Genomic DNA, 56377 nt, shown 5'->3' with positions numbered 1-56377 from the left:
CGACCGCTCGCCGGAAGGGCGGCTTGAGATCGCCGGTCCGCCGCTGCGCTACATGCACAAGTGCAATTGGAAGATGCTGGTCGAAAACCAAACCGATACCTGCCACCCGATGGTCGCCCACGAAAGCTCCGCCGGAACGGCAGTGAACATCTGGAAGGAGATGGGCAACCCGGAACCGCGTCCGCCCGCGATGGAGATCATCGCGCCCTTCATGTCGCCCTACGAGTTCTTCGAGAACATGGGTATCCGCACCTGGCCGAATGGGCACGGGCATACGGGTGTGCATCACTCGATCCATTCCGACTATTCCGCGATACCTGGCTATTTCGAGGCCTTGAGCGAAACCCACGGCGAGGAGCGCGCGAAGGAAATTCTCGGCGAGAATCGGCATAACACCGTCTATTTCCCGAATATCATGATCAAGGGCCCGATCCAGCAGCTGCGCAATTTCATTCCGCTGGGGCCCGACAAGACACTGGTCGAAAGCTACATCTACCGTCTGGTCGGGGCGCCGGACGAACTTCTGGCGCGCACCGCCATGTACAACCGGATGATCAACGCTCCGACATCGATGGTCGGCCACGACGATCTGGAAATGTACGAGCGCGCGCAGGAAGGCCTCATGTCCAACGGCATGGAATGGGTCAACGTTCAGCGCCTCAGAAAGGAAGAGGAAGACTTTAGCGAGGAGGCCGTGGAAAACGGCACCACGGAACGGCAGATGCGCAACCAGTTCGATGCCTGGGTGAAATTCATGACAGCTACGATGGAGAATGCGTGATGGCGGTTTCCAGGGAAGAGGTCATCGACTTCATCTATGACGAAGCAAGAATGCTGGACGAGGGCCGCTACAGTGAATGGCTGTCGTTGTGGCTGGAAGACGGCCACTACTGGATGCCGCTCGACTACAAGCAGACCGATCCACATCTGGTGACGTCCCTGCTCTACGAGGACATGTTCATGCTGCGCTTGCGCGTGGAGCGGCTGAACGGGGCCAGAACCTTCAGCCAGAAGCCCAAGAGCCGTTGTCACCATGTCATCCAGCGGCCCTTCATCGACAAGATGGACGGGGATAGGATCGTCACCAACACATCCATGCATTATGTCGAAACGCGCCTGGACGAGCAGTTCCTGCTGGCGCTGACGGCAACGCACGAACTGAAAGTGGTCGATGGCGAGATCAGGATCGCCAACAAGCGGGTCGACATCCTCAATTGCGACGCCGCCTTCGGCAATATTCAGTTGCTGCCATGACAGCCATGACAGTTGAAACAGTTTATGAGGCCTTCGCTGCAACGGCGGAGAAATATCCGGACCGGCCGTTTCTGAACGTTCTGCCCGGCACTGCAGACATCTACGGCATACCGCCCGGCGAGCTGACATATGGCGCCGCACGCCAGGAAGTCGACACGCTTGCGCAGGACCTGATGGAGGCTGGCTATGGTGCAGGCATGCGTGTTGCCCTGCTTCTGGAAAACCGGCCCACGTTCTTCCTGCATTGGCTCGCGGTAAACCGGATCGGCGGCTCCGTTGTGCCGGTCAATCCGGACCTGAGGGCCGCGGAGCTTGAATATCTCATCGGCCACTCCGAACCGGCGCTGATCATATCGATCGAAGACCGCCACAAGGAACTTGAGGCCGCCGTTGCCGCTGCCGGCATCAAGGCGGCCGTGATTGCCCCCGGCGACCCGGTCCCCGGGCCGCGCGACCAGGCAGTCACCGCCCGGCCGCTGGAAGGAGAGGCCCGCGAGGCGGCTATCCTCTACACCTCGGGCACGACCGGCAAACCGAAGGGCTGCGTCCTTCCCAATACCTATTTCCTGCTTGCGGGCCGCTGGTATGCCGGTGTCGGCGGACTGGCGACGCTGACGGAAGACGGTGAGCGCATGATCACGCCCCTGCCCGTCTTCCATATGAATGCAATGGCCTATTCCTTTATGGCGATGGTCATGGTTGGCGGGTGTCTTACCGTTCTGGATCGCTTTCACCCGCGTGCGTGGTGGCAGGACGTTGCCGCGTCCCGGGCAACCTGTCTGCATTACCTGGGCGTGATGCCGTCCATGCTGATGGGGTTCGACCCTTCCCCTGAAGAACGTGCGCATCAGGTTCGTTTCGGCTTTGGCGCAGGCGTCGACCCGAAGCTGCAGATTGCCTTCGAGGACCGTTTCGGCTTTCCGCTGGTCGAAGCCTGGGCGATGACGGAAACCGGTGCCGGGGCAGTAATCGCCGCCTCGGGTGAAGACCGGCTGGTGGCCCAGGCAAGCATCGGCAAGCCAGGCACGGGTGTCGAATGCCGGCTTGTCGACGACAGCGGCAGGGAGGCGGCTCAGGGTGAATTGCTGGTGCGCCACGCGGGGCCGGATCCGCGCTACGGCTTCTTCTCGGAATACTACAAGGACGCTGCCGCGACGGATGAGGCCTGGAAAGACGGCTGGTTCCATACCGGCGACATCGTCCGCCAGGGCAAAGACGGCAACCTGTTTTTTGTCGACCGCAAGAAAAACGTCATCCGGCGGTCGGGCGAGAACATCGCCGCCGTGGAGGTGGAATCGATCCTGATGCGCCATCCCGACATCGAGGCGGCCGGTATTGCCCCTGTGCCCGACCCGGTGCGCGGCGACGAGGTGTTTGCCTGCCTGAAAGTGAAGAACCCGAGCCGAGACAAGGCCGAGGCGATCACACGCTGGTGCCTGGAGCAGATGGCCTATTACAAGGCGCCGGGCTACATCGCCTTTGTCGACAAGCTGCCGTTGACGCCGACCCAGAAGATCCAGCGGGCCACCTTGAAGGAATTGGCACTGCAGCTTCTGGACGATCCCGATACAATCGCCACCGGTCATATGAAAAAGCGGCAGGCCAGTTGATGGGGAAACGACAGAGCTATGAGGGCGTTGCGGTCACTGCACCGGTTTCAATTCCCTACCAGCGTTACTCCATCGAAACGGCCCATTGGTGGATCGCAAGCGCTTTGCGCGGATCCCTTCGGGCCGCTGGTTTGAGGCCTGCGGATATTGACGGGTTTTCGGTTGCAAGCTTCACCCTGTTTCCGGATACGGCTGTCGGGCTGACGCAGCATCTGGGCCTGTGCCCCAGGTGGCTGGACAATATTCCGATGGGTGGTGCCAGTGGTGTGGTTGCCCTGCGGAGGGCCGCACGTGCAGTCCAGGCGGGCGACGCGGACATCGTGGCCTGCGTTGCCGGAGACACCAACCACATCGACAGCTTCAGAAACCTGCTGTCGAGCTTTTCCCGCTTTGCCCAGGACGCCTCCTACCCTTACGGATTTGGGGGGCCGAATGCCAATTTCGCGCTTCTGACCGACCGGTACATGCAGGAATATGGCGCGACACGCGCGGATTTCGGCAGGATCTGCGTTGCGCAGCGTGCCAATGCCCTGCGCAATCCGAACGCGCTGATGAAGAAGCCGCTGACGCTTGAGCAATATCTCGACGCCCGCCCGATCGCAGATCCGATTGCCCTGTTCGACTGTGTCATGCCTTGCGCCGGGTCCGAGTGTTTTCTCGTCATGTCCATTGAAGAGGCAGAGCGGCGGAACCTGCCCTATGCCGTGATCGGGGGAACAATCGAGCGCCACAACGCCCATGCCGAGGATCCCGTGCAACTGCGTGGCGGCTGGACGCTCGATGTTGAAGAACTCTACGCCATGGCGGAGTGCTCGCCGGACGACATCGATCTCCTGCAGACCTATGACGATTATCCCGTCATTTCGATGATGCAGATCGAGGATCTCGGTTTCTGCGACAAGGGCGGCGGCCCGGATTTCGTCAGAAGCCGGGACCTGACAATTTCCGGAGACTTTCCGCACAACACCTCCGGCGGACAACTGTCTGCCGGTCAGGCCGGGGCAGCGGGTGGTTTCATCGGCCTCGTGGAAGCACTGCGCCAGGTACTGGGTACCGCCGGAGGCACGCAGGTGGCAGATGCGACGACCGCGATGGTTTCAGGCTTCGGCATGATCAATTACGACCGCGGCGTCTGCACGAGTGCGGCCATTGTGAAAACAGGGAGCCCGGCATGAGCACACCGCTTTCCCCTCCCCTCAAGAAAGATCCGCAAAAGCGCACGCAGTCTCCGCTACGTCCCCCGGAGGCCCGATCCCGCGCGGCTCTCGGCCTGACCGCGGCTGCGGCGGAGGGCCGTTTCGCTCTTCAGGTCTGTGACGACTGCGGCACGGTGCAATATCCGCCCCGGGATGTTTGCGGAAGCTGCCTGTCGGCCGCGCTGGAATGGCAGGACATCTCGCCGGCGGGCACACTGCTGGCAGAGACCCGGATCCGCACGTCGATCAATCTCTACTTCCGGGAGAGAACGCCCTGGCGCATGGGCTCGGTGCAACTGGATGCCGGTCCTGTGGTCCTGTGCCATGTGCATGGCGACTGCGAGCGCGGCAGAGAAGTTACACTGTTGAACCGTCTTGACGCGTCCGGCCAGGGCGTTTTGCTGGCAGTGCCCAAGGACAGGACAAGCAATATGGAAGACGATCCGCAAATGCGTGCCCTTTCAGCCGACCCGAAACACAGGCGCATCCTGATCACGGACCTGCGAAACCCGAACACGCCGGCTCTGGTGACGTCGCTGCTGGAGGCAGGGGCTTCAACCGTCTTTGTCGGCGAGGCCGAAAGCTGGCGTCCGCACGCCAACCGCGATCTCTTGTCCGGGCTTGAAAAGGTCAGCGTGCTGCCGCTTGACGTCACAGACACCGCTTCGGTAGAGCGGCTTGCCGGGGAAATTGGCGGCAAGACGGATATTCTGGTCAACAATGCCCGGTTTCTGCGGCCGGGCGGTGTTCTGGCAAGAGGCGATACTGCCTTCGCGCGTGAGGAAATGGAGACCAATTATCTTGGTCTGATGCGTCTTGCGCAGGCCTTCGGACCGGGCATGTGCGCTCGCACCAATGATGGCGTCAACTCGGCGGTTGCCTGGGTGAATATCCTGTCAGTCTTCGCCCTGTCCAACACACCGGACTTCGGCTGCTTTTCTGCCTCCAACGCTGCTGCCTATTCGCTGTCGCAGTCCCTGCGCGGAGAATTCCGTGCGTCCGGGTTGCGTGTGATGACCGTCTTCACCGGACCGGACGAAGACGACTGGACCCAGCCGGTGCCGCCGCCCAAGGTCAATGCAAAGGCTCTGGCAAGGTCTGTGGTCACGGGGCTGCAGCAGGGGCTTGAAGACGTGTGGTGCGGTGACGTTGCCATGGAGATACGCGAACGCTGGCGGCAGGACCCGAAAGTCCTGGAACGTGAACTCACGCAAGGGGGAGAAGGCGCATGAGCGGTCTGAACCAGCTGGTCTCCGGCCTTGCCACCGGAGCCGTCAGGATTGTGGATCTGACCCACACGCTCGATCCGGACTTTCCGGTCATCGTGCTGCCGCCCGAGTTCGGTCAGTGCGCGCGTTTCCGGATGGAGGAAATCAGCGCCTACGATCACCGTGGTCCGGCATGGAAATGGCACAACATTTCCATGAGCGAACACACCGGCACCCATTTCGATGCGCCTTCGCACTGGATTTCAGGAAAGGACGTGCCGAATGGCTCGGTCGACGAGATCCCGGTCGAGGCTTTTGTCGGGCCTGTGGTGGTAATCGATTGCTCAAAAGGCGCTTCGGAGAACGACGACTTCGAACTGACGCCCGAGGTCACCGCAAATTGGGAAAGCGAGTATGGCCGCATCCCGGAAGATGCCTGGGTGCTGATGCGCACCGACTGGTCGAAGCGCAAGGGCGCCGACTATCTGAACATGCGCGCCGACGGACCGCATTCGCCCGGGCCGACGCCGGAGGCGATCCGGTTTCTGATCGAGAAGCGGAACATCCGCGGCTTCGGTACTGAGACCGTCGGAACGGATGCAGGCCAGGGGGCGCACTACGTGCCGCCCTACCCCGCTCACTACTTTCTGCATGGCGCGGGAAAATACGGCCTGCAATGCCTGGCCAATCTCGATCAGCTGCCCGCGACAGGTGCCGTGCTGATTGCGGCTCCCCTGAAAATCAAGAATGGAACCGGCAGCCCGCTTCGGGTTCTGGCGATGGTGACGGAATGAGTGAATTTACGGCAGTCGTTACCGGCGGCAACAAGGGGATTGGTGCCGATCTGGTCGAAAGGCTTCTCGGTCAGGGCTACACGGTGGTGTCGGTGGCACGAACCGCACCTGAAAAGTCTCACCCGAACCTGCACTCGGTGGAAGCCGACCTTCTCGATGCACAAGCCGTGGCCGCTGCCGCCGGCACGATCGCGGCGGAGTTCGACGTCACCCACCTGATCCATAATGCAGGGCTCATCTGGCCCAATCTTGTCGAGGATGCCAAGCCCGAAGACATCACCGGTCTTGCGCAGTTGCACCTGGGATCGGCATTAACACTCCTGCAGGCGACCTTGCCAAACATGAAGGCGCGCCAGTTCGGCCGTGTCATGTTCAACGCCTCACGGGCGGCGCTCGGCGCACCGACCCGAACCGCCTACAGTGCCAGCAAGGCCGGCATGATCGGTATGGCGCGCACCTGGGCCCTGGAGCTTGCCCCACATGGCATCACCGTCAACGTGGTCGCCCCCGGCCCGATCCTGACCGACAACTTCTGGGGTATCGTCGAAAAGGACAGCCCGCAACAGGAAGCCCTCGCAAAACGCATCCCGGTCGGGCGCATTGGCAACGTCCGGGACGTTACCAATGCCTTCCTGTTCTTCTGCGATCCGGAAAACAGCTTCGTGACCGGACAGACGCTTTATGTCTGCGGCGGTGCGAGCGTCGGAACGCTGACGATCTAGTGTGGTGAATTTGAAATACGCCTCATTGGTGCTGCAACCGCTAGAGCGTATTTCAAATTCGAAAGCCACACTAGAAACATATATTTGCTAGTCACCCTTTTGAATCTGAAGTTCGTTCGGAGCATGCCGGAAATTGAGACGAACTTCAGATTCGGGTGACTAGCGGGAGCCGCGTTTGACGGGAAACCAACGCGATTTGTTCTGAAGCGTCTGAGCCGTCAGCTGTCTTCTTGATCTTGCGGCATGCAGGCCAGCAGGGCTGCCTTCACGTCATCCGGCCAGGGGATGGAGCAATGCTTGTCGAGATCGCTGGCGGCCAGCACCTGGGTGCTCGACCAGCGTTTTTCGCCCTTGCAGCTGATCTCGTGATGCATGGTGACCGACGACCGGCCGACCCGCTTCACGGTTACTTCGAACTCCAGCTCTTCCCCGAAAAAGGAAGGGCTTGAGAAGTCGCTGGAAAGATGGACAGTCGGAGTGCCCCAACGTTCCTCCCAGATAATCTTGTGCCATGGATAGCCGAGCTTCAGCCAGAATTCCTCGTTCACACCGTTGAGGATGTTCAGATAGGATGGAAAATAGGCTGTGCCGGAGATGTCGCAATCACCGAAGTTGAGCATGCGGGTGGTTTTGAATGGAACGTCCAAGATGCGTTTCTCCCTGCCACTGGCTGGCTCACCATGTAACGGCGGCCCAATTTTATTTATTTGATTTTGCACACATCGCAGAGGGGCTTCAACACGTGGATTGTTCGCCAGGATGTAAACTCCTTGCCTGCGCAACGCGGGCTGTGCGCTGAGAAATCTGGATAAAGATCTGAAATCAAGAAGAATATTCGGAGTTTCGTGAAGCGTTGATCCACCGTGAAAATGATTGCGGAGCGGCGGTGTTTTCTATTGTCGATTGCAAAAAATACATGCAGTTTCATATTTATTGACAAGGCATGCTCATCAATGGAAGTATTCAAAAACGGTCTCGGGCCTGCGGAGGAGCCCAGCCAGACAGACGCATCATTCAAGGGAGAGGAAGATGAAGTCGCTATTCAAGATTGTTGGCGCTGCCGCAGTTTCACTGAGCCTCAGCGTTTCGGCGCTTTCGGCGGAAACCGTTCTCAAGATTTCCAGCTGGCTGCCGCCAACCCATAGCGTGAATACCGGCATTTTTGCCAATCTGATCACCATGATGGAAGAAGCTACAGGCGGCGAAGTCTCGGGTGAGCTGGTCTTTGGCCTCGCCCCGCCACCAGCCCAGATGGATCTGGTTCTCGATGGTGCCGCAGACATGGCTATCATCTTCCACGGGTATCAACCGGGCCGTTTCGTCGGGACGAAGCTGATTGAACTGCCGGGTTATGAAGGCAACGCAGAAGACGCATCCGTCGCCTATTGGCGCGTTTATGAAAAATACCTCGCTGCCCTCAATGAGCATCGCGGCGTCAAGGTCATTTCGCTCAACACCCATGGCCCCGGTCAGATCCATTCCAGCAAGGAAGTCAGCAGTCTTGCCGACATGAACGGCCTGAAGACGCGTATCGGCGGCGGTGTTGCCGGCGATGTGGGGTCCGCGCTCGGTCTGATCGGCATCAACGTTCCGGCTCCGAAGGTTTATGAAACGCTGGAATCCGGTGCGGCCGACGCGGTTGCGATGAATGTCGGCGAGCGTGTCGGCTTCAAGCTGAACGAAGTGGCCAAGTATCTTTATGACATGCCGGGCGGTCTCTATCGCGGCTCCTTTGCCGTGATCATGAGCCAGGAAAAATTCGACAGCCTGCCGGAAGATGTCCAGAAGGCCCTGGACGAGCAAGTGTTTGGTGAGCCCGCGAGCCGGATGGCAGGTGCATCCTGGGACGAGTCCGACACGATTGCCTATGAAGCGACGAAGAACGCAGAAGGCACGAAGATCACGCCTGCGAGCGATGATGACATCGCCAAGTTCGAGGAAATCAGCAAGGAAGTCACGGACAAGGTTCTGGCGGAACTGCAGGAAGCCGGGGTGGACGCGAAAGCCGCCTACGAAATGGTCAAGCAGGAAATGGCCGGAAACTAAACGAGTCCGGGTGGTCCGGTTTGTCCGGACCGCCCGCAGCTGAAGGATCTGGACGTGTCCCGTCTACTCAAGTTTGCGGCCAGTCTGCCGGCGCTGCTTGCCTCGTTTGCCTTGTTCGTCCTCATGGTCATGACGTTCTGCGACGTGGTGCTCCGGTCGGTGTTCAACGCGCCGATCGAAGTTGCCGCCGACATGACGCGCCTGCTCATGGCAATCATGGTTTTCTCGGTTCTGCCGGTCGTTTCCGCAAAGGATGGCCACATCTGCGTCGACCTGACGGACGGCATGTTCAAGCGCGCCGGACTGACCCGCTGGCGCAACGCTTTCACGGATCTCTTTTGTGGCCTGATGCTGGTCCTCCCGGCCATGCGCGTATTTGATCTGGCCGAACGAAGCCGCTCCTATGGCGACGTCATGGAATATCTGCGCCTGCCCCTGCACTATGTCGGATGGTTCATTTCCATCGTCACGGCAATTACCGCCGCAGTCCTCATTGTTCGCGGGCTCGGCCATATTTTCGCACCGAAATTGATGAGCCCCCGGCATGCTTGAAGGACTTCTCGGATTTGCAGCGGTTCTCGTACTGGTCCTGCTGCGAGTGCCCATCGCCTTCGCCATGGGCTTTGTCGGAATGATCGGCTTCATGATTGAATCGGGCTACCGCGCCTCGATTTCCATGACGGCTCGTCTGATCATCGATACCAGTCAGGATTACGGCCTTTCGGTTGTTCCGCTGTTCATCCTCATGGGGTTGTTCGTCAACAAGGCGGGGATCAGCCGGGAGCTCTATGCCGCTTCCAACGCGTTCCTCGGCCATTTCCGCGGTGGCCTCGCGATGGCAACCATCGTTGCCTGTGGCGGGTTTGCCGCCATATCCGGATCGTCCCTTGCAACCGCCGCCACCATGTCGAAGGTGGCCATGCCGGAAATGCGTCGGTTCGGCTATGCCGACAAACTGTCGACGGCTTCGATTGCCGCCGGCGGGACGCTCGGCATCCTCATACCGCCTTCGGTGATCCTCGTCATTTACGGTCTGCTGACCGAAACCTCGATCGGCAAGCTTTTTGTCGCCGGCATCATTCCCGGCCTTCTGGGTGTCGTACTCTATCTGGTTGCTGTCCAGTTCACGGTCTGGCGCGATCCGGAAGCCGGTCCGGCAGGGGAACGCATCAACCTCAGCGGAAGACTATCCGCCCTGAAGGATGTCTGGGCTGTCCTGTTGCTGTTCTTTCTTGTGATCGGCGGGCTCTATGGTGTTTTCGATGTGCCGCCGATCAACCTGAGCTTCTCGCCGACGGAAGCCGCCGGCATGGGTGCCATGGGGGCTTTTCTGATCGCACTTGCCCGCAGACGCCTGTCGCTCGCAGATGCCCTGGAAGCCCTGCGTGAAACGGCCATGACCGCAGCCAGCCTGTTTGCAGTTCTGATCGGCGCCTGGATCTTCTCCAACTTCGTCAATATCGCAGGCCTGCCGACCGCACTTAGCGACATGGTGACCGCCTACAATCTGCCGCCCTGGATGGTCATGGGGCTGATCCTGCTCATCTATATTGCGCTCGGCTGCGTGTTCGAAAGCCTGTCGATGCTGCTGTTGACCGTGCCGATTTTCTTTCCGGTCGTCACAGGGCTTGGCTATGATCCGATCTGGTTTGGCATCATCGTCGTGGTGATAACCGAAATCAGCCTGATCACACCTCCCGTCGGCCTGAACGTCTTCGTGTTGCGAGCGGTCGTCGGCGACGTGCCGACGGCCACGATCTTCAAAGGTGTCACGCCGTTCTGGATGGTCGATATCATTCGTCTGATCATCTTGCTGACACTGCCGGGACTAGTGCTCTTGCTGCCAAACCAGATGTAGGATCAGATTTGGTCTGGCATCTGCCGGCAAGCCTTTGGCATCGGAGCCGACACAGACCGCAGACGCACCTTTTCAAAGGGGGGATGCGGTCCGACTACTTTTCTGGGAGGAGGAGAAAATGGAACGCACTGCGAGCCCTGCAGACGCGATGGCAGGCGGTAAGTCTTCAAAGGTCAGACCGGACAACCCGGCCGCTGCCGAAGCCCAGTGTCCGTTTTCCAGAAAGGCTGCCGAATTCGATGCGTTCGCCGGACCCTATCAGGCGGACCCCGCAGAAGCACTGCGCTGGTCACGGGAGCAGTTGCCCGTCTTCTATAGTCCCAAGCTCGGCTATTGGGTGGTCAGTCGCTACGATGACATCAAGGCGGTCTTTCGTGACAACATCCTCTTCTCGCCCCGGAACGCCCTGGAAAAAATCACACCGGCAACGCCGGAAGCAGTGGAGGTTCTGAAGGGCTACGGCTATGCGATGAACCGGACCATGGTGAACGAGGACGAGCCCGTACACATGGAACGGCGGCGCGCCCTGATGGGCCACTTCCTTCCGGATAATCTGGAAGCCAGGCAGGAGATGGTGCGCCGGCTGACGCGCGAAAAGATCGACGCCTTCATCGACAGCGGCCGGGTCGATCTGATCGATGCCATGCTTTACGAAGTGCCGCTGAATGTCGCCCTGCATTTTCTGGGTGTTCCGGAAGACGACATCGCGGTCCTCAAGAACTTCTCGGTCGCCCACTCGGTCAATACCTGGGGCAAGCCCACCGACGAGCAACAGGTCGCCATTGCACATGACGTCGGGCAGTTCTGGAACTACGCGGGCAAGATCATCGAAAAGATGCGCAAGGAGCCGGACGGAACCGGCTGGATGCATGAGACGATCCGCAAGAACGCGGAAATGCCGGATGTCGTGCCGGACAGCTACGTACATTCGATGATGATGGCGATCATCGTTGCCGCCCACGAAACGACGTCGCTTGCCTCGGCAGGAATGTTCAAGACACTGCTCACCCACAGGCAGGCCTGGCAGGATATCTGCGAGGATCCGAGCCTGATTCCCAACGCGGTGGAAGAATGCCTGCGCTATTCCGGTTCCATCGTTGCGTGGCGGCGGCAGGCCATGGCGGCGACCAGCATCGGTGGCGTCGAGATCCCGGAAGGTGCGAAGCTGCTTATCGTGCAGGCGTCCGGTAACCAGGATGAGCGGCATTTCGAAGATGGCGACAAGTTCGATATCTACCGCGACAACGCCGTCGATCACCTCACGTTCGGCTACGGCAGCCACCAGTGCATGGGCAAGAACATTGCCCGTATGGAAATGCGGATCTTCCTGGAAGAAATGACCCGCCGGTTGCCGCATCTACAGTTGGCCGAACAGGAATTCACCTACCTCGCCAATACCTCCTTCAGAGGTCCGGATCATGTCTGGGTCGAGTGGGATCCGGTGAAGAACCCCGAGCGAGCCACGCCGTCGATTGCAAACGGGAGCCATCATTTCCCGGTTGGAGCGCCTGCGCGCCGTGACATCGCCCGCAAGATCCGCGTCAAGAATGTCCGCAGGGAAGCAGACGGCATTCTTGGGCTGACGATCGAGGATGCCAAGGGCCGGTCCCTGCCGGGCTGGAGTGCCGGGGCACATATCGAAGTGTGTCTTGAGGGCTTTGATCGCAAATATTCTCTGTGCGGCCGAGCCGATGGCAGCGACTACGATATCGCCGTGCTTCTTGAAGAAGATGGACGGGGCGGTTCCCGCCGAATTCACGAGGTCGCCGCAGAGGGGCTGGAACTGCGCCTTCGCGGACCCAGCAACCTCTTCCGGCTCGACGAACAGGCCAGCTCATACGTCCTGATTGCCGGAGGGGTCGGCATCACCCCAATCCTCGCGATGGCAGACCGTCTCAAGGCATTGGGGCAAGACTACACGATCCACTATTGCGGTCGATCCCGCGAAAGCATGGCCTTTCTGGACCGGTTGCATGCAGACCACTCCGGAAGGCTTGCGATCTATGCGGGGGACGAAGGCGCACGTGCGGACCTGACTGCCATTGTCGCCGGCTTGCACGACGGCGGACAGATCTATGCTAGCGGTCCGCAACGGATGATTTCCCAGCTGGAAGACCTTACTGCAAGTCACCCGGCCGGAACTTTGCATTTCGAGCATTTTTCCGCGCAGGAGACCGCTCTCGATCCATCGAAGGAAAACGCCTTTCAGGTCGAACTGAAAGATTCCGGCCTGACGCTTGAAGTCGCAGCAGATGTAACGTTGCTCGACGCACTGCTTGCGTCAGGTATCGACATTGCCTGCGATTGCCGGGAAGGTTTGTGCGGCAGTTGCGAGGTTGAAGTTCTTGAGGGAGAAATCGATCATCGCGACGTGGTACTGACGCGCACCGAACGCGCGGAAAACCGGCGCATGATGTCCTGCTGCTCGCGGTCTGTGAAGGGCGGCAAGGTCAAGCTGGCGCTGTAGGGTGCCTGGCGACGGTTCGCAATGAGCGAACCGTCCGCAGACCGGTAATCGTTTCAACGCTGGAAAACCCGCGTTCTGGTGCCGCCGGCAGGTCCTGTCCGGCTGACGGTGCAGGACTGACTGTTGGTGCTGCAGTTGCGACTGCGCGACGCGGTGCCGCCGTAAGGGCCGACCACGTTTCGGGTGGCATTGCATTCACCATTGGCACAGGTGCGGGACTGGCTGGCCGAACCGCCATAGATACCCGTCGTCGTCCGCGTGGCCGTGCAGCTGTCTCCTGTGCAGGTAACTGCCCTGTCATGCGAAGTAACGCGTGCCGCCGGCGCGACCGGATAAGCCGGGCGGTAATAATGACCCCAGCGGCCATACCAGGGATAGGCGGCGTAGTAGGTGTCCCAATAAGCGCGATTATAGGCGACGACGGTGAGGCCGACTGCGGGTGCGACCACTGGCGTGACGATGACCGGGTTGCCGCGGTAAACGACCTGAATGTAGCTGGCCGACACCCAGCCGCGATACGCGCCGAAGCTCACGTCGCACCAGGAATAGCCGGAAACGCAGCCGTAAGTCGTGATCCGTGTTCCGGCCAGAACAACAGTGACGACGGGATAGCCGGTCGATGGGCCAGCCCTCAGGTTCACGTTTCCGGTAGAGACGGCAACCGTTGCCGCCGCCGCAAGCGATGGTGCGCCGATCAGGATCGCCAGCGCGAGGTACAGTCGTTTCATCATGGTATTCTCCATATGCGTCGCCGCCTTGGCAGCGGCCTCTGGAGACCCTCGACCCGTCGCTTGCACCGGGTCTTTCCGGCGCGTTGCGTTATGTTTCAATTTGTAAAACATGACCGTTCGGCCGGCGTTAGTCCTGCTGGCGCGTACAGGAAGACAATTGCCGTGGCCGCGGTGGTTCTGCACCGTGCGGCGCTCTAGCAGCCAAGGCATTTCGTTAGATTTCCGGTTTGTATGATTTTGTAATCGCTCCCTGTTTTCGTTTGATTTCGCAGGGTCGTCATGTGCAATTGAACTCATGGAACCGGATGCAAAGACAATATTGATCGTCGACGACGATCATGAAATCCGCCGCCTTGTGGGCGAGTTTCTGAGCCGGGAAGGCTTCGAAGTCGTCTCTGCGCAGGACGGCCGGGACATGGATTCGGCGCTTGAACGCGTCCAGCCGGACCTTTTCATTCTCGACCTCATGTTGCCGGGCGAAGATGGACTGTCCATCTGCCGCAGGCTGCGTGCGCAGGGCAATACGCCCATTCTCATGCTGACGGCAAAAGGGGATGAAACCGACCGTGTGGTCGGGCTGGAACTCGGCGCCGATGACTATGTCGTCAAGCCCTTTGGCCCGCGAGAGCTGCTGGCACGGGTCAGGGCGATGTTGCGCAGAGCTGCCTCCAACCCCTCGCAGCCCATGTCGAGACGGTTTGCCTTTGACCGGTTCATTGTCGATCTGGACGCGCGCCAGGTCGAGACCGACGATGGAGATCTGGTGTCCGTCACCAGTGCCGAATTCGATCTTCTGTCGTGTTTTGTTCTCCGCCCGCGCAGGGTTCTCTCCCGCGATCAGATCCTGGACTGGACCCGTGGTCGCAGTGCCGGCCCTTTCGACCGTACAGTCGATATCCTGGTTTCGCGCATCCGCAAGAAACTGGAAAGCTACAGCCCCGGCAGCAGCTTGATAAACACCGTTCGCAATGGCGGCTATCTTCTGACGGCCTCGGTCCGGCAGGTGGCGTGAGATGCGCTTCGGCCTGGTCGCAAGACTTGTTGCCATCGGCGCGAGCCTGCTGCTGGTCTTGTGGCTGCTGGTGCTGGGCGTCGCCTATCGCGAAGGCAGTCTTTCGCGCGCAACATCCAACCCCGAACCTGCACAGCTTGCCGCGATTGCAGAGCTTTTTGCTGATACTCCTACCGCGCAGCAGGACACGGTTCTGAAAGCTGTCCGCTCGCCGGGGATTGATGTTCAACTGGTGGCCGTTTCCGAGGTTCCCGACACCGACAGCGAACTGCGTGACAGTGGTGTGCTTGAACCCTACCGGGCAATTCTGGGAGAGCGCCTGCTTGCCGCACAGTCTCGCAAGCTGAACGGACTGGACGGCAGCCGCTGGCGTTTCGGCCCCATGCGCCCGCTCAAGTTCTGGATCACAGCGGGAGACGGCAAGGCTCTGGCAATCGGGGTTCATCTGCCGTTCCCGGTCACGCCTCTGGGCTTGCCTGTCGGCCTGGGGGCGGGTCTGCTTGGTACGGTGTTCGCGTTTATCGCGCTGCTTCTGTTCCACCGTGAGATCCGGCCGCTTGCAAGACTGGCGGCGGCGGTGGACCGCATCGATCCGTCTACCGAACCTGTTCCCTTGCCGGACACCCGCGCCGGTACGCCGGAAATTACAGCCCTCGTCCGGGCGTTCGACAGGCTGCAAAAGCGGCTGCACACTATGACCCGCTCGCGAATGGCACTGATCGGCGGGCTCCAGCACGACGTGCGCAGCTTCGCCACCCGCCTCAGATTGCGTCTGGAAAATCTGCCGGACGCCTCGGAGCGGGAGCGGGCAACATCCGATATCACGGACATGATTTCCCTGCTCGACAATGCTCTCCTGATTTCCCGGGCCGGCGTCGGCGTACTCGACGAAGAGTTGCTTGATCTCTGCGAACTTGTCAGCGCGGAGTTTGCCGAGTTCAGGGAAGCAGGACTGCCTGCCGAAGCGAGTGAGGATTTCGCGCGGAAGCAGGCATGGATCGTCGGCGATCGTGTCGCGCTCAGGCGCATCATTTTGAACGTGGTCGACAACGCCATCAAATATGGCACCCGCGCGCAGGCAACCTTCGACCTGGACGAAGAGCGGATAACGATCCTGATTGATGATGATGGCCCCGGCTTTTCGGAAGAAGCCAGATCGCTGTTGCTCGAGCCCTTTGTGCGCGCGGAACCATCAAGGTCCCGGGGAACTGGCGGTGCAGGCCTCGGTCTTTCGGTAGCCAGGTCACTGACCGAAGCCCATGACGGGGTCATCAGTCTGGAAAACACCCCACGGGGTGGCCGGGTGAAGGTGACACTGCCCCTCTTCAAGTCAAGCTGACCATCGGGCGGGAAACAAAAAGCTACAATTTCCCATCAGCCGGAAAACCGGCGGAGATGCAGAATTTGCAGGATCTCTCCATCGACAACGAGTTGGAGAGTACCGTGAAGAAGCTGATCCCCTTGTCACTTGTGGCCGGCGTCACGCTTGCCGCCGTCATGCCTTTTGCCGCGGTGTCGCAGGACAATCCCTTCGCCATCAAAGGCCCTGCCTATCCACCCGAATTGCCTGTCGTCTTCGGGGGCGTTCACGACATCTACGACGTTGCGGAGCGCCTCGATCATCTTCGGCATTTCTATACCGGGAAAGCCGCCAGGTTCAGGCTGGCCGGCGCGTTGAGTTCGCAGGAAACGGCAATCGGCATCCGGGCCGGCCAACAGGACGAATGGCGAGCCTATACCGCTGCAATGCTCGCTCTGGTCCCGGATGCTGGCACGGTGCGCGCCCTTGCAGGAGCGCCTGATGAAGATCCGGCAGGTCCGGAAGCCTTCGGCCGGATTGAAGCTCTGGCGGAAGTCCTCTCCGTCTATGGCGAAAAGGGTGCAGCGTTGAAAACCGCAATCGAGAACCTGCGCGCAGTGCTAACGGAAGAACAGCTTGAGGCCTCCCGGTTTCCTCGCCTTACTCTCAGATAACCCGCATCTCAATACGACAGAATTGCCGGTGCTCCCGCCGCACCGGCAAAGACGGGCGCGTGGCCGCCAATGTTCTACGCGCCCGTCGTCCCCCTCGAGACATAGGATGATTTTCATGAGATTTTTGATTTCGGCTCTTTTGCTTCTGGGCGTCTCCGGGGCTCATGCCCAGGAGCTGACCCGTCAGCAGATGCGGGAAATCAGGACCGCCTGCGAAGCCGATGTGCGCAGCTTGTGCTCCGGCATACAGCCGGGCGGCGGCAGGCTTCTGCAGTGCCTTCAGGCCAATGCGGCAAACATGTCGCCGAGTTGCGCGAACAAGCTTCTTGAACTTCAGGCGTCACGTCCGCCGCAATAACAAAAGCCGCGGCGGCAGGCCCTTCCCGGCCATGCCGCCGCTGCCAATTCAACTTTGCCTATTGCGGGGCTCTTGCCATGTCGTTTCATTCGGACGGACTGGTCCAGCCTTTCCATTCCAGCTTGCCGGAAAAAGTTTCGACGAGCGCGTCGATCAGGACTCTGACCTTCCGGGGTGTATTCGCGCCAGGGGGGCGGAGTACGAAAAGGCCGACTTCAGGTGTTGGATAGTCAAGCAGCAAGGGAACAAGGTCACCACGCTCAACCGCATCGTTGACGAGAAACAGGGGCGCGTGAGCAATTCCAAGCCCCGCAACCGCCCAGGCTACGGTTATGTCTCCGTTGTCAGTGCGCAGACGTCCCGAAGGGCGTACCGAGATGTTCCCGTTGCCACTGTGGAAGATCCAGTCCGGTGAAAGCGCAGCTGTGTAAATGAGGCATTCGTGGGCGGTCAGGTCTTCAGGCGTTTGCGGAGTACCGTTTTGCTTCAGATAGGTCGGGCTGGCGACGACGATCGAGTTGATCGGTGCGATCTTGCGAGCGACGTAGCTGGAATCGCGCAACTTCCCAATTCGGATCGCAGCATCGAACCGCTCGCCGATCAGATCGACAACACGGTCAGAAAACGAGGCATCCACTTTCAACCGCGGGTGACGACAGGCCAGAGATCCGAGGATCGGGCCAAGATGTCTTGTCCCGAAGGCAAGAGGGACCGACAGTCGCAATTCTCCGACGATTTCGTTCGAGTGCTCGGAGATTGCTTCGAGCGTGTCTTCATAGTTGGCAAGAAGATCCTCGCTTCTGGATTTGAATTCCTGACCAGCCTCCGTGGGGGCAATGCCGCGGGTCGTCCGATCCAGTAGACGGGTGCCGAGCAGGTCTTCAATCCGCGCAATTCTGCGGCTGACGATGGATTTCGAGATGCCGAGCCGCGTCGCAGCCGCGCTCAGGCTGCCGCATTCCACGACTTCGATGAAGCATCGCATATCGTCCAGATCAATCATGCGTTCCTCTCAGAGCAACAATCTGGTGCGGAAAATGACGGTTCCGGAAAAGGCATCCGGGAACCAAGTTGACGACTGAATTTCTTACATGAAAAGCAGGACGTACAATCAATGTCTAAAGTTCTCGTACTGACAAGCAGTGTTCTGGGCGATGCCTCCGTATCCAACCAGCTTACCACCCACATCGTAAACCAGTTGCGTCTCAAGAACGGCAAAAGCAAGGTCATTGCCCGCGATCTGGGAAGCAATCCCGTGCCGCATCTGACACAGGATTCCACGATTGCCTTGCGTGTTCCCGAAGCTGAAAACGAAGTGCAGGCAAACGCGCAGGCCCTCTCCGACGAACTCATTGCCGAGTTGAAAGCGGCCGACATGCTGGTCATCGGTGCGCCCATGTACAACTTCGGCATTCCGTCCACGCTGAAAGCCTGGTTCGACTACGTGCTGCGCGCCGGAGTAACCTTTTCCTATAGCGAAGCAGGTCCGGAAGGCCTCCTGAAAGGCAAGCGTGCGATCGTCGTCTTGACACGAGGCGGCCTCTACAGCGAAGGACCGGCGCAGCTGATGGATGCCCAGGAACCTCACCTGCGCACCTTGCTCGGCTTCATCGGCATCACGGACGTCACCTTCATTCGCGCCGAGAAACTTGCCTTCGGTGCCTCTTTCCAGGAAGAGGCCATCGCCGCAGCCAAGAAGGCAGCCAATGAGGTGGTTGACGACTTGCAGCTGGTGGCTGCCTGACATCCTTGCAGCGGATTTCGTCGGTTGCGATAGCGAAACTGGCATATTTCAACACCGTCGTCCCCTACCCCCGCCCCTGTCTATGTCAGCGGGCGGGGTTTCCGTTGTGAGCGAACGTCTGAAAGCCTGTTTGGTCTCTCCTGTTCGGATTTCTGCATCCACATTCGGAAACACCTGTCCCTTCATGCCCTGCCCGAGATGAAGATCGGCTCGGTTTGGCCAGGTGATCAATTAAGGTGGACGCGGCGGAGGCAGCCGCCGCGTCCAGACCATGTTTCAATCAGAGATTAAACGTCCCTTGGACGTGTCAATGGTCGGTGTTTGGCGCATCAGACAACCCGTGCTGGAGCCGGATCATATCCGCCGCCCGCTCTCCGATGACGACACATGGAGCCATCGTATTGCCGGTCGTGATGCGCGGCATGATCGAGGCGTCGGCCAGCCGAAGTCCCTCGATGCCATACACCTTGAGCTGATTATCAACCACCGACACGCTGTCCCGCCCCATCTTGGCCGTACAGGATTGATGCCAGTAGGTGACAGCGGATTTCCGGATGAAGTCGATCATGCCTGACTTGTTCCGGGACCGCGGTGCCGTCTCGGTTTTGACCAGCGGCGTGAAGGCTTCACTGTTTCCCGCCTCACGGCATAGTTCCACTGCCGCCAATGCAGCCGTCAGATCTTCCGGCTCACTCAAGGAGTTGGGTTCTATGAGCATAGGGTCGAGGGCATCCGGCCCGGATAGACGCAGCCGTCCCCGGCTTTTCGGCTGTGCAAGCCCGGCAAACATCGTCCAGCCGTGCTCAGGTGTTTCCAGGTCCGTTTCAACAGGGCTGGGCACGGCAAACTCAAGCTGGCACTGAAGGATATCGGGTTGCTGAAGACCGGAATTGCTCTTCCAGTAGAGGGTCGCTTCACAGCCGCCACCGCCGACCTCCTCAGGTTTGCGGTACGCCCAGGTACACCCAAACGCGATGTGATCCTGATGATTGCGGCCAACGCCGGGAAGATGCTGGACAACGGGGATGCCGTGAACCCGCAGTTCATCCTCCGGACCGATACCGGACTGCATCAGAACCTTGGGTGTGTGAACAGCGCCTAGTGACAGCACCGTTTCATACCGCGCGCGGAACTGCCGAACTTCGCCATCGACCAAAGCTTCGACGCCAATCACCTTCTTTCCCTCGAAAAGGAGCCGCGTGACCAATGCATTGGTCAGCACAGTGAGGTTTGGTTGCGCCATCATCTTGTGGGTGTAGGACCGGAAAACCGACTCCCGCTTGCCGTTGCGGATCCTCAGTTCCGCGATCGATGCACCGCCAGCGCTTTCCATCATCTCGCCGTTGGGCGTGTCGAAGACGGGAACACCAATCAGCTCCGCAGCGTCGAGAAGTGCCCTGGCAACCGGCTTGGGACTATCAGGTTGCGCGACGTGGACGGGGCCGCCGGATCCCCTTCGCAAAGGATCCGGTGTTCCGCGCCAGTCTTCAATACGGCGGTAATATCCGAGCACGGACTGGTATCCCCAGGCTTCGTCGCCGGATTCTGCGGCGAAATGGTTCCAGTCTTCCTTGTGGCCCCGGGCCCACACCATGACATTGATGCTTGAACCACCACCAAGACCCTTGCCCATGCTTAAGGGAAGCCGGCGGCCGGCGAGCCCAGGTGTTGGTTCACCAACGAAGCCCCAGTCACGGTCACTGCCAAGGTTCAACGGCCATTGAGCCGGTTCCATGACACTTTCGGCGAGATCGTCGCCTCCAGCCTCAAGGAGCAGAACCCTGGCATTGCCGTCTTCGGCCAATCTGGCTGCGACAACCGACCCGCTGGAACCTGCACCGCATACGATGAAATCGAATTCGGCATTTGTCTTTTCGAGCTGCATGGTCTTGTCCATGTGATCGACCTCTATCGATGCTTGTGTTGTTTAATGCTGGCTCGAGACCGTTTGTGCGGCTTCGTCGATTGTGTCGGCGACGACTTTCGGCCGGGTCATGAAGAGAGCGTGGCTGGCAGAGACCTTCGTGATCTTTGCGCCGATACGTTCCGCCATGTGGATCAGCATGGCCTGGTCGAATGCCTTGTCTTCGGTTGCAATCACCGCCCAACTCGGCTTGGAGCGCCACGCGGCATTCTTCAGCTTCGTGCCAAACGCTGCCAAGTTGAGGGGAACTTGAGAATCCCGCATGAAGGCGGCGTCCGCGTCGCTGGCATCATGGGCAAAGCCGGATTTGAATTTTTCCCGGTCGACATAGGCGAAATCGTCTTCCGAAGTGTCGATGACGAACTCGGAAGCTGCTGGAAATCCATCATATTGTTGAGCTGTCGTTTCGCCGGCATCCGGTGAAAGCGCCGAGACATAGACCAACCCGGCAACCTTCTGGTCGACCCCCGCTTCGGTAATGACCGTGCCGCCCCAGGAATGCCCGACAAGAATGGCCGGGCCGTCCTGCCGGTCCAATGCGCGTTTGGTGGCCGCAACATCGTCTTCCAGAGATGTCAGCGGGTTCTGGACGATGGTGACCCGGTATCCACGGGTTGTCAGTTCGTCATAGACGCCGCGCCAACCGGAGCCATCCGCAAAAGCGCCGTGAACAAGCACAACATTCCTGACAGTCTGATCCGCCGGAATGGTGTCTGACGCATTCGCGGACTTCGGTCCGATGACGGCAGCGGCGGCAGCCGCCAGAACAAACATTTTCGTCTTGGTCTTCATGGCTCTTCTCCAAACAAGTAGCGATAACAGTTATCGCGATAAGAGTTATTATAGGGATCGAATTTTCAGGTCAAGAGAAATGTTATCGCGATATTGTTTCTCGTGATGTGGTTTGATATACGGGGGCAAAGGAGCAGCGCATGACGAATGACCGGAAGAACAGTCCACCGCCTTTGGACGATCAACTCTGCTACGCGATCTATTCGGCAGGGATTGCCATTCAGCGCGTCTACAAACCCCTTCTTGACGAGCTCGGGGTGACCTATCCGCAGTATCTCGTTCTCAATGTTCTCTGGCGCGACGACCAGAAGACAGTCGGGGCAATCGCCGAGACCCTGGCGTTGGAATCCAGTACACTCACGCCGCTTCTCAAGCGTCTTGAAACGGCGGGACTGCTGCAAAGAACCCGAAATCCAAACAACGAGCGACAGGTTGTCGTGGCCTTGACCGACAAGGGCCGTGCGCTTCAGTCCAGGGCAGGATGCCTTGGCGAGGCTCTGCTGACGGCTTCGATGCAAAGCCCCGAAGACCTCGCGAGTCTCAACAAGAACATCCGAAATCTTCGCGACACGATCTATTCTCAGATCGGCGGGTGGGGCACTCCCGCCTGATCCGCGCGTTCGTCATGTCTACGTTGTCGGTATGGTGCCCCCGTCAATGACGTATTCGGTGCCGGTGATCGTGGCTGCGCGGTCGGACGCCACGAACGCAATCAGGTTCGCGACCTCTTCCGGTTTTGTCGGGCGACCGATCGGTATTCCGCCAAGCGCATCCATGATCATCTTCTTGCCGCCCTCGTAATCGGTGCCGGCCTGCTTGGCGAGACGGTCGGCAAGGCGCACCGACGCTTCCGTCTCAATCCACCCGGGCGATACACGCAGCACACGCACACCCCTTGGCGAGACTTCTTTCGACAGGGCCTTGCTGTAGGTGGACAGCGCTGCCTTCGCCGCCGCATAGGCGGTTGTCGATTCAGGCAGCGGCAGCTCCCTCTGGATCGACGAAACGTGGATGACAACACCACTTCCCCGTTCAACCATGTCCGGCACGAGTTGCCGGTCCAGACGAACGGCAGGAAAGAGATTGAGGTAGAGCTCGTTATGCCACTCGGCGTCCGTCAGGGCGACATACCCGCCTCCTGGAGCAGAGGAACCGCCGAGCATATGAACAATGATGTCCACGCCTCCCAGCCTTTCCCGGACAGCGGCGACAAGGTCATTGCAGCCTTCGGTCGTGGTCAGGTCTGCCGCGACGAACTGGACGCCATCTTCAAGCGGGTCCGGTCTGGTCCGGGCGCTTGTCAGCACTTCGGCTCCGAGTTCCCGGAATAGTCTGACCGTCGCAGCTCCTGCGCCTCGCGTTCCGGACGTGACAAGCGCCCGTTTGCCTTCAAGACTGAGGAACTTGCTCACGGCAGGATCTCCAGTTCGGCAATCTTCTCGCCCGTCAGGCGGAAAAAATACCTCAGGTCGACCGGGCTGCCGGGAAAGTTCCCGACAACGTGACCCGTCACCACCTTGCGATCTCCTTCCACCTCGATTGCGAAAGGCTCGACCGTGTAGGAGTACTTTGTTGAAGCTTCCGCCTTCCATCGGCGGATCGCGGTGCGTCCCGCATGCACGTTTTTCTCGTCCTTGACGACCGCGTCTTCGCTGAAACATTCAGCGACGGCATCGGCATTCCTGTTTCCGTCAGCTTCGAAATAGGCAGCAATCGGTCCTGGTAACCGGATATCCATCTGACATCTCCGTTTCTGGTGATGGTCCAGCCGGAACAGCGGTGTGTTCCGGCGTCGATGGTCGAAATATATGGCTGGACCTTAATCGCGATAATTGGGATAAAGCTGGATGTAACATCACGAAAATCGGAACAATGTCACGTCAGATCCTGGGAGAACTTGAAGCGGTTCTGGCCATCGCCAATCGAGGGTCTTTCCGTGCGGCGGCGCTCGAACTCGGGCTGTCGACGACGGCGCTCAGCAACCTTATTGGCAAGATGGAACGGCAACTCGGCGTTCGCCTGTTCAATCGCACCACGCGAAGTGTCTCGTTGACGGATGCCGGTCGAACCTTCGTCGAACAGGTGTCCCCTGCACTGCGTGACATCCAGGACGCAATGGCAGCCGTGCGCTCGCAACAGGACACGCCTTCGGGGACATTGCGCATCAATGCTTTCGCAACAGCTGCCCGGGAAGTGTTTGCGCCACTTGTTCTGGCGTTCGTGCAGCGCTACCCACAGGTTCACATCGATCTCGTCACCGAAGGCCGGATCGTCGATATCGTCGCCGAAGGGTTCGATTTGGGAATCCGAACCGCCGACCTGGTGCCAAGTGACATGATCGCTGTGCCGCTGGGGGCGCCTCGCAGCTTTGCTGTGGTCGCCACCCCCACCTACCTCGAAGAACATGGGAGGCCGGCCGCACCCCCCGATCTTCTGGCTCACCAATGCATCCGTGTCCGACTGCCAAACGGTGCACTTTATCGCTGGCATTTCGAGAAGGATGGCAATGCCCTCCTGATCGACGTGGAGGGTCCGATTACACTTGATGAAGCTTCGCTTGCACGAATGGCCGTTCTCGACGGGATCGGGATCGGGTTTTTCATGGAAGCCAACGTGCGCGACGACATCGCTGCCGGGCGACTTGAACGGGTCCTGCAGGATTGGACCCCGCCAACGTCGCCGCTGTGTCTCTATTATCCCGGGCGTAAAAACCCTTCGGCTGCCTTCCGGGCTTTCGTCAATATGGCACGGGAACTTGGCAAGGCAGCCACGCGAAGAGATCTATTTCCGGCTGAGCAATGAGCCACTGCCGTTTCTGGAAAGTGTCGTGCGGTTTCAGCTACAGCCGATCAGCGGCAACTGAACGTTTCTGACGATCAGGCCATGCCTTGATGATGGCGTTGGACCGGTCGATCGCATTCTGTCCGAACGCGATCTCGACGGCTAATACGAGCGCGGTCTGAGCCAGTCCGGGGCCACCGGGCAACAGGCAAAGAATGAACTTCAAGCTAAAGCAATTAGCCTGTTTCGTGTCCTCTTTGCTGTGCCCGTGTCCTTAGACGCGGGCAGCTTCGAAAGCCTTCCAGACCTTCTCGAAGGCGGCAAAGTCCATCGCTCCTTTTGCAGTGGCTTCCAGAACGATCTTTTCCGAGGCAAAGAGCTTGGCAATACCTTCTTTAAGGCCGGGTATGACCTCCACTGGAATGACCACGGCGCCATGACGGTCGGCGTGGACCAGGTCACCATCCTGGACAGTCAACCCAAAGATGCTGACAGGCGTGCCCAACTCGCGAACATGCACGAACCCGTGGCTGGGGCCGATGGAACCCGCGACGACCGGAAATCCTTCTGCCATATCGCCGAGGTCGCGCATGACCCCGTTGGTCAGGGCACCGGACATGCCGAAGGCCTTGTGGATTGAAGTATTCACCTCGCCCCAGTAGGCCCCGATGCAATGCGGGAAATCCACGTCCTCGATGACGGCTATCGAGGGTTTGGGAGCCTCGGCCATGCGCCGGTAGTATTCCATGCGGCGGGCGCGGATGACGTCCGCAGGCTCTGTGGGTGGTTCGAGTGCGGCGATCTTGGCCGTTGAGGCATAGCCCACCATGGCGCCACCCTCCGGTGCGCTGCACAGCATGGTGCCTCGTGTGAAGCCATTGAAGCCGCGCTTGCCCTCGACAACCTCGATGGCATTGCAGACCGTCGGCGTATCCACGCGTTTCAGCAGTTCCAGAAGTTCCTGATCCATTCTAATCCTAGTCCTCAAGCCATCGTCCGAGTGCGGCGTTCGTTGCCGCAGGCTGTTCCAGTGTCGTCAGGTGACCGGCTTGTTCGATGATTTCCAGAACCGAGTTCTGAAGCAGTTCGGCCATCTGTGTATGCCGATCAAGGGGGCAGAGCCTGTCGCTCTCGCCGGTCAGGACCAGAGCCTTGCCCTTGTAGGCGCGCAGCGTTTCGGTCTGTGACGGGCGGTCAATCAGCGCTTTCGACTGGCGCAGGAAGACCTCGGGTCCGAGGCTTTCGGCCATGTCAAGCGCAAGGCTCTCGAGGTCAGCAGCGGTCGACCTGTCATGTGCGAAATTTGGAATGACCTCGAGGCGCATGACGTCCGAGAGCCGGCCTGCGCGGACGGCCGCCATTTGCGGCGCCCGCTTTTCCTTCACCGTGTCCAGTTCGGTACGTGGATTGGTGTCGAGAAGTGCCAGACGCTCCACACGTTCGGGCGCCTGCCTCACGACCTCCATGGCGACGATCCCGCCCATGGAAAGGCCCGCGAGCGCAAAGCGTTGCGGTGCGCCGGAAAGGATCGCCGCTGCCAGGGCCTCGACATTGTCCTCGTTGCAGATCGGAGCAAGATGCAGTGCACGCGACCCGGAAAAGGCAGCGATCTGAGGCCTGTAGAGCCGGGCGTCGCACATCATGCCGGGGATCAGGACGAGCGGGAGACGCGTCATGGCCACTTCCTTTTCAAGAAGGCAGCCGGCGAGACCGGAGAGCCTCGCCGGCTGCCAGGTGTCAGTTCCCGGTCCAGGTCAGGCCAGCGGGATCATCTGTGGCGACAACCCGGTAGAGCGATGCCTCACCGGTCATCGACGGCTCAAGCGAGTAAGCCTCTCCGGCGAGCATCAGGGCGGTGTCGCCCGGATTGAGCACGGTTTGACCGCCGCTCCAGCTTAGCGCCCAGTGGCCGCGCATCGGCATCAGCACTGTCGGCTTATCCGGTGTGATGGTGTCGCTGGAGAGTGATCCGCGCGTCAGGAACTCGACCTCGAAACCGGGCTTGTCTTTCAGGAGAGCGTTCTCGCCGATCACCTTGGCCGGCTTTTTCGCTGCCAGCGCCATCAGGTCCCAGTAGCGGGCAACATAGTCGCGGACCACGTCCTCCACCGGCGTTTCCGGGAAAGCCTTCAGCTCTTCGTCGGTCAGAAGCGGCATCGGCGACACGTTGTGCGGCAGGGACTGGCCCTTCTTGCTGTCGTAGAGGACCCCGTTCTCCCCAAGGATGAGACCGTGTTCCCGCGCGTCCTCGATCACCTGAGGTGCCCAGGTCACGCCGCCGCCGGCATCATCGCCGCCAAGGATCGCCATGATCATTCCGTAGTCGGTGCCGATGTTCTCGAACCCGCGAAAAATCCCGGTCGGAATGTTGAAGATGTCGCCTTCCTCGGCAACGAATTCGCCGGCCGTGCCATAGCGGCCCCAGAAGAAGCGCCAGCGTCCCTTCAGCACGAAGAAGACTTCGGCTGTGGTGTGGTTGTGAAGCGAGTTGCGGCAATGCGGCGGCTGTCCCGCGGCACCGATATTGAAGCCGACCTTGTCGGTGATGTGGACGTGCTGGTCGGGACTTTCCGAAACCCCGCCGCCGATGATGGTGAAGTTTTCCTTCTGGTTCGAGCCAGGCGTATGGGCGTCGATGAAGGCAGTCTTGCACGGCTTCAGTTCACCGTAGCGAACGATGCGATCGTTGATCGAACTCATGTCGAATATCCTTGAGAAATCTGGTCAGTGTAGGGCGGCCAGCAGCCGGTTCGGCGGGTGGTTGTTCAGCCGCCGTGATCTCAAGCTCTGCAGATAGGTGTGATGCCGTTCCTCGGCCTGAAGCGGTGTCCTCATGTGCCGAACGGGTCCAGCTTGCGCGTGGAGCCGCGCTGGATCAAATCGCCCGGGATCAGGATGCGTGTGGGCTCTGTATGTCCCTCGACGCGGCCAAGCAATGTCTCGACTGTTGCCTCGACCATCCGGTTCACCGACTGGCGGACTGTCGTCAGGTCATAGGTCGGCCAGCCTGCAACGGGCACATCATCGTAGCCGACCACAGCGACGTCGCCCGGTACGGAAAGCCCCAGTTCGAAACGCAGAACGTCCATCACGGGAAGTGCCATATGGTCGTTGCCGACGAATACCGCGTCCGGTCTGTCCGCTGAACCGAAGAGCTCACGCGCAAGCTGGCGCGCCACATCGGTGCTGTATTTGCCGTCGAGCACGGCGCAGGGTTCGCGGCCGTGTTCGGCAAGCGCCTCAGTGAAACCGCGTGCGCGGTCGCGCCCGGTCGAAGATCCTTGCCAACCGGCAATATGGGCGATCCGTTCATGTCCGCAGGCGACCAGGAAGTTGGCGACGGTCCGGCCGCCTGCAAGGTTGTCGGAGGTTACCGACGACAGGCGGTTGTCGTCCTGACCGCGATTGAACATGACGATCGGGATGCCGGCGTCCTCGCAGCGTGTGGTCAGGTCGTTGGTGATCGCAACAGAGGCCGTGATGATGCCGTCGACGCGGTAATCGAGCAATTCGTCGACCACGCGGGTGACATCGTCCTCCTGGTTCTCTGCCAGAAAGATCAGGATGTGATAGCCCCTGGCCTGCAAGGCCCGGCTGAGACGCTCGATTGCGAGCGGATAGAACTGGTTTTCAAGGTAGGCCACGACGAGGCCGATGATGCGACTTCTGCCGGTAATCATCGCCCGCGCGATCGGGTTCGGTCGGTATCCGAGTTCCTCGGCTGCCGCCTCGATGCGGTCGCGGGTCTTCTGCGAGACGCTGGAGCCCGGCGTGAATGCACGGCTGACTGCCGACTGGGAAACCCCTGCCAGCTTTGCGACTTCGCTGAGTGTGACCTTTTCCTTGCTCATCAGTCCGCCGTCCAACCTCCATCGACCAGCAATGCCGTTCCGGTCACCAGGGAGGATGCGTCCGAGGCGAGGTAGACGACCGCGCCCATGATATCCTCGACTTCGCCTACCCTGCCAAGCTTGATCTTCTCCTCGATCCACTTGCGCCGTTCGGGGTTCTCGAAGGTCTTCTCGGTCAGCGGGGTGCGAATGAAGGTCGGGCAGATGGAATTGATGCGGATCCCCTTCGGCCCCCACTCGATCGCCATCGATTTGGTCATGCCTTCGATTGCGTGCTTGGAAGCTGAATAGACGGCGCGGTCGATGCCGCCGACATGGCCCATCTGGGACGAGATGTTGATGATCGAACCCGGCTTGCCTTCGGCTGCCAGCCGGCCTGCGGCCAGGGCTGCGAGAAAATAGGCTGCCCGGAAATTCAGGTCGATCACTGCATCGAAGTCTTCGGGCCGGGTTTCCAGCGCAGGACCATGGCGCGCCATGCCGGCGGAGTTCACGACAACGTCAAAGGCCGGCAGGTCGGCGAGGGCTTTTTCAAGCGCTTCATGATCTGCCATGTCGAGGACCAATATGTCCGCCTGCATGCCTTCGGCCTGCATTTCTGCCTGAAGGTCCTGAAGCGGCGCGGCCCGCCGGGCTGCCAGTGTTACTGCCGCCCCGGCTTCCGCAAGCGCGACAGCGCACGCCTTGCCGATGCCGGAGGACGCACCTGTTACGAGGGCGCGCCGGCCATCAAGACGAAAGGACGGGGTGCGCGGAAGGCTCATTCGGCCTTCTCCAGAACCGGTGCAGCCTCACCATAGGGGACGTTGACACCGCCATAGCGGCGGACGCGGACGTTGCACTGCTCGGCGTGGCCGACAAAACCTTCCAGCATGCACAGGCGCGAGCCATAAGCACCGATACTGGCCGCTGCTTCGTCGGTCATGACCTTCTGATAGCTGTGGGTTTTCAGGAACTTGCCGACCCAAAGTCCGCCGGTGTAGCGGCCGGCCTTCTTGGTCGGCAGCGTGTGGTTGGTGCCGATGACCTTGTCACCGTTGGAGACATTTGTCCGCGGGCCGAGGAACAACGCGCCATAACAGGTCATGTTTTCCAGGAACCAGTCGTCGCGGTCGGTCATGACCTGAACATGCTCGGAAGCGATGTCGTCGGCGACCTTCAGCATTTCCTCGTAGGTGTCGCAGACGATCACCTCGCCGTATTCTTCCCAGCTCACGCGGGCGGTGCCCGCTGTCGGCAGAATGGCGAGAAGCCGTTCGACTTCGGCCATGGTTTCTTCCGCCAGCCTGCGGCTGTTGGTCAGCAGCACGCAGGGGCTGTTGTAGCCGTGTTCGGCCTGGCCGAGCAGATCCGTCGCGCAGAGTTCCGCGTCTGCGGCGCTCTCATCGGCGATCACCATGGTTTCCGTCGGTCCGGCAAAAAGATCGATGCCGACGCGACCGAAGAGCTGGCGCTTGGCTTCCGCAACAAAGGCGTTGCCCGGACCAACCAGCATGTGCACCGGCTCGATGGTTTCCGTGCCGATGGCCATCGCGCCGACGGCCTGAATGCCGCCCAGCACGTAGATTTCGTCCGCGCCGCCAAGGTGCATGGCCGCGATCACGGCGGGATTGGGCTTGCCGTCGAAAGGCGGAGTGCAGGCAACGATGCGCGGAACACCGGCGACCTTCGCTGTTGCGACGGACATATGTGCGGAGGCCACCATCGGAAACTTGCCGCCCGGCACGTAGCAGCCGACGGACTGAACCGGCAGGTTGCGGTGGCCGAGAATGACGCCCGGCAGCGTCTCGACCTCGATATCCAGCATGCTGTCGCGTTGGGCCTTTGCGAAATTGACCACTTGCGCCTGGGCGAATTTGATATCGGACAGTTCCTGCTCGGTCAGTTGGGCGATCAGGCCGTCGATCTCCTCTTGCGACAAGCGGTAGGATGCCGGGGAATACTTGTCGAATTTCTCGCTGAGGTCGCGCACGGCAGCATCGCCGCGTTCCTCGATATCCTTCAGGGTTGCCTCGACAACGGCGCGCACCTTGGCATCGTCCTCGACACGGTCCGCTTCCGGCTTCCCTTTCTTCAGATACTCGACAGTCATTTCAGGTTCCTCAGTTTTCCGGGCGACTTTCTGCGCGGCGAAACCGCATCGTCCGTCGTCATCTTTCGAATGCGGCCGAAATGCCGCCGTTGTGTGGTTCAGCGGGTTGCCCGCCGAAGGTTTAGCGCCCGTAGCCCAGGAACAGTTCTGGCAGTCCAAGGGACAGGACGGGAATGAAAGCGATCAACAGGAGCGCAAAGATCATTGTCACCACCCAGGGAAAGATCCTGCGGGCGATGTCCTCGAACCGGATCTTGCCGACGGCGGCGGCCATGAACAGGTTTGCTCCGAGCGGCGGTGTCACGAAGCCGATGGCAAGCGCCACGACCATGACGATGCCGAAGTGAACCGGATCCACGCCGAGTTTCAGCATGATCGGCAGAAGGACAGGTGTCAGGATGACGATTGCCGCCAGTGTTTCCAGGAAGGTGCCGACGATCAGAAGCAGGACGATCGCGGCCAGCATCACCACCACCTTGCTCTGGGTCAGCGACAGCACGAGCTGGGCGAGATCGGACGGGATACGCTCCAGAGCGATGATGCGGCCGAAGGCGTAGGAAGCACCGATGATGACGAGCACGGCGGAGACCAGCAACGCAGCTTCCAGCATCATATTCGGAACGGCGGACAGCGGAAGCTCCCGATAGACGAAGCAGCTCACGATCAGGGCATAGACGACGGCGACGGCGGAACTTTCGGTCGGTGTCACCATGCCGGAATAGATGCTGCCGAGAACAACAGGCGGCATGGCGAGGGCGAGCTTCGCGTCCCAAAGGGCGGCCCAGAGACTGCCGGTGCGGGTTGGCGGTACCGGGTTGCCCGCACCCTGGTTTCCGGAGCGACGCTGTATCACGTTGTAGCCGATCAGGGTCAGCGCGATCACGAAGCCCGGAACGATGCCGGCCATGAAGAGAGCCGTCACCGAGACGCCGGAAGAGACCGCATAGACGATCATCACCACCGACGGCGGGATCATGACGCCAAGCCCGCCTGCGGAGGCCACCATGGCGCCTGCATAGGCCCGGTCGTAGCCCCGATCGACCAGAGCCGGGATCATGGCGAGGCCGATGGCCGCCACCGTCGCGGATCCTGTTCCGGAGATGGCCGCAAAGAACAGGCAGGACATGATCGTCACGGTGCCCAGGTCGCCTGGCATGCCGCCGAAGGCATGGTCCGCAACGGCGATCAGGCGTTTGGAAATGCCTCCCTCGGCCATCAGGCTGCCGGCCAGGGTGAACAGCACCACCGCGATGAGCGTGAAGCTGTCGATGGCCGAGACCAGCCCGAGGGCATACATGTCGAGGCTGAGGAACGGAATATAGAGGATTGCGAGCATGCTCGCGGCACCGAGCGCAATGCCGATCGGTACGCCGATGAGCAACAGCAGCAGGAAACTACCGAAGAGAATGGCTGTCGTCATGGCTCAGATATCCGTCTGGGGGCCGAGGCGCGTGTCGCCATCAACGACGGCAGCCTTGATGGATTGCAAAAGACGCAGGCTGCTCAGGGCACCGGAAAAGATGATCGCCGCGTAAAGCACGGCTTGAGGCCACTCGGTGGAGCTCAGGATCTTGCCGCGGTCGATGGATTGCTGCGTGATCACGACACCGAGCCAGCAAACAACGACGGAATAGATCAGGAAGATCACCTCGGAGAGCACGAACATCCAGTGGCGCAGCGCCTTCGGCATGACATCGATCAGAACCGTGACACGCATGTGCCGCCGCTCGCGGATTGCGTAACTCACGCCGAAGTAGATCATGTAGACGAAGGAAAACCGGGCGAGTTCGTTCGCCACAGCTATCGAGGTGGAGAAGGCAAGCCGCGCAATCACGTCCGCGAAGACCAGAATGATGATCATGCCCAGCATCGAGACGATCACCGCCGGCTCGAACCATTTTTCGAGAAACCGCATTTTGCCTTCTCCTCCCCTGGTTCGCTTACTGCGCGACGGCCTGCATGAAGGTGTCGTAGAAGGAGTCGCCGACCTTGGCGCGAATGTCGCCTTCGATGGCGGCGTTCATTGTTTCGCCGAGGCGCTTCTTGTCGGCCTCCGGCAGCTCGTTCACCTCAAGCCCGGCTTCCTTGAGTTTGGCCAGGGTTTCGGCATTGGCGGCTGCGGTCAGCTCGCGCTGCTTCTTGACGGTTTCCACTGCAACTTCGTCGATGAGCGTGCGGTCGGCTTCGTCCAGGCCGTTATACCAGTCAAGATTGGCCATCCAGAGTTCCGGCCAATAGATGTGACCGGTCAGGGAAACGTATTTCTGCACCTCGAAGAAACGCTCGATGATCATCGAGCTCAGGGCGCTTTCTTGGCCATCGATCAGGCCCTGCTGCAATGAGGAATAGATCTCTCCCCACGCCAGCGGCACCGGAACAGCGCCAACGGACCGCCAGGCCTTGATGGCGATCGGGTTGTCTGCCGAGCGCATGCGCAGGCCTTCGAAGGCTTCGTAGCTGTCGAGCGGTGCACGGGAGTTGGTGAAGCTGCGGAACCCGAGTTCCATGAAGCCCATGTTCTTGAGCCCACGGTCTTCCATGGCTGCAGAGATGGTCTTGCCGGCGTCGCCGTCCAGAAGGCTGCGCGCGGTTTCTTCGTCCTTGAAGAGAAGGAACTGGTCGAGCACGGCCAGCTGATCGACAGTCGAGCTCAGATGAACCGACGCACCCGTGGTCATGGTGATGTTGCCGGACTGGACCAGGTCGGTCATTTCCTTGACGCTGCCGAGCTGGCCACCTGGAAAGATCTCTACCTGGATGGTGCCATTGGAGCGCTTTTCGAGTTCCTCCTCGAAGTAGCTCAGAGCCTGGTGGACAGGCGAGACCTCAGGCGTGGCATGGCCGATGCGGATGGTCGTATCGGCTGCTGCGTGTGTGACAAATGCAAGTGCGGCTGTTGCAGCCCAAACGGCGACTTTCATTCTGTTCCCTCCCGAGAAGCGAAATTGAAAACGGGAGAACCGGCATTTGGGAACGCTTGCAAGCTGCAGTCCCATCGGCTCCTCCCCGGAACACGATCGCGGCACCTCCGTATGCCTGCGACCCGGCCCTTGACCCGGTTCCTACGCCGGATTGAGGCGGTCCGCAAGACGTTTTGCAAACGTTCCCAAAATTTCAATTGTGGGAAAACACCCCAAAGTGCGTGCTAAACTCTTGGAAATTGATCGAAAAATTCGCGATTTGAGGCAGGCAAAAAATATTTTTGCAAAGTTTGTGAAAACGCTTGCAAGCGGAGTTTTCCGACAAGTGACACGCGAAGGCCTTGGCGAACCGGCGTCGGCCGCACAGCGGTCGCAGCTGGTAAGCGTTCTGTTCGGGAATACTAGCTTTGGGTCGTGCCGCGGATGACCTCGACCGGCGGAATGCGGACCTTGCGGACGTCCGTATTCCCCTCCTCTATCGCGTCGACCAGCATGGCGACTGCCGCCGAGACCATCTGGTTGATGGGCTGCCGGATCGTGGTGAGGTTGAACGAAGGCCAGGCGGCTTGCGGGATGTCGTCAAAGCCGACCACGGCTACGTCCTCGGGAACTTTCAGTTTGAACTCGAAGCGGATTACGTCCAGGGCTGCAAGCGCCATGTGGTCGTCGGCGACAAAGACAGCATCTGGCTGATCGGGCACGTCGAAAAGCTGGCGGGCTGCATCGGCGGCATCCGTGTAGTGATAGTTTCCGTCCGCTCGGGAGTGCAGTTCAACGCCTGCTTCCTGCAGCACAGCCATGAACCCGGCTTCGCGATCAATCTGCGTCGAGGCTCCGGAGAAGCCGGCAAGCAGGGCAACGCGTTTCGGCTGTCCGCGCAGAAGCGCTTTTGCCGCCAGTTCGCCGCCAAGGCGATTGTCGCTGGTCACCGCGCGCAGATTGTCCTTTGGCTGATCGCGGTTGAACAGAAGCACCGGGATGTCGAGGTCCCGGCACCGCTCCGCCAGTGTCGAGGAAACGGACACGGACACCATGATGATGCCGTCGACCCTGTAACCCATGATTTCCTGGATGACGGGCTCGACATCATTGATGGTGTTCGATGCCATGAACAGGAGGACATGGTAGCCGTTTTCCTGAAGCGCGATCGAAAGCTTTTCAACCGCTTCGGGATAGAACTGGTTCTCGAAGTAGTAGACGATCAGGCCGATGATCCGGCTTTTCCCGGTGATCATCGCCCTTGCCAGAACATTTGGCCGGTAATCGAGTTCGTCCGCGGCGATACGGATCTTCTCGGCCATCTTCTTGGAAACGGAGGCGCCCGGGGTAAAATATCTGGAGACTGCGGACTGGCTAACGCCGGCCTTGCGCGCAACGTCTACAGATGTAACCGGTTTGCTGTTCAAGCGGGCCTCCGTGATTTTATCATGTTCTGAGTACTCGTGCTTCGCGAACTTGTCACCCCTTCACGGTGAGCCGCCGGCCGTCCTGCGCATCAAACAGATGACAGCATTCGATCGGGATCCGCGCGCTGATCGGCGCACCGATTTCGGAGCGGAAGTCCTTGGCGGCCTTCAGGTTGACCAGTTCCCCACCCGCCTCGACGGCCACCATGGAGGCGTCGCCGAGAAGCTCCAGGGCGAAAACGGTCGACGACAGCTCGCCTCCCCCGTCAACAAGGGTCACATCCTCGGCCCGGAAACCCAGGGTCAACGGCCCGGAGATGTCACCGCGCAGACCTTCCACGCGGATGTTCTGAGCCGTAAATACGCCGGCGGAAATCTCTCCCTTGACCAGGTTCATCGCCGGAGAGCCGATGAAGGAAGCCACGAAAGTGTTGGCCGGGTTGTCATAGATCTCCGTCGGTGTCGCTACCTGCTGAATGACGCCACCGCTCATCACCACCACCCGGTCGGCAAGGGTCATCGCCTCGATCTGGTCGTGAGTAACGTAGATCGTGGTCGTCTTCAGCCGGTGCTGGAGGTTCTTGATTTCGGCGCGGGTCGACACGCGCAGTTTCGCGTCCAGGTTGGACAGGGGCTCGTCCATGAGAAACACCGTCGGCTCGCGGACGATTGCACGTGCCAGAGCGACGCGCTGCCTCTGGCCACCGGATAGCTCCGCGGGTCTTCGGTCGAGCAGGTCGGTCAGATCGACCATTTCCGCCGCCTTCATCACCCGGGCATCATGCTGGTCCTTTGGCACCTTGCGAACCTTCAGCGGGAAGCGGATGTTTTCGTAGACCGTCAGGTTGGGATAAAGGCCATAGCTCTGGAACACCATGGCGATGTCGCGATCCTTGGGTTCCAGAGTGTTCACGACCCGGTCGCCGATGATGATCTCGCCTTCGGAGATGTCTTCCAGACCGGCGATCATGCGCATGGTGGTGGACTTGCCGCAGCCGGACGGACCCAGCAGAACCAGGAACTCGCGGTCGGCGATGTGCAGGTTGAAGTTGTTGACGCCGTAGACATTGCCCCAGCGCTTGGTGACATTTTTCAGTTGGATCTCGGCCATGGACTATCCCTTGACGGCGCCTGCGGTCAGCCCGCTGACAATCTGGCGTTGGAAGAACATCACGAGGATGAAAAGCGGTACGGTGGCGCTCACGGTTGCGGCAACCGCATACATGATAGTGCCTTCGGTCTGGATGGTTCCAAGGAACGAATTGATCTTCGGAACCATGGTCTGGTTTTCCTGGGACAGCAGCAGCGCGGTCACCGAGAAATCGTTGTAGGCCAGAAGGAAACTGAACAGGCCGGTGGTGATTACGCCTGGCCACATCACCGGCATGATCGCCAGCCGGAACGCCTGGAAGCGGGTGCAACCGTCAACCATCGCGCTTTCATCCAGATCTTTCGGGATCGACTTGAAGAAGCTGTGCAGCATCCAGATCGTGAAGGGCTGGTTGATGGCCACCAGGACGATGATCGCTGTCGGCAGATAGCCCCAGATGTTGAGCTGGAAGAACGGCAGCAGGAAGCCGGAAACCAGCGTGATGTGCGGCATGGCCCGGAAGACCAGCGCGGCGATCAGGATCCAGAAGGTGTAGTTGCGGCTCGAACGGGAAAGCGCATAGCCGCCGAGTGTTCCGAACAAGAGCGAGATGGAGGTCACGCAGATGGTAACGATCGTGGTGTTCCAGACCGAGTGGTAGAACTCTCGCTCGATCCAGGCGCCACGATAACCATCGAGTGTCAGCGCCTCGCCTGTCTGGCGCACGGTCGCGGGCCCCGTGATGGCGTTCCAGAAGGAGACCCGGCTGAAGAAGTCAGCCTGGACCTTGAACGAGCCCCACACAGTCCAGATGAAGGGGAAGGCCGCAACGATCAGCCACACAACCAGGATGACCCCGGTGAAGATGGCGAGCGGGCGGGAATAGCCGATGGATCTGGTCATCACCGGGCCTTTCTCTTGAAGTCGCGCCAGGTTCGCACGAGCACCGGGCTGAGCAGGATGATCACGCCGATCATGGTCAGGATCGAGGTGGCTGCGGCCGAGCCGAAAAGCTGGTTCACCTGTCCTGTCAGGTCGTTGTAGATCAGCCAGGAGAGCGAGGTTGCGTTGGCCTCCGACGAGAAACCGATGATCGGTTCGAACACGCGGAAATTGTCCATCAGCAGAACAAGGCCGACGAAGGTCGCCAGCGGCGTCAGGTGAGGCATCACCACGTATCGGATGCGTTCCCAGCGGTTGGCACCGTCGATCATGGCAGATTCCAGCGTGTCCATCGGCAGGGTCTGCAGACCGGCATAGAAGACCACGAAGGCGAAGGGCGCCATATGCCACGTTCCGTAGGTGATGAGCGTGAGCCACGACAGCACTGGGCTGGCCTTCAGCGACAGTTCCGGATCGTTGAACAGCCACTGGAGTGTCGCCCCGATGATGCCGTCGGAGTTGATCATCCAGAACAGGATGAGGGAGCCCAGAAGGGGTGTCACGATGTAGGGCAGCAGCGACAGGAAGATGATCGGCCCGCGAAACAGCCTGGGCACACTGTTGACGCCGAGAGCGACGGCAAAGCCGGCAATCATGGCAAGCGGTGTCACCAGGAAGGTGTAGACCAGGGTGAAGGACAGCGCCTTGTAAAAGGGCAGATTGTAGATCCTGGTAACGACATCGACAAAACCGTTGCTGCTTTCCAGGATCTCGGCGATCTCTTCAACCGCCAGGTGGGACCGATTGAGATAGGTGCCAAAGGCGTTGAAGCGCCCGAGTGGCTCTTCTTCGCGCAGGACCCGGGTTGCCTCGGTGTCGACCTTGGTTTCGTCGGTGCAGCCGAACGGGCCGCAGTTTTCCACGGTCACGAGAACCTGTTCATGCTCGACGAACATGGACTGCACGAAAACGGACACGATCGGCAACGCAATGAACAAGAGCATGGCGAGTGCCGATGGCCATATGAACGCTGCAAAATCACGGTGGCGCATAAAGTCTCCCCCGAAAAGGATACACCCCTGTCATCGACATGACAGGGGTGTGGCAAAGGGCAGTATCAGTTGAGGAAGCCGGCTTCCTTGGCCGCGGCGCGGTAGGCTGCTTCCACGTCGTTCAACGCCTGTTCGGCACTTTCGCGCCCCTGAAGGAAATCTGAAAGCTCCGCTCCGAGTGCCGTATGCAGAAGCCCCATGTAGGGTGACATCGGGTAGGCTTTCGCCCCGAGCTTCGCGTTTTCAAGGATCGCTTTTGCCGAGGCGGGAGGAGAGAAATCCGCAATCAGCCAGGCAGCTGCGGACGGATTGTCCTGGGCAACCTGAGGCCGGATACCGTGCATCATCGCCTGGAAGGAAGCTGCGGCATCTTCGTCGGAGATGTTCTTGGCGATGGTGAAGCCGTCCCACCAGAGCGCAGCGGCCGGTGTGGTGCCGCCACCGACGGTCGGTGCGGGCGCGAGAATGGTGGCTTCCCCGATTTCCGGTGCCGGGCCATTGGGGTCGATGTGACCGTTCACCATGGACGCCCACTGGTTGATGATCGCGACTTCACCCGAAAGGTACATCGCCTTGATTTCATCGGACGTGAAGGTCAGGAACTCGGGTTCCATGTATTCGGAAAGTTCCTTCATCAGCGCCAGGGTCTTCAGACCCTCCTCGCCGCTTATGGCCGGCTCTGCGCTGCCCGGCTCGAAGAAGGTGCCGCCAAGGCCCAGGTAGGTGTTGACGAACTCGTTGCCGAGATACCATCCGGCCTGGTCTGCCGCGGCCAGCGGGTATTCCAGAATGCCCTTCTCCCGGATCACCTTGGCAGCCTCGATGACCTCTTCAAGCGACGTCGGCTGTTCGAGGCCGGCTTCCTTCAGGATGTCGCCGCGAATGTAGAGGTTCTGGCCGTTGGCCATGAAGGCGATTGCCATGACCTTTCCGTCGACCTTGATGAGCTGCGTTGGCTGAAGCTGCTGGCCGTATTTCTCGACCAGCTCGTCCAGTGGGCGGATGAGGCCGTCGTTCATGAGCGGAACGATGGAATTGTTGGCAACCATCGCCACCGTGTACTGCGCCGGGTTGACCGTGAGCGCGGGCACCTGAAGTGCCTTGTGCTCGGTCGTCATGTTGGCTTCCACGGTGACGCCGTCTCCCGCGCAGGCTTCCGCTTCCTTGATAACGGTTCCGAGGGCATCGAAGTCGTTTGCAAGGATCTTGACGTTGCCACCCTCGATGCCGCACCCGGCGTGTGCCGTCCCGGCCCCGAGAACGAGTGCAAGCGCACTCACGGCTAGCTTCAATTTGCTCATCTCATTCTCCATTGGAAGAATGCCCGATTGCCCCGGGCTATTTCTCTTTGTTCTTGACGTTATTTCAGGCTTCGGCGGCCTCCACCGCGGAAGCCTTGTCAGCAAGCTGCGCCAGCTTGATCTGAACCAGCAGGGACAGTTCGTCATAGACCGTCCATTCGTCGACGATCTTGCCGTCCTTGTAGTGATAGTGCGACATGCCCATCAGACGCAGATGCTTGCCGGTGGGCGCACCAAGACTTTCCAGAATGCCGTAGCCGAGGTGATGACCCTCGAGTATCCAGCGAACGGCGACTTTCGTGCCGCCTTCGACGCAGGGCGTGGAACAGATGTGCTGCGGAGCGTAGACCGCATCCGGCATGCTGCCCACGAGGCCGAGCGTCTGATGAGAGACCGACGCGGTGCCGTAGAGCTCTTTCATCAGCGGCCCATGGTACATGGCGGTCGGTGCATAGACCTCGCGGATGCGGCCGAACATCTTGCGATTGAAGATGTCATGCAGGAACTGAAGCGTTTCGCGTTCCAGATCTGTGTTGGCGATGTCCAGATCGGCCTTTTCCGCCGGCGGATACTGACCCTGAAGGAGGCCGACCTCGCCGATGTCGAGCTGCGTGAGGCCCTGGCTCAGTTTCGTTTCGGCGATCTTGCCCGCATAAGCGTCGACGTCGAGGCCGAGTTGGCGTACGACCGCCATCTGGTCGGAAACCACCCATTCGCGGTAGATCTTGTTGCGATGGATCATGCAGTCGGCGACCGTGCGGGACACGAAGGAGCGGCCGTTGGCCGGACCGTAATGGCCGTTCTGCGTATAGCGCCCAGAGCCGGTTACCAGGTGAGAAGTGTAATAGCCGTCCTTGTCGTCGCCGTTCCAGATGACATGGGTTGCCATGCCGCGGCGTTCGGGCAGGGAGACGAGCCTCTGGATGGTGTCGCGCACCACGTCCTCACGATTGTAGATCGTGCCCATCGGCAGGTAGAGGACGATGTTATGCGTGTAGTGCGAATAGATAAGGCCTACGTCGCGCTCATCCCAGATCTTGTGCGTGCAGCGGACAATATAGTCGACGATATCGGAATAACAGGGGTCGAAACCCTCCATGCCCTGAACCGGGGCGCGCCCCTCCGGGACCAGGTCGGTGAAATCGGCGCGCTCGACTTGCATGACATTGCCGTTGTGCGGCGCGTCGTTCACGCGTGGAGCGGATTTCACGTCCTTTGCCTTTGGGGTGGAGACTTCCTGCGTTCCCATTTCATCGTACCTTTTAGCGAAGCTGTTTCGCGCATCTTGCAGAATTTTGCATACGCTTGCATTTTGATATTGCCAAACATGTTCAGTCCGATCAATAAAAATCTGCATACCTATGCAAAATGAAATTATCACGGTTGAAAATCACTCCCGGAGGACGTGCGCTTGCCGCACCGGAACGACCGGAAGACGACGACAGGAGAACGGCCGATGACCCTGACCGAATACAAGAAGCGCCTCACGGATCTGGGGCTGGCTGTTCCCGAGGCGGATCTGAAAGCATCCGTTGCACAGGCGCAGCGCCTGGCCGAACAGGCGCGGGCCCTGAAGGATGACCGCGACCATGGATGATGTTCTGGACAGCCCCTTGCGCCGTCAACAGGAGCTGATCGCGACCGGCCAGGTGTCGGCGTGCGAGATCGCGTCGGCTCTGGTTGCCCGCATCGAACGGCGGGACGGTGCCATTCGTTCAGTTGTGCATCTGTCGCCGGATGCTGTTGCCGAGGCGTCTCGCTGGGACAATGTTCTGCCGGACGACCGGCCGCCGTTGGCCGGGCTCTGCTTCGGTGTGAAGGACATCATTGATGTGCATGGCCAGCCGACACGCTGCGGGTCGCATGCCCATCCGCACGCTCCCGGTCAGGCCGGGCACATTGATGCTGCCAGCGTCGCGGCGCTCAGGCAGGCCGGCATGGTGCCGCTGGCCAAGCTCGCAACCTATGAATATGCGCTGACTGGCCCCGCCTTCGACCAGCCCAACCCGCCGGCCCGCAATCCCTGGGACACCAGCGCGATCACCGGCGGCTCCTCGTCGGGCTCCGCCGCGGCCGTTTCGGCCGGGCTTATGCGCGTTGCACTCGGGACGGACACCGGCGGGTCGATCCGTGCACCTGCGGCCTATTGCGGTGTGGTTGGGTTGAAGCCGACCACTGGCCTGGTTTCAGCATCCGGGTGTTTTCCTTTGTCGCAGAGCCTCGATGTCATTGGCCCCCTCGCCGCCTGCGTCGAAGACGCTGCCGTCATTCTGGAGGCGCTCGCCCCTGCGAGCCGTGCTGCAGCTGACATCGGGCAGGAGCTTACGGGACTTCGCATCGCCTACGCCCGCGACTGGTTCGTTGATGATCCTGCGGCGGATCCTGACCTTGTCCAAGCCATGGACGACACCGCCGCGCTCCTTTCCTTGCTCGGTGCCAGAATAGAGCTGGTGACGCTGCCGCCCTATCAAAGGCTCGAGGACGCGGCCACTGTCATCCTGCAGGCGGAGGCGCTTCAGAACCATTTGGTGGGTCTGCGCAACCGGTTCGATGCCTATGGTAAGGACGCGCGCCGGAACCTTCTGACCGGAGCTGTTCTGGACGAACAGGACGTCGTGCATGCCCGTGGCATTGCGCATCGTTTCAGGCAGGAGGTCGACGTATTGCTGGCGCAGCACAGCGCACTTCTCGTACCGACCACGCTCGGCACCGCACCGAAGTTCACCGCCTTTGCCGACGGCGCGGTCTGGACGGCAATGCGCACCATGCCATTTAACATGTCAGGGCATCCGGCGATTTCGCTTCCCTGCGGGTTCGGCGCGAACGGCTTGCCGCTCGGCTGCCAGCTTGTCGGCGGGTTCGGTCAGGAAGCGTTGCTCTGCCGGCTCGCTTACCAGCTCGAACAATCCAGCAACCATTCGGCCCGGCCCGCGATCGGGGCCGAGCCGGTATCGCTGGATTATCCCTGAAGTCGGTCGAGGCGCAGTTGCGCCGCGCGGCGGTGGCCTTCAAGACCTTCTGAGGCGGACTGGCGGACTGCCGGCGGCGCGACCTCGCGGATGCCGTCCTCGTCCATCCACTGATGGGTTACGGTCTTGATGTATGACCCTACCCAAAGCCCGCCGGTGTAACGTCCGGCGCCCATGGTCGGCAGCGTGTGGTTGGTGCCGCAGCACTTGTCGGAATAGACGACGCTGGCGTTGGGACCGATGAAGAGCGAGCCGTAGTGCTTCAGCTTCCTGGCGAAGGTCTTGGCATCCTCGGTGTGCACCTGCAGGTGTTCGGCGGCGACGATGTCCGAATAGGCGATCATTGTCGCCTCGTCCGGGCAGACGGAAATCTCGCCGTAGTCTTTCCAGGCCTGGCCGGCGGTGGCTGCCGTCGACAGGCTTTTCAGCTGAACGTCCACTTCTCTCAGGACCGCTTCCGCAAGGTCTGCGTTTGTGGTGATGAGGCCCACCCGGGTTCTGGTGTCGTGCTCGGCCTGTGCCAGAAGATCGGTGGCGATCATCTCAGCGTCGCCGGTGTGATCGGCGAGTATGAAGATCTCCGATGGACCGGCGAGCTGGTCGATCCCGACAGGGCCGAAGACCTGACGCTTGGCTTCATTGACGAAGGCGTTGCCTGGGCCGACAATCTTGTCGACAGGTGGAACGGACTGCGTGCCGAGTGCCATTGCAGCGATTGCCTGCGCCCCACCGATCCGGAAAATCCGGTCGGCGCCGGAAAGGTGGCAGCCCGCAATCATCGCTTCATGGGCGTTCGGCGGAAGGCAGGCGATGATTTCGCCGACACCGGCCACCTTCGCCGGGACGATCGACATGATCGGCGCGGACAGGAGCGGGTAGCGGCCACCAGGGACGTAGCAACCGACCCGGTCGAGCGGAATGTTGCGGTGCCCGAGGTGAACACCTGGCCGGATCTCGACTTCCAGATCCTGCAAGGTTCCGAACTGGGCCCTGGCGAACATGCGCACGTTGGAGATTGCGAACTCGGTGTCTTCGCGTGTCTGCGGGTCCAGCCTTTCGACTGCTGCCTCACGTTCTTCAGCGGTGACTTCGAACCGGTCGAGCGCCGCCTTGTCGAATTTCTCAGAATAGTCACGGACGGCAGCATCACCTTCTGCGGCAACCCGCTTGAGCACTTCTGCGACCAGTGTTTCGACGCTGGCATTGTCGGCAACCGCATCGCGTGCCGGGGATTTCACAAAACGGATGGTGTCCGGGATGGGTAGTCTCGTCATTTGTCTCTCTCAGGTCCCTGCGGCGCAATAGGCCGGCCACACACCGCAGATCGTGGCCGAAAGCTGAAACATCACAGGAAACATCCGGATCGGGAGCGTGATCGGTGTTTCCCGGCAGCCGGTCCGGTAGAGCGCTGCGAGCGCGTCTCGGTAATGAGAGGTGGCGCATCGTGACCGTTGAATTCCTCTTGTCGATCGTGGATCGAACAACGGTGCCGGTGCGCGCCCTCCTCCCAACTGCATACGTTTGCAATACTGCCGCCAAGCATCCATTGCAAGCAAATTTGCATACGAATGCATTTCAGAGGGAAAACGCTCGTTGCGAGCTGCGCGTTTTGTGCGCAGGTGACGATGGGAGGACCATCGGCAGGATATGCGGAGGGCTGTCTGTGTCGGATTTCTGATCGATGACGTCTGAAACGCAAAACCACGGCCGGTGGCTACAACTTGGCTGTCTCTTCGGTTAGTAATCGCAACCATCAGAATCTGTTCGAAAACCGGACAGAATTCCACAGGGCTTCAGAATGTTTCAGGTTGATGGCGGCCGGATAACCGACCCCGACGTGCTTGTTGCGGCTGACCTCGTTCGGGCCGTCGAAGGGACTGACCGGCTTGTGGTCCAGTTCAGCAATCCGGAGGCCTGCAAGGTTGCGACGCTTCAGGCATTGAACGAGGCCTGCCGTCTGGCAGGTGACCGGTTGACCGTCCGGTTTTACCAGCACGACGATGAAGGCTTTGACGCGCGCTGCCTGAACCATTTGCCGGATGTCGTAAACCTGGCTCTCGATTGTCTGGATCGCATCTCGCACGTTGAAGCAATCAGCGAGTTACCGAAGTTGGAGCGACTGCATTTCGGAGTGTTGGACTTTGACCAGCCTCAGTTCCTGGAAACCTTGAACCTGCGGCAACTCCGAAGTTTGACTGTCGCCGCCAACCGGAAAAGAAACCTCGATCTTGCCCCGCTTGCCGACGCGGTGAACCTGCAGGACCTGTTCGTTCAAGGTCACTGGAAGGGCATTGAGGTCATCAGCCACTTGCCCGATCTGGCAACCTTGTCATTGAGTTCGTTTGCCGGGAAACATCGCCTCGACTTCGTTTCCTCCATTGCAACCCTCAAAAAGTTCACCCTGATCCTGGGTAGCCGGGCCAACCTGGGCGACTTGTCACACCAGACACTCGAGAAACTGCGAATTTTAAGAGTATCCGGACTAGGCACACTGGGTGACCTTGGAAGGTTTCCCGCGCTGTCAGCCTTGCAGGTTCATGATCAACTCAAACTGGTTGAAGTGGACCTGAGACATGTCGGTCTGGAATGGCTGAGCTTGTTCAACTGCAAGAACCTGAGAACACTCCCGGGCCTCGAATTGCAGGATCGTCTTCAGGAATTTGAAGCATGTCGCGTCGGACTGGATCTGGATAGCCTGCGCGACAGAACGTGGCCGGCCACGACACGTGCCGTCCGGTTGATCTCCACACGTGAGAAATGGAATGTGGAAGCAGAAAAGAAGCTTGCCGAACGGAAGCTCAGCAGCGAGGTCAGCAGGTGGATCTGACAAGGTGCATCTGGTCTTCTCTCCGGGCAGCGAGGCAGGCCCGAGATCATTCCTTGCCTCTTCCGATGGAGAACATTTTCCTGCGAAGGTCGCATTGGTGAAACGCTGTGCAAATCGCCCCTTTCGAAGGCGTTTCGATCGGTAAATCAAGAAAGAGCGTCACAACCATTTATTGAGAATTGCCGTAGCGTCCACTCTTCCATAGATTTGTTTCCAGGTCCGAAACCGTCTTTTTTTGGTTGGTTTGTTGCTACTTGAACGCGAAGAGCAATTGCAAATATTGGATGAGGTTCGCCTTTCCATTTCCAGGTCGGGTGGACGGATCGTATTCGTTGCCGGGGAAGCCGGGATAGGAAAGTCGTCTCTGATTGCGGATTTCCTGAGCAGCCTCGGGCCCGAAACCAGGAAGGTCATCGGTCTTTGCGATCCTTTGATCACGCCGCGCCCGCTCGGGCCGATACGAGATATTGCAGCAGGTCTTTCCGGATCGACGCAGATCCGCGATGAGGAAGCCATGCTTTTTGGCGGCCTGGTGGAGCATTTGTCGTCTTTGCGAGAACCGGTGGTATTGGTGATCGAGGACCTGCACTGGGCGGACGATCGCACACTGGACTGGTTGAAGTTCATTGGCCGCAGGATCGCGATGCTGCCGTTGCTGCTGGTTTGCAGTTATCGTGATGACCAGTTGGCGGGTTACCATCCGCTTCGCTCAGCCATGGGCGAAATCGTACCGGCCCGAAAGAAGCAGATAAATCTCGCTCCTTTGTCTCTGGACGCGGTGCAGACGCTTGTCGGGTCAACCCGCCTGGCTCCCAACCGTCTCCTGGACATCACGGGCGGTAATCCCTTCTTCCTGACCGAATTGTTGGCTCAGTCAGCAGACGGCAGCAAGGTTCCCCAGACCATCGGGGATGCGGTCGATGCGCGTCTTGCAGGATTGCCGCAGGACGTCGTGCGGCTACTGGAATATGTGTCTTGCTGGCCCGGTGCAATTCCGTCAGGCATTCTCCTGGCTTTGCCACTGCCCGATGGCTACGGCACCCTGACGCAGGCTATCGAGAAAGGTCTGCTGATTGAAAGCGGCGGAAGGCTCTCCTTTCGTCATGAGATTGCGCGGATTGCCATCTACGATCGGCTCAGTCATCCAAGGCGGGTCGAAGCGCACAGGTGCTTCCTGGATCATCTTTGCAACCGGGAAGACGGAGCGCAGCCTCTCGACATGATCGTGCATCACGCCCGCGGAGCCGAACATGAGCAGCTATTGCTGCGTTATGCACCGCTTGCCGCAGACAATGCGGCAAGTCTCGGAGCCCATCGCGAGGCCGCCCGCTTTCTTGAACATGTCTTGCCGCTGGCGGACAGCCTGGACCTCGAGCAGGCCGCCGAAATCTGCGAACGTTGGGCCTATGAGGCAGGCCTGTCGCTTGGCATCGACGCAGACGTCATTTCCAACCGCCGCAAGGCGGTGGAGCTCTGGCGCAAGGCCGGAAATGAAAACCGGGTGGGAGAAAACCTGAGATGGTTGTCCCGGCTCCACTGGTACAGGGGAGAAGCCGAGGAAGCCAAGAGGTACATCGAGGAAGCAATCGAAGTCCTGGAAAACAACGCCTCGGCCACCGAATGGGCGAAGGCGAAGGCATACGCCCTTCGCGCCCAGTATCACATGCTTCAAGACGAGATGAGTGAGGCGGTGACGTGGGGGCGTCGGGCCTTGACCTTTGCGCAGGCTGTCGAAGACGTTGAAACCTGCACGCATGCACTTAACACGGTCGGTTCAGCCATGCTGTTCCGAGGGGATCCGGAAGGGGAGATGCTGTTACGTGAGAGCCTGCGGATCTCGCTGGAAAACGGGTTCGATGAGCAGGCAGCGCGGGTTTATACAAATCTCTCCGAATGCCTCATAGAAATGCGTGCCCTCGACCGGGCTGAAGATCTGATCGATGCCGGGATCCGTTTTGACAGTGCTCACGATCTTGACGCCTGGACCTATTACCTGATTGGTCGAAAGGCACAGCTTCGGCTGGAACAGGGACGTTTTGACGAGGCAGTCACGATCGCACGCGGGGTCCTGGGACAGGAAAACCAGACCCTGCTCATGCGGATGCCCGCGCAGATCGTCCTCGCCCGCTCCCTTCTGCGCCTCGGTGATGCGGCCGCCGGAGAGGCTTTGCAGCAGGCACTCGTTTCAGCGGAAAAGATCGGCGAACCCCAGTACCTGACGGTTTTGAAGATCGCGGAAATCGAGCAGTCCGTGCTGGCTGGGACTTCAGAAACCGCAGCGCAGGCCTGGGACTGGCTCTGCAGCCTCGATCCCAGGCTCCTGAGCCCGAGAAAGCTGGGCGAAGCGATGTTCTGGGCCCGGATTGCGGAATTGCCGCTGAAGTCCACTTCCGCCCCTGTTCTTCCGGAGCCTGTTCGCCTGCTTCTCGAAGGGAAGGCCGAAAAAGCCGGATTGGCGTTTCAGATGGAAAGTTCGGATTATCTGGCAGCCTGGTCGTTTGCCGCCACCGGAAAAGCTGAACGGCTTCAGGAGGCCGATGAATTGTTCCGGTCCATGGGGGCGATGGCGGCCCGTCGCTGGTTGCGCTCTCGTGAAGGGGTATCCGGCCTTCCGCCGCTGCAGCGCGGACCTTACAAGAGTTCGCGCAACCATCCTTACGGTCTCACCGCAAAGGAGCAGACAGTGCTCCGACTTCTTGTCGAGGGAAACAGCAATGCGGCAATTGCCGAAACGCTGAGCCGGTCTCGCAGAACCATTGAAAACCATGTTTCATCGATCCTCTCCAAGCTGCAGGCAAAGGACAGGGTGGAGGTCCTTTTGCGTTCACAGAGCGAACCCTGGATCGTTGTGGCGGAAGACGAGACCGACGTGGAAATTGAGTATTCTTCGCACGAAAATTAGGTGCACCCACCCATGATCCGTTTGGCCATCGGCCGTAGTGTTTCCGTGAGCTAACGCGTCTCAGGAAACGGATTTCGTGTCATGTTCAAACCTTTTTTAGTATCCCTTATCGCGATGGGCCTGCCGATTGCCGCCAGTGCTTGTGATCTTCCGGCGGAGAGACCCTCTTTTACCGAAGTTCAGGAAAAACCGGACTTTGATACCGCGACGTTCGCAGCGTTGGTCGCTCAAGCGATTGGGGACCGGTACATGGGGTACGCGGTCACGTTGCGCGGCGAAAACGGTCGCATCATTGCCCAGGTCAACCACGGCTACGCCCGCACTCCTTGCGAGAGTGGTGGCGAGCAGCGCTTCAACGGCCGCACCGAGGCCGCGATTGGCTCTGTCTCGAAAGTTCTGACGGCGGCAACGGTTATTAACCGAGCCGAGACACTCCAAAGCGTCTCGCTTGACGACCGGTTTCAGGATTACCTTCCCAGACGCTGGCAGGGCGAGCTAGACACCTCCCTGCAACCCGTTACGCTTCGGAATCTCCTGCAGCATCGCGCTGGGTTCGCCAAGTCCGGAAAAACAATCTGGGATCATGCGTTCACGTTGCAGGAACGCTATCAGCTTGGCGCTGAAACCTACATCGTCAGAGCGCAGAACATCGCAACAGGCGCGAATGCCTGCGTGCCTGAACCCGTGACGAAACGGTGTTACGCGAACACGTCCTTTGCGCTCTGGAATGTCAGCGCCGATTCCCTTGTGCCGACGAAATGGGCGCAGATCGAGGACGGGTTTGCCCCCGGCGAGATAACATATGACAGTTATCTCCAGGTTCATGCGTACAATCGGTACCGGGATATCGTTGAAAAGACCCTGTTCGAGCCGGTTGGTGTGACGGGCGGCTGCAATACTTTCTCCGATCCGGCGCGAGGCGCTCTCTATTACAACGGACCGATGGATGAGGCCGGTACGGATCGCACCGAAGTCGGCAAGCCGTGTGCTATCGGAGGCTGGTTTCTGTCAACGAGAGCCCTCTCGAAGGTCGTTCATCGCATCGTTTCGACGCGCGAAGTTGTCAACGACAATCACGAGCTGATGTTTTCCGCAGATGATGACCGGCTCGTTTTTGCAAGCCGTCCAAGAACCAACGATGGGCGGGCCGTATCCCACAACGGAAGCCGTTGGGGCGGACAGGCGACTGCTGAGGTGGTTGTCTTTCCGAATGGCTTTGTCGCGGCAGCAATCGCGAACTCCCGCCCGGCAAATGAAGGCGTGGGACTGAGGAAGGCGCTGATCGATGGCTACAACGCAGCGCGTGGGCCGTCGTAAGAACTATTAGCTCAACTATGCTCCAAATGAATAAGTATAAAAGATCTGCATTGGCATAAATGCAAGTATAGAAAAGTTCTAAATGGTATAAATAAAGAGATAATTGAACAGGAAAGACAATGAATCTATTCGACTTTCCCAGTGCGATAATTGCCACCATCTCACAAGCGATTTCAAAAGGGATCAAAGATCCTTCCAATCTCGCTGACCTGGTTTTCTACTGGCACCATCCCGAGTTGCGCGGTTCGGGGATCAGAAAAGGCATGAACAACTACGATGAACTGTCAAAGGAATGGCTGAGCTATTATGACTTGTTTGCCAGGGAATATGGTCCCGTCGCCCCGAAATCCGGTGGCAACTCCGACAGGACTTCGTGGCGACCTTACGAAAAATCGAACATCGATGGCATCGGTTTCATCAGTTCCGACATCAAGGCCTGGGCGTCACGACCACCGAAACACAAACGTGAGGTAGCGGCTTTTGTCAGTAACAAGATGGATGGTGACCGGGCACGGCTTTTTATCATCTGGAAGACAAATGATCCGAGGAGCCACTGTAAATTCCACAATGTGTCCGAAAACGGTTCGATCCACTACTGGACCGAACAGCCACTCGATTACAATACGATCAGGCAAGACCACAAGCTTGAGGTCAATTGGATCACATACCTGGGGAACGACGCCGGCGTTAAAGGTATTGCGTTGATGAATTTCGGCCTGAACGTCATCATTTTCGAAAAAACATTAAAGAACGGCGTGTGCCTCTCGCTGGCGCGCAGTGCTGCGAAAAGGGCTCTGGCTGAAGAAGCCAAACAAACGTACGAGCTTATGCAATCGGTCGTAGGTGGGACGAGTGGTGCCAAGATGGCAAAACCGAAAAATTTTGGTGACTTGGCCTGGCACTCGTTTGGCGCCCAGGTGAAAAATGTCGTTGAGAACAGGTTTCCTCGATCCGTGTCGCCAAACGTTGGATCCCTTCATGGCATACGTTTCAATGACGAAATCAAGGACGGCAGCGGCAAGGTTATCGGTTGGGTAAACTACTTCGACTAAGGGACACTGAATTCATCTTCGCTGGGCCGGCTGCGTTGGGTGGCGCGCTGGAAACGGTTGTTTGAATTGCCATGTTATCGGCCACTTACCTGTACGGTCAACACAAGTTGCCATATTGAGATGATCGCGCCGCATTGACTTGTCCCACCGGGCTTGCTAGCTCAAGAGCATGAGCAACGTCCTGCACAACACTGCGAACTATTATTATCCGCCAAGTTAGCGGAGGGACTTTGCTGTCTGTTTACCGCTGCATCGCCAGCGGTTGTGACTCGGTATACAGCTCTTGGCCTTGCAGCCAATTCGCCGAGTTAAGCCATGACTGTTTTCCAAGCTGCAATATGTAAACCACATCGCTCTCTCACCCTGGGCCTTATCGGTTACGGGGCGTTCGGGCGATTGATCGCCGAGCATCTTTCTTCTCATGTCGAACTGCTGATCCATGATCCGCGTTATGATGGCAGTGCGGACCTTGCCGAGGTCGCCGCCTGCCGGATCGTGGTGGTCGCTGTTCCGGTAGCTTGTATGGAAGAAACACTGCGTGCAATAGCGCCGCATCTGAGGCCGAATACGCTGGTGCTGGATGTCGGTTCGGTAAAGGTCGAGCCCGCTCGTCTGATGCTGGAGTTGCTGCCACCACATGTCGAAATCCTTGCGACCCATCCGCTTTTCGGACCGCAAAGCGCTCGCAACGGATTGCAGGGACTGAAAATCGCGCTGTGCCCTCTGAAAGGCCGAAGCTACAAACGTGTTGCCGCCTTTCTCAAGGTGGCCCTTGGGCTGGATGTGTTCGAAACAACACCGGATGCACATGATCGCGATGCCGCGCTGTCCCAGGGCCTTACCCACTTGATTGCCAAGGTGCTGGTGAAGATGGGGCCGCTTCCCCGGATGACCACCACCCGAAGCTTCGACCTTCTCAACGAGGCTATCGAAATGGTTCGCCACGATCCGCCGGAGCTTTTCGATGCGATCGAGGGGCTGAACCCCTACGCTTCGGGCGTGCGCCGGCGTTTCTTCGACCTTGCCTCGGAGCTTGATGATGAACTGCGCACGGCGCCGCATTTGCCCGGCCCGGCTGCCCTGTCATGAACCGGGCCCTCTAACGGGCTCCGTTCCGTTCGATAATCAACGCCGCAGTCAGTCAAACCCGCCTGACTGCGGACAAGACCAAGCCGGCTGCGCCTTTTGGAAATAGCGCCGGCTCGTTATTCAGCCTCCGCAAGTTCCGGCCAGCACCCCCCTTGCCGGTTGCTTGTGTCTTTGGCCGATACCCCGAAAGTCACGCGTTAGATGCGTTGATCGGTTCAATGCCTTCTCTTGGCCATTGTCCCCTCGCGGCAATTCCCCTTCGCAAATGGTCAGTTTCTCGAAGATGAACGTCCACCTCATTCGGTGTGACGGCCGTCATACGTGAAAGTTCCTTGGCCAGCTATCTAAGGTCAGGTCGTCGTTTGATTGGGTAGCCAAGCATCGCGCGGCAAAATTACTGAAATCAACAAAATAAATGTTGCTCTGCGGCGGAAGGAAAAACGCAACGCAGTACGCAAATCATTTGAGCCAAGAGAATACCGAAGATGGAACTTTACAAGTACCGTAATAAACTGCCGCAGATCGGTGACGCCTGCCTGCTCACCGATGGTGGCCTCGAAACAACTCTGATTTTTCATGATGGCATCGACCTGCCACTGTTTGCTTCCTTTCATGCCTTGAAAGAAGCAGAAGGCCGCGCTGCCCTTCGCCGTTACTACGAACGCTACGCCCGTATCGCGAATGCGCAGGGCACGGGCTTCATTCTCGACAGCGCGACTTGGCGCGCCAGCCGTGACTGGGGTGACCGTCTTGGCTATTCGGCCGAAGAATTGAAGCATGCAAACCAGGACGCAGTTGCAATGCTTTTCGAACTGCGTGCCGAGTTCGAAGGTGAACATCCCTTTGTCATCAGCGGCAATATGGGTCCTCGGGGAGATGGCTACGCGCCCGAAACCATGATGTCCTCTGCCGAGTCCGAGGATTATCACGCTGTTCAGGTCGCCACGCTGGATGCGGCAGGGGTCGATATGATCAGCGCGATCACCATGACCCATGCCGGCGAAGCCATGGGCATAGCGCGGGCCTGTGCGAAACGGGACGTGCCCTTGGCTCTTGCCTTCACCGTTGAGACCGATGGGCACCTGCCGACAGGCCAACCCCTGAAGGACGCAATCGCCGAGCTCGATGCCGACTGCCCGCCCGCCTACTACATGATCAATTGCGCCCACCCGGATCACTTCCGGCACATCCTGGAAGAAGGAGCGGACTGGACCCGGCGAATTCGGGGCCTGCGCGCGAATGCTTCGCGGTTGAGCCACGCCGAGCTGGATGAAGCTGAAGAGCTGGATGACGGCAATCCGCAGGAACTTGGCAGGGACTATGCCAACCTCCTGTCGGTCCTGCCGAACCTGCGGGTCTTCGGTGGCTGCTGTGGTACCGACCACCGGCATGTCGACGCAATCGGGCAGACCTGCCTCCACCAGCCCCTTAGGGCGTAAGGAACGGGGAGTATCACAATGACCGTTTCGACCATGGTTGGCAGGATTGCCTGTCGCAGGAACGCGATCGGGATTCTGGAACGTTGGCGCAGAGCCAGGAAGAACCGCATCCTGATCCAGACACTGGAGAGAATGTCGGACCATGAACTGCGCGACATCGGATTGAACCGTGACAGCGTGCGCCATGTGATCCGTAACGGTGACACCCGGGCGCTGCATCACCTGAGGCCCGCTCCAGCTGTCGTGCTGGATGCGGCGAAGGGGGATGGCATGTGCAATGAGGTCAACGCGGGAGAAGTGAAGTGAAAATGTCGGTCCAATCGAAAGGCGAAACACGGAGCGAACAGATCCGTCCGGCCACGACGGCAGACGCACGTGAAATCGCCTCGCTTTTCCTGATGTCCTCAGATGGACTTGCTTCTTACATCTGGTCTCGCGTCGGGGTTCCCGGCGCGGACCTCCTGGAGGTTGGGGCATCGAGGTATTCGCGGGAAAACACGGCGTTTTCCTATCAGAATTGCCACATGGTTGAGATTGGCGGCCAGGTGGTGGCCATGCTGCATGCCTTCAAGATGGAGAGTGACGAGACACCCGAGACCGATCCAGTCCTCAGGCCCTACTCCGAGTTGGAAGATCCAGGCTCGTTGTATGTTTCCGGCGTGGCTGTCCGTCCGGAATTTCGCCGTCGCGGGTACGCGCGAAAGCTGATGATCCTTGCCGACCGTCTTGCAGCCGCGCAAGGTCTCACGCGAGTTTCACTCATCTGCTTCGACAGGAATGTGCCGGCACTTCGTCTCTATGCGTCACTGGGCTTTCGCGAGATGGATCGTCGAGCCATCGTACCGCATCCAAGCCTGCACTACTCTGACGGCCATGCTCTTTTGCTTGTACGAGAGTGCACTGCCAGGGAGCAGGTGGAGGATTGATCTTCACCTGTGCCCTGGAAGCCCGGGCTGTCATTCGAAGACCTTGAACCGCTCGTAGACCTGGAACAGCTGTTTTTGTGAGTTGACGGCCATCTTTGTCATCGCAGACTTCAGCTGTTTTCGAACGGTATCCTGCTGAACACCCTTGACCCGGGAGTAGTCTGACAGAGGCTGCAGCGCTATGACAGCGGCAATGGCTGCGCTCTCGCTTCCACTCAGTCCAAAAAACTGGCTGATACGGTCGAGCGTACGCGGAGAGAGAATGTCCTGCGGATTGAGCACCACGATCTTGTAGGTCACCCAGCGTGCCGGTTCCAGTCGTCCGTCAACGAAACGGGGGAGCGGGTTGAACACCTGCACGGCGTAGGTCGTGTTGGTTTTGCTATCGAGAAGACGCACCAGTGGCGCTTCCCCGTTTCGAACGCGCCGATGAACCGCGTCCAGCTTCTTTTGTTCTCTTGGATTGCGGCAGACCAGTCTGCCATTTTGAATCCTCACGAAACCCAGGTCGAGGATATCCTGCGCGATTTGGTTGACGTATTCAGTCTCGCCATTGGCAAGCATGATGACGCCATGGGTTTGTGCATCGTTGGACGACCTGTGAACGAGTTCCCGTTCACCGGTTTCCATGCGCAGCTGCCGAAGTTGAAGCGCCTTCCTGGCATGGACAACGAGCCTCGAAAAATCCTCCATTACCTCTTTGGAGAAGGTCCCGTCTTTGCGCACGCTTGTAACACCGAACCAGCCTAGTCGACCGTCAACGGTGATATTACTGCCCATGATCCTGTTCACGTCGTATCGCGGAAACAGATCGTGATGGATCGGACTGGAGCGTAAACCTTCCTTTGTATTGAACTGATCGTCCGTCATGACAGCCCCTACAGGTGATTTCGTTATGAGTTTTAAGCGGTAATCGATGTTGACATAGTGCTGGTGGTATTCATCGAGAAAACTCGGATCCATATTGGCGGTGAAATTAAGTTCAATCGAAGAGTTATCCTTCCCAAGAAGACATAAATGAGATTGAGCCGCGCCAAGGTAAGTAATTATTTTTGAAAGAGTTTCTGAAAACAACCTCTCCGTTTCTACGCTCTCATATAACTCTGCGATAAGCTTCTCGAGTTGCTCGGACATTGCTAAAACACAACATTCTGACAGTAAAAAAATATGAAGAATGGCACTGCAAAAACTATGCAATCGTATACACAACTCTAAGGGGAGGCAATAACGTATTCCGTGAGGAATTATTTTTCTCGCGTGCCAAAAAAATTAACAAATGGTTAATTAGGGTGCAAATGTTGACCATACGTCATTTTAACACCCCTCAACGCATTGAAACTCTAAAGCTTTCTCCGAAGTGTTGTTTACGCTGCGTATTTTCTGCGGCGTCGTCTGAAGGCAAGGTTAACAAACTTCTTGGTTAACGCAGCCCCCATTTGGGGAATGGCTCAAATTGAAACAGTCTGCCAAGTCTGCTCGTGCATTTCAGCAAGGGTGATTTTTACACCCATTCTTTAATCACCGGTTGTCCCTCTCGGGCAGCCGGTGGAGCTAGTCAGGAATGGATTAATGCCTAATAACATCAATCTGTCGGAATTTTTCGACTCCATCCGCGCCACTCTGGCGGACATCAAGAACAGCACTTCCACGATCAGCGACGTTGACGTTGTCGGTACTTACATCGAAGAAGACGGCAGCGATCCGACCCCGGACGTCTCCAGCATCAATTTCGTGAATGGGACGACCGGTGCCGATGTGCCGCTCGAAGGAACATCTGGTCTTGATCTCGTGCTTGCCAGAAGCGGAAACGACATGCTTGTCGGTTACGGCAGCATCGACATCCTGCTCGGCAGCGACGACGTTGATACAATTGATTATTCTTACCTGAACAGCACAGAAAACGGCATCTTCATCGACCTTCGCAGCGGTATCGCCGTGAGCAAGGGCGGCGATATCGATCTGCTGTCGTCCATCGAAAATGCCATCGGCACGGTCAATGACGATGTCATGCTCGGCAACGGCCTGAACAACATCTTCTTCGGCAACGGCGGCAGCGATATCATTGACGGCCGTGGCGGCTCCAAGGACGTTGCCCAGTTTGCGGGCAAGGCTGAAGATTACGACATCAAGACCAACGAAGACGGTTCCGTCAGCATCACCAACGGCACCGGCACGACCACCCTTTACAACATCGAACTGGTTCAGTTCGGCGAAGGCAGTGAAGTCGGTGACATCCATCTCTTCAGTGTCACGGATGGCGCACTCGTCGCTCATAACGATGCGATCGACGTCACCGAAACCACCGGCGACGACGAAGCGGAAGTTGCAGCGACATTCAACGTTCTCGGCAACGACGACGAAATCGGCGAAACCGGTGGCCAGGTCATCACCCAGCTGGCTTTCAAAACGGCTGGTGGCTCGATTGTCAACGTTGATGCCGTCGCTGATTCAGATGGCATGCTGGAGGTCGAAGGCAAATACGGCACCTTGTTGCTGAACGTCGAAACTGGCGAAGCCAGCTACGTCTATTCCGAAGAAGCAAACCGCCTCGCCGATGGCCAGGTGGGTGTCGATACCTTCGTTTATCAGGTTGTCGGTGGCGACAAGGCCGAATTCAAGGTCACTGTTACCGGTAGCAACGATGCTCCGACGATCGGCGGCGATCTCTCGTTGAACTTTCTGCCCATCGTTGAATGGCCGGGTGCGGAAGACGAAGGTTACGTCCATACCCGCGGCGGTGTGTTCGAGATCAACGATCCCGATACGGTCGTCAATCCGGACAATTTTGAA

Annotated in this window: 54 protein-coding genes (1 of these 54 cut by a window edge); 29 read left to right on the top strand and 25 right to left on the bottom strand. The window is 59.1% G+C overall.

What is annotated here, in order from left to right:
• The 7 genes in view from HCG46_RS23740 to HCG46_RS23710 are tightly spaced (each overlapping or abutting the next) and all read left to right on the top strand, a layout consistent with a single transcriptional unit that may run on beyond the window.
• Nucleotides 1-781: the 3' portion of an aromatic ring-hydroxylating dioxygenase subunit alpha gene (locus tag HCG46_RS23740; RefSeq protein WP_168687610.1), read on the top strand. 530 nt of this gene lie to the left of the window's left edge; the window shows 781 of its 1311 coding nt (coding positions 531-1311); the start codon falls outside the window, past its left edge; the stop codon is at nt 779-781.
• A complete protein-coding gene (locus HCG46_RS23735; protein WP_023001313.1) occupies nt 781-1254 on the top strand; it encodes an aromatic-ring-hydroxylating dioxygenase subunit beta in 474 nt (157 codons plus the stop codon). The genes HCG46_RS23740 and HCG46_RS23735 overlap by 1 nt, the downstream gene beginning before the upstream one ends.
• Nucleotides 1251-2864: an AMP-binding protein gene (locus HCG46_RS23730; RefSeq protein ID WP_168687609.1), complete on the top strand. Its 1614-nt coding sequence runs from the start codon at nt 1251-1253 to the stop codon at nt 2862-2864. The genes HCG46_RS23735 and HCG46_RS23730 overlap by 4 nt, the downstream gene beginning before the upstream one ends.
• Nucleotides 2864-4039 (top strand): thiolase family protein, encoded by a 1176-nt coding sequence (locus tag HCG46_RS23725; RefSeq protein ID WP_168687608.1) that lies wholly within the window; start codon nt 2864-2866, stop codon nt 4037-4039. Before HCG46_RS23730 ends, HCG46_RS23725 begins: the two co-directional genes overlap by 1 nt.
• Entirely contained in the window at nt 4036-5292 is a 1257-nt protein-coding gene (locus HCG46_RS23720) for an SDR family NAD(P)-dependent oxidoreductase (RefSeq protein WP_168687607.1), read from the top strand. Before HCG46_RS23725 ends, HCG46_RS23720 begins: the two co-directional genes overlap by 4 nt.
• A complete protein-coding gene (locus HCG46_RS23715) occupies nt 5289-6062 on the top strand; it encodes a cyclase family protein (protein WP_168687606.1) in 774 nt (257 codons plus the stop codon). The genes HCG46_RS23720 and HCG46_RS23715 overlap by 4 nt, the downstream gene beginning before the upstream one ends.
• Nucleotides 6059-6784, top strand: a complete 726-nt coding sequence (locus tag HCG46_RS23710; protein ID WP_168687605.1) for an SDR family oxidoreductase — start codon at nt 6059-6061, stop codon at nt 6782-6784. The genes HCG46_RS23715 and HCG46_RS23710 overlap by 4 nt, the downstream gene beginning before the upstream one ends.
• Before the next feature lie 218 nt (nt 6785-7002).
• Here the strand turns inward: HCG46_RS23710 and HCG46_RS23705 are convergent, their stop codons facing one another.
• Nucleotides 7003-7431, bottom strand: coding sequence for a thioesterase family protein (locus HCG46_RS23705; RefSeq protein WP_031269446.1), 429 nt, complete (start codon nt 7429-7431; stop codon nt 7003-7005).
• A gap of 382 nt (nt 7432-7813) precedes the next feature.
• Here HCG46_RS23705 and HCG46_RS23700 point away from each other — a divergent pair, with 382 nt between their 5' ends.
• The 4 genes from HCG46_RS23700 to HCG46_RS23685 all read left to right on the top strand — a co-directional run bounded on the left by HCG46_RS23700 (nt 7814) and on the right by HCG46_RS23685 (nt 13155).
• Nucleotides 7814-8830 (top strand): TRAP transporter substrate-binding protein, encoded by a 1017-nt coding sequence (locus tag HCG46_RS23700; RefSeq protein ID WP_077294514.1) that lies wholly within the window; start codon nt 7814-7816, stop codon nt 8828-8830.
• A gap of 54 nt (nt 8831-8884) precedes the next feature.
• Nucleotides 8885-9382: a TRAP transporter small permease subunit gene (locus HCG46_RS23695; protein ID WP_075283482.1), complete on the top strand. Its 498-nt coding sequence runs from the start codon at nt 8885-8887 to the stop codon at nt 9380-9382.
• Nucleotides 9375-10688 carry a TRAP transporter large permease gene (locus HCG46_RS23690; RefSeq protein ID WP_168687604.1) on the top strand — a complete coding sequence of 438 codons (1314 nt, stop codon included), beginning with the start codon at nt 9375-9377 and terminating at the stop codon, nt 10686-10688. Before HCG46_RS23695 ends, HCG46_RS23690 begins: the two co-directional genes overlap by 8 nt.
• 118 nt (nt 10689-10806) lie before the next feature.
• Complete coding sequence (locus HCG46_RS23685) at nt 10807-13155, top strand: cytochrome P450/oxidoreductase (RefSeq protein ID WP_205838663.1); 2349 nt, start codon at nt 10807-10809, stop codon at nt 13153-13155.
• Nucleotides 13156-13208: 53 nt separating this feature from the next.
• Here HCG46_RS23685 and HCG46_RS23680 read toward each other — a convergent pair whose 3' ends face one another.
• A complete protein-coding gene (locus HCG46_RS23680; protein ID WP_168687603.1) occupies nt 13209-13886 on the bottom strand; it encodes an SH3 domain-containing protein in 678 nt (225 codons plus the stop codon).
• A 295-nt stretch (nt 13887-14181) separates the two neighbouring features.
• Here HCG46_RS23680 and HCG46_RS23675 point away from each other — a divergent pair, with 295 nt between their 5' ends.
• The 4 genes from HCG46_RS23675 to HCG46_RS23660 all read left to right on the top strand — a co-directional run bounded on the left by HCG46_RS23675 (nt 14182) and on the right by HCG46_RS23660 (nt 17230).
• Nucleotides 14182-14898 (top strand): response regulator transcription factor, encoded by a 717-nt coding sequence (locus tag HCG46_RS23675; protein ID WP_023001301.1) that lies wholly within the window; start codon nt 14182-14184, stop codon nt 14896-14898.
• A 1-nt stretch (nt 14899) separates the two neighbouring features.
• Nucleotides 14900-16237, top strand: a complete 1338-nt coding sequence (locus tag HCG46_RS23670; protein WP_168687602.1) for a HAMP domain-containing sensor histidine kinase — start codon at nt 14900-14902, stop codon at nt 16235-16237.
• A gap of 56 nt (nt 16238-16293) precedes the next feature.
• Nucleotides 16294-16872, top strand: a complete 579-nt coding sequence (locus tag HCG46_RS23665; protein ID WP_168687601.1) for a hypothetical protein — start codon at nt 16294-16296, stop codon at nt 16870-16872.
• A 115-nt stretch (nt 16873-16987) separates the two neighbouring features.
• Complete coding sequence (locus HCG46_RS23660) at nt 16988-17230, top strand: cysteine rich repeat-containing protein (protein WP_168687600.1); 243 nt, start codon at nt 16988-16990, stop codon at nt 17228-17230.
• A gap of 85 nt (nt 17231-17315) precedes the next feature.
• On the opposite strand, the gene HCG46_RS23655 is transcribed toward HCG46_RS23660, so the two are convergent.
• The gene (locus tag HCG46_RS23655) at nt 17316-18233 is read right to left on the bottom strand and encodes a LysR family transcriptional regulator (RefSeq protein ID WP_083660739.1); all 918 of its coding nucleotides are present in this window, start codon (nt 18231-18233) and stop codon (nt 17316-17318) included.
• 111 nt (nt 18234-18344) lie between these two features.
• Between HCG46_RS23655 and HCG46_RS23650 the strand changes: the two genes are divergently transcribed.
• On the top strand, nt 18345-18974 hold the full coding sequence (locus tag HCG46_RS23650; protein ID WP_168687599.1) for an NAD(P)H-dependent oxidoreductase: 630 nt from the start codon (nt 18345-18347) through the stop codon (nt 18972-18974).
• A gap of 307 nt (nt 18975-19281) precedes the next feature.
• Here the strand turns inward: HCG46_RS23650 and HCG46_RS23645 are convergent, their stop codons facing one another.
• Complete coding sequence (locus tag HCG46_RS23645) at nt 19282-20871, bottom strand: GMC family oxidoreductase N-terminal domain-containing protein (RefSeq protein ID WP_168687598.1); 1590 nt, start codon at nt 20869-20871, stop codon at nt 19282-19284.
• 30 nt (nt 20872-20901) lie between these two features.
• Entirely contained in the window at nt 20902-21672 is a 771-nt protein-coding gene (locus HCG46_RS23640) for an alpha/beta hydrolase (protein ID WP_286185520.1), read from the bottom strand.
• Between the two features lie 158 nt (nt 21673-21830).
• On the opposite strand from HCG46_RS23640, the gene HCG46_RS23635 reads away from it, so the two are divergent.
• Nucleotides 21831-22301: a MarR family transcriptional regulator gene (locus HCG46_RS23635; protein WP_075283490.1), complete on the top strand. Its 471-nt coding sequence runs from the start codon at nt 21831-21833 to the stop codon at nt 22299-22301.
• 18 nt (nt 22302-22319) lie between these two features.
• Here HCG46_RS23635 and HCG46_RS23630 read toward each other — a convergent pair whose 3' ends face one another.
• Both HCG46_RS23630 and HCG46_RS23625 read right to left on the bottom strand, forming a co-directional pair.
• Nucleotides 22320-23102 (bottom strand): SDR family oxidoreductase, encoded by a 783-nt coding sequence (locus tag HCG46_RS23630; protein WP_168687596.1) that lies wholly within the window; start codon nt 23100-23102, stop codon nt 22320-22322.
• The gene (locus HCG46_RS23625) at nt 23099-23428 is read right to left on the bottom strand and encodes a nuclear transport factor 2 family protein (protein WP_168687595.1); all 330 of its coding nucleotides are present in this window, start codon (nt 23426-23428) and stop codon (nt 23099-23101) included. Before HCG46_RS23625 ends, HCG46_RS23630 begins: the two co-directional genes overlap by 4 nt.
• A 134-nt stretch (nt 23429-23562) precedes the next feature.
• Between HCG46_RS23625 and HCG46_RS23620 the strand changes: the two genes are divergently transcribed.
• A complete protein-coding gene (locus HCG46_RS23620; protein WP_168687594.1) occupies nt 23563-24492 on the top strand; it encodes a LysR family transcriptional regulator in 930 nt (309 codons plus the stop codon).
• A gap of 37 nt (nt 24493-24529) precedes the next feature.
• Here HCG46_RS23620 and HCG46_RS23615 read toward each other — a convergent pair whose 3' ends face one another.
• The 16 genes from HCG46_RS23615 to HCG46_RS23540 form a co-directional block, all read right to left on the bottom strand.
• On the bottom strand, nt 24530-24697 hold the full coding sequence (locus HCG46_RS23615; RefSeq protein ID WP_168687593.1) for a hypothetical protein: 168 nt from the start codon (nt 24695-24697) through the stop codon (nt 24530-24532).
• A gap of 48 nt (nt 24698-24745) precedes the next feature.
• A complete protein-coding gene (locus HCG46_RS23610) occupies nt 24746-25441 on the bottom strand; it encodes an RraA family protein (RefSeq protein ID WP_168687592.1) in 696 nt (231 codons plus the stop codon).
• A 7-nt stretch (nt 25442-25448) separates the two neighbouring features.
• Complete coding sequence (locus tag HCG46_RS23605; protein WP_168687591.1) at nt 25449-26147, bottom strand: alpha/beta hydrolase; 699 nt, start codon at nt 26145-26147, stop codon at nt 25449-25451.
• 61 nt (nt 26148-26208) lie between these two features.
• A complete protein-coding gene (locus tag HCG46_RS23600) occupies nt 26209-27171 on the bottom strand; it encodes a cupin domain-containing protein (RefSeq protein WP_168687590.1) in 963 nt (320 codons plus the stop codon).
• 131 nt (nt 27172-27302) lie between these two features.
• Nucleotides 27303-28322, bottom strand: coding sequence for a LacI family DNA-binding transcriptional regulator (locus HCG46_RS23595; RefSeq protein WP_031269438.1), 1020 nt, complete (start codon nt 28320-28322; stop codon nt 27303-27305).
• Nucleotides 28322-29086, bottom strand: coding sequence for an SDR family oxidoreductase (locus tag HCG46_RS23590; RefSeq protein ID WP_168687589.1), 765 nt, complete (start codon nt 29084-29086; stop codon nt 28322-28324). Before HCG46_RS23590 ends, HCG46_RS23595 begins: the two co-directional genes overlap by 1 nt.
• The gene (gene hisD, locus HCG46_RS23585) at nt 29083-30414 is read right to left on the bottom strand and encodes a histidinol dehydrogenase (protein WP_023001281.1); all 1332 of its coding nucleotides are present in this window, start codon (nt 30412-30414) and stop codon (nt 29083-29085) included. The genes HCG46_RS23590 and hisD (HCG46_RS23585) overlap by 4 nt, the downstream gene beginning before the upstream one ends.
• Nucleotides 30415-30535: 121 nt before the next feature.
• The gene (locus HCG46_RS23580; RefSeq protein ID WP_168687588.1) at nt 30536-31834 is read right to left on the bottom strand and encodes a TRAP transporter large permease; all 1299 of its coding nucleotides are present in this window, start codon (nt 31832-31834) and stop codon (nt 30536-30538) included.
• Nucleotides 31835-31837: 3 nt separating this feature from the next.
• Entirely contained in the window at nt 31838-32329 is a 492-nt protein-coding gene (locus HCG46_RS23575) for a TRAP transporter small permease (protein WP_023001279.1), read from the bottom strand.
• 25 nt (nt 32330-32354) lie between these two features.
• The gene (locus HCG46_RS23570; protein WP_168687587.1) at nt 32355-33335 is read right to left on the bottom strand and encodes a TRAP transporter substrate-binding protein; all 981 of its coding nucleotides are present in this window, start codon (nt 33333-33335) and stop codon (nt 32355-32357) included.
• Between the two features lie 401 nt (nt 33336-33736).
• A complete protein-coding gene (locus HCG46_RS23565; RefSeq protein ID WP_168687586.1) occupies nt 33737-34741 on the bottom strand; it encodes a LacI family DNA-binding transcriptional regulator in 1005 nt (334 codons plus the stop codon).
• Between the two features lie 52 nt (nt 34742-34793).
• The gene (gene ugpC / locus HCG46_RS23560; RefSeq protein ID WP_168687585.1) at nt 34794-35852 is read right to left on the bottom strand and encodes a sn-glycerol-3-phosphate ABC transporter ATP-binding protein UgpC; all 1059 of its coding nucleotides are present in this window, start codon (nt 35850-35852) and stop codon (nt 34794-34796) included.
• A 3-nt stretch (nt 35853-35855) separates the two neighbouring features.
• Complete coding sequence (locus HCG46_RS23555; RefSeq protein ID WP_023001274.1) at nt 35856-36734, bottom strand: carbohydrate ABC transporter permease; 879 nt, start codon at nt 36732-36734, stop codon at nt 35856-35858.
• Nucleotides 36734-37765, bottom strand: coding sequence for a sugar ABC transporter permease (locus tag HCG46_RS23550; RefSeq protein WP_075283502.1), 1032 nt, complete (start codon nt 37763-37765; stop codon nt 36734-36736). Before HCG46_RS23550 ends, HCG46_RS23555 begins: the two co-directional genes overlap by 1 nt.
• Before the next feature lie 65 nt (nt 37766-37830).
• Nucleotides 37831-39066, bottom strand: coding sequence for an extracellular solute-binding protein (locus HCG46_RS23545; RefSeq protein ID WP_152507955.1), 1236 nt, complete (start codon nt 39064-39066; stop codon nt 37831-37833).
• Nucleotides 39067-39130: 64 nt separating this feature from the next.
• On the bottom strand, nt 39131-40315 hold the full coding sequence (locus HCG46_RS23540; RefSeq protein WP_168687584.1) for an ester cyclase: 1185 nt from the start codon (nt 40313-40315) through the stop codon (nt 39131-39133).
• A 207-nt stretch (nt 40316-40522) separates the two neighbouring features.
• Here HCG46_RS23540 and HCG46_RS23535 point away from each other — a divergent pair, with 207 nt between their 5' ends.
• Nucleotides 40523-40663, top strand: a complete 141-nt coding sequence (locus tag HCG46_RS23535) for a hypothetical protein (protein WP_168687583.1) — start codon at nt 40523-40525, stop codon at nt 40661-40663.
• Nucleotides 40656-42035 carry an amidase gene (locus HCG46_RS23530; RefSeq protein ID WP_168687582.1) on the top strand — a complete coding sequence of 460 codons (1380 nt, stop codon included), beginning with the start codon at nt 40656-40658 and terminating at the stop codon, nt 42033-42035. Before HCG46_RS23535 ends, HCG46_RS23530 begins: the two co-directional genes overlap by 8 nt.
• Here HCG46_RS23530 and hisD (HCG46_RS23525) read toward each other — a convergent pair.
• On the bottom strand, nt 42026-43309 hold the full coding sequence (gene hisD, locus HCG46_RS23525) for a histidinol dehydrogenase (RefSeq protein WP_023001268.1): 1284 nt from the start codon (nt 43307-43309) through the stop codon (nt 42026-42028). The two genes, HCG46_RS23530 and hisD (HCG46_RS23525), sit on opposite strands and share 10 nt — an antisense overlap.
• 524 nt (nt 43310-43833) lie before the next feature.
• On the opposite strand from hisD (HCG46_RS23525), the gene HCG46_RS23520 reads away from it, so the two are divergent.
• The 8 genes from HCG46_RS23520 to HCG46_RS23485 all read left to right on the top strand — a co-directional run bounded on the left by HCG46_RS23520 (nt 43834) and on the right by HCG46_RS23485 (nt 53587).
• Complete coding sequence (locus HCG46_RS23520; protein WP_168687581.1) at nt 43834-44862, top strand: hypothetical protein; 1029 nt, start codon at nt 43834-43836, stop codon at nt 44860-44862.
• Between the two features lie 235 nt (nt 44863-45097).
• Nucleotides 45098-47764 carry an AAA family ATPase gene (locus HCG46_RS23515; protein ID WP_353621836.1) on the top strand — a complete coding sequence of 889 codons (2667 nt, stop codon included), beginning with the start codon at nt 45098-45100 and terminating at the stop codon, nt 47762-47764.
• 249 nt (nt 47765-48013) lie between these two features.
• The gene (locus HCG46_RS23510) at nt 48014-49081 is read left to right on the top strand and encodes a serine hydrolase domain-containing protein (protein WP_168687579.1); all 1068 of its coding nucleotides are present in this window, start codon (nt 48014-48016) and stop codon (nt 49079-49081) included.
• A gap of 119 nt (nt 49082-49200) precedes the next feature.
• Nucleotides 49201-50133 carry a hypothetical protein gene (locus HCG46_RS23505; RefSeq protein WP_168687578.1) on the top strand — a complete coding sequence of 311 codons (933 nt, stop codon included), beginning with the start codon at nt 49201-49203 and terminating at the stop codon, nt 50131-50133.
• A gap of 315 nt (nt 50134-50448) precedes the next feature.
• Nucleotides 50449-51222 (top strand): prephenate dehydrogenase, encoded by a 774-nt coding sequence (locus HCG46_RS23500; RefSeq protein WP_152507962.1) that lies wholly within the window; start codon nt 50449-50451, stop codon nt 51220-51222.
• 485 nt (nt 51223-51707) lie between these two features.
• The gene (locus HCG46_RS23495) at nt 51708-52661 is read left to right on the top strand and encodes a homocysteine S-methyltransferase family protein (RefSeq protein WP_168687577.1); all 954 of its coding nucleotides are present in this window, start codon (nt 51708-51710) and stop codon (nt 52659-52661) included.
• Nucleotides 52662-52679: 18 nt separating this feature from the next.
• Complete coding sequence (locus HCG46_RS23490; protein ID WP_075283510.1) at nt 52680-52967, top strand: DUF1127 domain-containing protein; 288 nt, start codon at nt 52680-52682, stop codon at nt 52965-52967.
• Nucleotides 52968-52969: 2 nt separating this feature from the next.
• The gene (locus HCG46_RS23485) at nt 52970-53587 is read left to right on the top strand and encodes a GNAT family N-acetyltransferase (protein ID WP_168687811.1); all 618 of its coding nucleotides are present in this window, start codon (nt 52970-52972) and stop codon (nt 53585-53587) included.
• 30 nt (nt 53588-53617) lie between these two features.
• On the opposite strand, the gene HCG46_RS23480 is transcribed toward HCG46_RS23485, so the two are convergent.
• On the bottom strand, nt 53618-54721 hold the full coding sequence (locus tag HCG46_RS23480) for a hypothetical protein (protein ID WP_168687576.1): 1104 nt from the start codon (nt 54719-54721) through the stop codon (nt 53618-53620).
• 435 nt (nt 54722-55156) lie between these two features.
• On the opposite strand from HCG46_RS23480, the gene HCG46_RS23475 reads away from it, so the two are divergent.
• Nucleotides 55157-56377 (top strand): VCBS domain-containing protein (locus HCG46_RS23475; protein ID WP_205838661.1); only part of this gene is annotated, 1221 nt, incomplete at its 3' end.

Source organism: Labrenzia sp. PO1 (assembly GCF_012273635.1).
Classification (GTDB): Bacteria; Pseudomonadota; Alphaproteobacteria; order Rhizobiales; family Stappiaceae; genus Roseibium; species Roseibium algicola.
This window is presented reverse-complemented; position numbering and strand designations above follow the sequence as displayed.

Excerpts from the sequence above, each read along its gene's own strand:
- HCG46_RS23735 (WP_023001313.1), top strand. The coding sequence starts at position 781 with ATGGCGGTTTCCAGGGAAGAGGTCATCGACTTCATCTATGACGAAGCA.
- HCG46_RS23730 (WP_168687609.1), top strand. The coding sequence starts at position 1,251 with ATGACAGCCATGACAGTTGAAACAGTTTATGAGGCCTTCGCTGCAACG.
- HCG46_RS23725 (WP_168687608.1), top strand. The coding sequence starts at position 2,864 with ATGGGGAAACGACAGAGCTATGAGGGCGTTGCGGTCACTGCACCGGTT.
- HCG46_RS23720 (WP_168687607.1), top strand. The coding sequence starts at position 4,036 with ATGAGCACACCGCTTTCCCCTCCCCTCAAGAAAGATCCGCAAAAGCGC.
- HCG46_RS23715 (WP_168687606.1), top strand. The coding sequence starts at position 5,289 with ATGAGCGGTCTGAACCAGCTGGTCTCCGGCCTTGCCACCGGAGCCGTC.
- HCG46_RS23710 (WP_168687605.1), top strand. The coding sequence starts at position 6,059 with ATGAGTGAATTTACGGCAGTCGTTACCGGCGGCAACAAGGGGATTGGT.
- HCG46_RS23700 (WP_077294514.1), top strand. The coding sequence starts at position 7,814 with ATGAAGTCGCTATTCAAGATTGTTGGCGCTGCCGCAGTTTCACTGAGC.
- HCG46_RS23690 (WP_168687604.1), top strand. The coding sequence starts at position 9,375 with ATGCTTGAAGGACTTCTCGGATTTGCAGCGGTTCTCGTACTGGTCCTG.
- HCG46_RS23685 (WP_205838663.1), top strand. The coding sequence starts at position 10,807 with ATGGAACGCACTGCGAGCCCTGCAGACGCGATGGCAGGCGGTAAGTCT.
- HCG46_RS23680 (WP_168687603.1), bottom strand. The coding sequence starts at position 13,886 with ATGATGAAACGACTGTACCTCGCGCTGGCGATCCTGATCGGCGCACCA.
- HCG46_RS23675 (WP_023001301.1), top strand. The coding sequence starts at position 14,182 with ATGGAACCGGATGCAAAGACAATATTGATCGTCGACGACGATCATGAA.
- HCG46_RS23670 (WP_168687602.1), top strand. The coding sequence starts at position 14,900 with ATGCGCTTCGGCCTGGTCGCAAGACTTGTTGCCATCGGCGCGAGCCTG.
- HCG46_RS23665 (WP_168687601.1), top strand. The coding sequence starts at position 16,294 with ATGCAGAATTTGCAGGATCTCTCCATCGACAACGAGTTGGAGAGTACC.
- HCG46_RS23660 (WP_168687600.1), top strand. The coding sequence starts at position 16,988 with ATGAGATTTTTGATTTCGGCTCTTTTGCTTCTGGGCGTCTCCGGGGCT.
- HCG46_RS23655 (WP_083660739.1), bottom strand. The coding sequence starts at position 18,233 with ATGATTGATCTGGACGATATGCGATGCTTCATCGAAGTCGTGGAATGC.
- HCG46_RS23650 (WP_168687599.1), top strand. The coding sequence starts at position 18,345 with ATGTCTAAAGTTCTCGTACTGACAAGCAGTGTTCTGGGCGATGCCTCC.
- HCG46_RS23645 (WP_168687598.1), bottom strand. The coding sequence starts at position 20,871 with ATGGACAAGACCATGCAGCTCGAAAAGACAAATGCCGAATTCGATTTC.
- HCG46_RS23640 (WP_286185520.1), bottom strand. The coding sequence starts at position 21,672 with ATGTTTGTTCTGGCGGCTGCCGCCGCTGCCGTCATCGGACCGAAGTCC.
- HCG46_RS23635 (WP_075283490.1), top strand. The coding sequence starts at position 21,831 with ATGACGAATGACCGGAAGAACAGTCCACCGCCTTTGGACGATCAACTC.
- HCG46_RS23625 (WP_168687595.1), bottom strand. The coding sequence starts at position 23,428 with ATGGATATCCGGTTACCAGGACCGATTGCTGCCTATTTCGAAGCTGAC.
- HCG46_RS23620 (WP_168687594.1), top strand. The coding sequence starts at position 23,563 with ATGTCACGTCAGATCCTGGGAGAACTTGAAGCGGTTCTGGCCATCGCC.
- HCG46_RS23610 (WP_168687592.1), bottom strand. The coding sequence starts at position 25,441 with ATGGATCAGGAACTTCTGGAACTGCTGAAACGCGTGGATACGCCGACG.
- HCG46_RS23605 (WP_168687591.1), bottom strand. The coding sequence starts at position 26,147 with ATGACGCGTCTCCCGCTCGTCCTGATCCCCGGCATGATGTGCGACGCC.
- HCG46_RS23600 (WP_168687590.1), bottom strand. The coding sequence starts at position 27,171 with ATGAGTTCGATCAACGATCGCATCGTTCGCTACGGTGAACTGAAGCCG.
- HCG46_RS23595 (WP_031269438.1), bottom strand. The coding sequence starts at position 28,322 with ATGAGCAAGGAAAAGGTCACACTCAGCGAAGTCGCAAAGCTGGCAGGG.
- HCG46_RS23590 (WP_168687589.1), bottom strand. The coding sequence starts at position 29,086 with ATGAGCCTTCCGCGCACCCCGTCCTTTCGTCTTGATGGCCGGCGCGCC.
- hisD (WP_023001281.1), bottom strand. The coding sequence starts at position 30,414 with ATGACTGTCGAGTATCTGAAGAAAGGGAAGCCGGAAGCGGACCGTGTC.
- HCG46_RS23580 (WP_168687588.1), bottom strand. The coding sequence starts at position 31,834 with ATGACGACAGCCATTCTCTTCGGTAGTTTCCTGCTGCTGTTGCTCATC.
- HCG46_RS23575 (WP_023001279.1), bottom strand. The coding sequence starts at position 32,329 with ATGCGGTTTCTCGAAAAATGGTTCGAGCCGGCGGTGATCGTCTCGATG.
- HCG46_RS23570 (WP_168687587.1), bottom strand. The coding sequence starts at position 33,335 with ATGAAAGTCGCCGTTTGGGCTGCAACAGCCGCACTTGCATTTGTCACA.
- ugpC (WP_168687585.1), bottom strand. The coding sequence starts at position 35,852 with ATGGCCGAGATCCAACTGAAAAATGTCACCAAGCGCTGGGGCAATGTC.
- HCG46_RS23555 (WP_023001274.1), bottom strand. The coding sequence starts at position 36,734 with ATGACCAGATCCATCGGCTATTCCCGCCCGCTCGCCATCTTCACCGGG.
- HCG46_RS23550 (WP_075283502.1), bottom strand. The coding sequence starts at position 37,765 with ATGCGCCACCGTGATTTTGCAGCGTTCATATGGCCATCGGCACTCGCC.
- HCG46_RS23545 (WP_152507955.1), bottom strand. The coding sequence starts at position 39,066 with ATGAGCAAATTGAAGCTAGCCGTGAGTGCGCTTGCACTCGTTCTCGGG.
- HCG46_RS23540 (WP_168687584.1), bottom strand. The coding sequence starts at position 40,315 with ATGGGAACGCAGGAAGTCTCCACCCCAAAGGCAAAGGACGTGAAATCC.
- HCG46_RS23535 (WP_168687583.1), top strand. The coding sequence starts at position 40,523 with ATGACCCTGACCGAATACAAGAAGCGCCTCACGGATCTGGGGCTGGCT.
- HCG46_RS23530 (WP_168687582.1), top strand. The coding sequence starts at position 40,656 with ATGGATGATGTTCTGGACAGCCCCTTGCGCCGTCAACAGGAGCTGATC.
- hisD (WP_023001268.1), bottom strand. The coding sequence starts at position 43,309 with ATGACGAGACTACCCATCCCGGACACCATCCGTTTTGTGAAATCCCCG.
- HCG46_RS23520 (WP_168687581.1), top strand. The coding sequence starts at position 43,834 with ATGTTTCAGGTTGATGGCGGCCGGATAACCGACCCCGACGTGCTTGTT.
- HCG46_RS23510 (WP_168687579.1), top strand. The coding sequence starts at position 48,014 with ATGGGGTACGCGGTCACGTTGCGCGGCGAAAACGGTCGCATCATTGCC.
- HCG46_RS23505 (WP_168687578.1), top strand. The coding sequence starts at position 49,201 with ATGAATCTATTCGACTTTCCCAGTGCGATAATTGCCACCATCTCACAA.
- HCG46_RS23500 (WP_152507962.1), top strand. The coding sequence starts at position 50,449 with ATGACTGTTTTCCAAGCTGCAATATGTAAACCACATCGCTCTCTCACC.
- HCG46_RS23495 (WP_168687577.1), top strand. The coding sequence starts at position 51,708 with ATGGAACTTTACAAGTACCGTAATAAACTGCCGCAGATCGGTGACGCC.
- HCG46_RS23490 (WP_075283510.1), top strand. The coding sequence starts at position 52,680 with ATGACCGTTTCGACCATGGTTGGCAGGATTGCCTGTCGCAGGAACGCG.
- HCG46_RS23485 (WP_168687811.1), top strand. The coding sequence starts at position 52,970 with ATGTCGGTCCAATCGAAAGGCGAAACACGGAGCGAACAGATCCGTCCG.
- HCG46_RS23480 (WP_168687576.1), bottom strand. The coding sequence starts at position 54,721 with ATGTCCGAGCAACTCGAGAAGCTTATCGCAGAGTTATATGAGAGCGTA.